Origin of the sequence: Flavobacterium sp. (genome assembly GCF_027484945.1) — a bacterium.
In the GTDB taxonomy this organism is placed as follows: domain Bacteria; phylum Bacteroidota; class Bacteroidia; order Flavobacteriales; family Flavobacteriaceae; genus Flavobacterium.
Window position 1 is genome coordinate 1 of record NZ_JAIXRZ010000032.1, and the last position, 57671, is coordinate 57671.

47 protein-coding genes and 1 tRNA gene are annotated in these 57671 nt (G+C 36.3%); 31 read left to right on the forward strand and 17 right to left on the reverse strand.

All coding sequences use genetic code 11. The features are described 5' to 3' along the window. Positions 1 to 31: 31 nt before the first annotated feature. The 4 genes from Q0039_RS05065 to Q0039_RS05080 all read right to left on the reverse strand — a co-directional run bounded on the left by Q0039_RS05065 (position 32) and on the right by Q0039_RS05080 (position 3155). Positions 32 to 118 (reverse strand) — tRNA-Ser (locus Q0039_RS05065). Between the two features lie 47 nt (positions 119 to 165). Continuing rightward, positions 166 to 1194 carry an asparaginase gene (locus Q0039_RS05070; protein WP_297510071.1) on the reverse strand — a complete coding sequence of 343 codons (1029 nt, stop codon included), beginning with the start codon at positions 1192 to 1194 and terminating at the stop codon, positions 166 to 168. Beyond that, positions 1187 to 2320 carry a 1-acyl-sn-glycerol-3-phosphate acyltransferase gene (locus tag Q0039_RS05075; protein ID WP_297510074.1) on the reverse strand — a complete coding sequence of 378 codons (1134 nt, stop codon included), beginning with the start codon at positions 2318 to 2320 and terminating at the stop codon, positions 1187 to 1189. Before Q0039_RS05075 ends, Q0039_RS05070 begins: the two co-directional genes overlap by 8 nt. A 64-nt stretch (positions 2321 to 2384) precedes the next feature. Then, positions 2385 to 3155, reverse strand: coding sequence for a TatD family hydrolase (locus tag Q0039_RS05080; RefSeq protein ID WP_297510077.1), 771 nt, complete (start codon positions 3153 to 3155; stop codon positions 2385 to 2387). 94 nt (positions 3156 to 3249) lie between these two features. Between Q0039_RS05080 and Q0039_RS05085 the strand changes: the two genes are divergently transcribed. Both Q0039_RS05085 and Q0039_RS05090 read left to right on the forward strand, forming a co-directional pair. After that, positions 3250 to 3954, forward strand: coding sequence for a hypothetical protein (locus Q0039_RS05085; protein ID WP_297510079.1), 705 nt, complete (start codon positions 3250 to 3252; stop codon positions 3952 to 3954). Further along, complete coding sequence (locus Q0039_RS05090) at positions 3951 to 4406, forward strand: retropepsin-like aspartic protease (RefSeq protein ID WP_297510082.1); 456 nt, start codon at positions 3951 to 3953, stop codon at positions 4404 to 4406. Before Q0039_RS05085 ends, Q0039_RS05090 begins: the two co-directional genes overlap by 4 nt. On the opposite strand, the gene Q0039_RS05095 is transcribed toward Q0039_RS05090, so the two are convergent. The 5 genes from Q0039_RS05095 to Q0039_RS05115 all read right to left on the reverse strand — a co-directional run bounded on the left by Q0039_RS05095 (position 4374) and on the right by Q0039_RS05115 (position 11608). After that, the gene (locus tag Q0039_RS05095) at positions 4374 to 5639 is read right to left on the reverse strand and encodes a TCR/Tet family MFS transporter (protein ID WP_297510085.1); all 1266 of its coding nucleotides are present in this window, start codon (positions 5637 to 5639) and stop codon (positions 4374 to 4376) included. The genes Q0039_RS05090 and Q0039_RS05095 overlap by 33 nt on opposite strands. A gap of 254 nt (positions 5640 to 5893) precedes the next feature. Next, a complete protein-coding gene (odhB, locus tag Q0039_RS05100) occupies positions 5894 to 7108 on the reverse strand; it encodes a 2-oxoglutarate dehydrogenase complex dihydrolipoyllysine-residue succinyltransferase (protein ID WP_297510088.1) in 1215 nt (404 codons plus the stop codon). 191 nt (positions 7109 to 7299) lie between these two features. Beyond that, the gene (locus Q0039_RS05105; protein WP_297510092.1) at positions 7300 to 10074 is read right to left on the reverse strand and encodes a 2-oxoglutarate dehydrogenase E1 component; all 2775 of its coding nucleotides are present in this window, start codon (positions 10072 to 10074) and stop codon (positions 7300 to 7302) included. A 202-nt stretch (positions 10075 to 10276) separates the two neighbouring features. Further along, on the reverse strand, positions 10277 to 10630 hold the full coding sequence (locus Q0039_RS05110; RefSeq protein WP_297510095.1) for a hypothetical protein: 354 nt from the start codon (positions 10628 to 10630) through the stop codon (positions 10277 to 10279). A gap of 3 nt (positions 10631 to 10633) precedes the next feature. After that, positions 10634 to 11608 (reverse strand): polyprenyl synthetase family protein, encoded by a 975-nt coding sequence (locus Q0039_RS05115; protein WP_297510098.1) that lies wholly within the window; start codon positions 11606 to 11608, stop codon positions 10634 to 10636. A gap of 168 nt (positions 11609 to 11776) precedes the next feature. Here Q0039_RS05115 and Q0039_RS05120 point away from each other — a divergent pair, with 168 nt between their 5' ends. The 4 genes from Q0039_RS05120 (at position 11777) to Q0039_RS05135 (ending at position 18469) form a co-directional block, all read left to right on the forward strand. After that, a complete protein-coding gene (locus tag Q0039_RS05120; protein ID WP_297510101.1) occupies positions 11777 to 12370 on the forward strand; it encodes a TetR/AcrR family transcriptional regulator in 594 nt (197 codons plus the stop codon). A gap of 11 nt (positions 12371 to 12381) precedes the next feature. Next, positions 12382 to 13722, forward strand: a complete 1341-nt coding sequence (locus Q0039_RS05125; protein ID WP_297510104.1) for a TolC family protein — start codon at positions 12382 to 12384, stop codon at positions 13720 to 13722. 17 nt (positions 13723 to 13739) lie between these two features. After that, positions 13740 to 14882 carry an efflux RND transporter periplasmic adaptor subunit gene (locus tag Q0039_RS05130; RefSeq protein WP_297510107.1) on the forward strand — a complete coding sequence of 381 codons (1143 nt, stop codon included), beginning with the start codon at positions 13740 to 13742 and terminating at the stop codon, positions 14880 to 14882. 125 nt (positions 14883 to 15007) lie between these two features. Beyond that, positions 15008 to 18469, forward strand: coding sequence for an efflux RND transporter permease subunit (locus Q0039_RS05135; protein WP_297510110.1), 3462 nt, complete (start codon positions 15008 to 15010; stop codon positions 18467 to 18469). A 62-nt stretch (positions 18470 to 18531) separates the two neighbouring features. On the opposite strand, the gene Q0039_RS05140 is transcribed toward Q0039_RS05135, so the two are convergent. Together Q0039_RS05140 and Q0039_RS05145 are read right to left on the reverse strand one after the other, a co-directional pair. Beyond that, on the reverse strand, positions 18532 to 18879 hold the full coding sequence (locus Q0039_RS05140) for a membrane-binding protein (RefSeq protein ID WP_297510113.1): 348 nt from the start codon (positions 18877 to 18879) through the stop codon (positions 18532 to 18534). Positions 18880 to 19051: 172 nt separating this feature from the next. Continuing rightward, entirely contained in the window at positions 19052 to 20044 is a 993-nt protein-coding gene (locus Q0039_RS05145) for a TlpA disulfide reductase family protein (RefSeq protein ID WP_297510115.1), read from the reverse strand. Between the two features lie 196 nt (positions 20045 to 20240). On the opposite strand from Q0039_RS05145, the gene aspS reads away from it, so the two are divergent. The 21 genes from aspS to Q0039_RS05250 all read left to right on the forward strand — a co-directional run bounded on the left by aspS (position 20241) and on the right by Q0039_RS05250 (position 45478). Then, entirely contained in the window at positions 20241 to 21986 is a 1746-nt protein-coding gene (gene aspS / locus Q0039_RS05150) for an aspartate--tRNA ligase (protein WP_297510118.1), read from the forward strand. 209 nt (positions 21987 to 22195) lie between these two features. Then, positions 22196 to 22396: a cold-shock protein gene (locus tag Q0039_RS05155; RefSeq protein ID WP_297510121.1), complete on the forward strand. Its 201-nt coding sequence runs from the start codon at positions 22196 to 22198 to the stop codon at positions 22394 to 22396. A 201-nt stretch (positions 22397 to 22597) separates the two neighbouring features. Continuing rightward, the gene (gene ndhC / locus Q0039_RS05160; RefSeq protein ID WP_297510124.1) at positions 22598 to 22963 is read left to right on the forward strand and encodes an NADH-quinone oxidoreductase subunit A; all 366 of its coding nucleotides are present in this window, start codon (positions 22598 to 22600) and stop codon (positions 22961 to 22963) included. Between the two features lie 12 nt (positions 22964 to 22975). Then, positions 22976 to 23521, forward strand: a complete 546-nt coding sequence (locus tag Q0039_RS05165) for an NADH-quinone oxidoreductase subunit B (protein WP_297510126.1) — start codon at positions 22976 to 22978, stop codon at positions 23519 to 23521. 2 nt (positions 23522 to 23523) lie between these two features. Continuing rightward, a complete protein-coding gene (locus tag Q0039_RS05170) occupies positions 23524 to 24042 on the forward strand; it encodes an NADH-quinone oxidoreductase subunit C (protein ID WP_297510128.1) in 519 nt (172 codons plus the stop codon). Between the two features lie 18 nt (positions 24043 to 24060). Further along, positions 24061 to 25296 (forward strand): NADH dehydrogenase (quinone) subunit D, encoded by a 1236-nt coding sequence (gene nuoD / locus Q0039_RS05175; RefSeq protein ID WP_297510131.1) that lies wholly within the window; start codon positions 24061 to 24063, stop codon positions 25294 to 25296. A 5-nt stretch (positions 25297 to 25301) separates the two neighbouring features. Further along, the gene (locus Q0039_RS05180) at positions 25302 to 25832 is read left to right on the forward strand and encodes an NAD(P)H-dependent oxidoreductase subunit E (protein WP_297510133.1); all 531 of its coding nucleotides are present in this window, start codon (positions 25302 to 25304) and stop codon (positions 25830 to 25832) included. Positions 25833 to 25836: 4 nt separating this feature from the next. Next, the gene (nuoF, locus tag Q0039_RS05185) at positions 25837 to 27201 is read left to right on the forward strand and encodes an NADH-quinone oxidoreductase subunit NuoF (protein WP_297510135.1); all 1365 of its coding nucleotides are present in this window, start codon (positions 25837 to 25839) and stop codon (positions 27199 to 27201) included. A 59-nt stretch (positions 27202 to 27260) separates the two neighbouring features. Next, positions 27261 to 28304 (forward strand): 2Fe-2S iron-sulfur cluster-binding protein, encoded by a 1044-nt coding sequence (locus Q0039_RS05190; protein ID WP_297510138.1) that lies wholly within the window; start codon positions 27261 to 27263, stop codon positions 28302 to 28304. A gap of 1 nt (position 28305) precedes the next feature. Then, positions 28306 to 29337, forward strand: coding sequence for an NADH-quinone oxidoreductase subunit NuoH (nuoH, locus tag Q0039_RS05195; RefSeq protein WP_297510141.1), 1032 nt, complete (start codon positions 28306 to 28308; stop codon positions 29335 to 29337). Between the two features lie 10 nt (positions 29338 to 29347). Continuing rightward, a complete protein-coding gene (locus Q0039_RS05200) occupies positions 29348 to 29893 on the forward strand; it encodes an NADH-quinone oxidoreductase subunit I (protein WP_297510146.1) in 546 nt (181 codons plus the stop codon). A 2-nt stretch (positions 29894 to 29895) separates the two neighbouring features. Continuing rightward, positions 29896 to 30408 (forward strand): NADH-quinone oxidoreductase subunit J, encoded by a 513-nt coding sequence (locus Q0039_RS05205; RefSeq protein ID WP_297510149.1) that lies wholly within the window; start codon positions 29896 to 29898, stop codon positions 30406 to 30408. 2 nt (positions 30409 to 30410) lie between these two features. Next, on the forward strand, positions 30411 to 30731 hold the full coding sequence (gene nuoK / locus Q0039_RS05210) for an NADH-quinone oxidoreductase subunit NuoK (protein WP_129460525.1): 321 nt from the start codon (positions 30411 to 30413) through the stop codon (positions 30729 to 30731). A gap of 6 nt (positions 30732 to 30737) precedes the next feature. Continuing rightward, positions 30738 to 32624: an NADH-quinone oxidoreductase subunit L gene (nuoL, locus tag Q0039_RS05215; RefSeq protein WP_297510157.1), complete on the forward strand. Its 1887-nt coding sequence runs from the start codon at positions 30738 to 30740 to the stop codon at positions 32622 to 32624. Positions 32625 to 32632: 8 nt separating this feature from the next. Continuing rightward, a complete protein-coding gene (locus tag Q0039_RS05220) occupies positions 32633 to 34072 on the forward strand; it encodes an NADH-quinone oxidoreductase subunit M (protein WP_297510160.1) in 1440 nt (479 codons plus the stop codon). 13 nt (positions 34073 to 34085) lie between these two features. Continuing rightward, positions 34086 to 35456, forward strand: a complete 1371-nt coding sequence (locus Q0039_RS05225) for an NADH-quinone oxidoreductase subunit N (RefSeq protein WP_297510163.1) — start codon at positions 34086 to 34088, stop codon at positions 35454 to 35456. Positions 35457 to 35576: 120 nt separating this feature from the next. After that, complete coding sequence (locus Q0039_RS05230; RefSeq protein WP_297510165.1) at positions 35577 to 36845, forward strand: Y-family DNA polymerase; 1269 nt, start codon at positions 35577 to 35579, stop codon at positions 36843 to 36845. Beyond that, complete coding sequence (umuD, locus tag Q0039_RS05235) at positions 36836 to 37276, forward strand: translesion error-prone DNA polymerase V autoproteolytic subunit (RefSeq protein ID WP_297510167.1); 441 nt, start codon at positions 36836 to 36838, stop codon at positions 37274 to 37276. Before Q0039_RS05230 ends, umuD begins: the two co-directional genes overlap by 10 nt. Before the next feature lie 1167 nt (positions 37277 to 38443). After that, the gene (locus Q0039_RS05240; RefSeq protein ID WP_366520881.1) at positions 38444 to 41608 is read left to right on the forward strand and encodes a type ISP restriction/modification enzyme; all 3165 of its coding nucleotides are present in this window, start codon (positions 38444 to 38446) and stop codon (positions 41606 to 41608) included. Positions 41609 to 41988: 380 nt separating this feature from the next. Then, on the forward strand, positions 41989 to 43452 hold the full coding sequence (locus Q0039_RS05245; RefSeq protein WP_297510170.1) for a DUF262 domain-containing protein: 1464 nt from the start codon (positions 41989 to 41991) through the stop codon (positions 43450 to 43452). Between the two features lies 1 nt (position 43453). Next, positions 43454 to 45478, forward strand: a complete 2025-nt coding sequence (locus tag Q0039_RS05250; RefSeq protein ID WP_297510173.1) for a DUF262 domain-containing protein — start codon at positions 43454 to 43456, stop codon at positions 45476 to 45478. Positions 45479 to 45670: 192 nt separating this feature from the next. On the opposite strand, the gene Q0039_RS05255 is transcribed toward Q0039_RS05250, so the two are convergent. Both Q0039_RS05255 and Q0039_RS05260 read right to left on the reverse strand, forming a co-directional pair. Beyond that, positions 45671 to 46312: a hypothetical protein gene (locus Q0039_RS05255; RefSeq protein WP_297510176.1), complete on the reverse strand. Its 642-nt coding sequence runs from the start codon at positions 46310 to 46312 to the stop codon at positions 45671 to 45673. A gap of 24 nt (positions 46313 to 46336) precedes the next feature. Then, positions 46337 to 49192, reverse strand: coding sequence for a type I restriction endonuclease subunit R (locus Q0039_RS05260; RefSeq protein ID WP_297510179.1), 2856 nt, complete (start codon positions 49190 to 49192; stop codon positions 46337 to 46339). Positions 49193 to 49220: 28 nt separating this feature from the next. Between Q0039_RS05260 and Q0039_RS05265 the strand changes: the two genes are divergently transcribed. Next, entirely contained in the window at positions 49221 to 49751 is a 531-nt protein-coding gene (locus Q0039_RS05265; protein WP_297510183.1) for a hypothetical protein, read from the forward strand. 25 nt (positions 49752 to 49776) lie between these two features. Here the strand turns inward: Q0039_RS05265 and Q0039_RS05270 are convergent, their stop codons facing one another. The 4 genes from Q0039_RS05270 to Q0039_RS05285 all read right to left on the reverse strand — a co-directional run bounded on the left by Q0039_RS05270 (position 49777) and on the right by Q0039_RS05285 (position 54420). Further along, positions 49777 to 50172, reverse strand: a complete 396-nt coding sequence (locus tag Q0039_RS05270; RefSeq protein ID WP_297510186.1) for a hypothetical protein — start codon at positions 50170 to 50172, stop codon at positions 49777 to 49779. A gap of 507 nt (positions 50173 to 50679) precedes the next feature. Beyond that, the gene (locus Q0039_RS05275; RefSeq protein ID WP_297510188.1) at positions 50680 to 51864 is read right to left on the reverse strand and encodes a restriction endonuclease subunit S; all 1185 of its coding nucleotides are present in this window, start codon (positions 51862 to 51864) and stop codon (positions 50680 to 50682) included. Position 51865: 1 nt separating this feature from the next. Then, positions 51866 to 53437, reverse strand: a complete 1572-nt coding sequence (locus Q0039_RS05280) for a type I restriction-modification system subunit M (RefSeq protein ID WP_297510191.1) — start codon at positions 53435 to 53437, stop codon at positions 51866 to 51868. Positions 53438 to 53511: 74 nt separating this feature from the next. After that, complete coding sequence (locus tag Q0039_RS05285) at positions 53512 to 54420, reverse strand: WYL domain-containing protein (RefSeq protein WP_297510196.1); 909 nt, start codon at positions 54418 to 54420, stop codon at positions 53512 to 53514. A 113-nt stretch (positions 54421 to 54533) separates the two neighbouring features. On the opposite strand from Q0039_RS05285, the gene Q0039_RS05290 reads away from it, so the two are divergent. The 3 genes from Q0039_RS05290 (at position 54534) to Q0039_RS05300 (ending at position 57323) form a co-directional block, all read left to right on the forward strand. Continuing rightward, positions 54534 to 55061: a hypothetical protein gene (locus Q0039_RS05290; RefSeq protein WP_297510199.1), complete on the forward strand. Its 528-nt coding sequence runs from the start codon at positions 54534 to 54536 to the stop codon at positions 55059 to 55061. Between the two features lie 745 nt (positions 55062 to 55806). Beyond that, positions 55807 to 56022 carry a hypothetical protein gene (locus Q0039_RS05295; RefSeq protein WP_297510202.1) on the forward strand — a complete coding sequence of 72 codons (216 nt, stop codon included), beginning with the start codon at positions 55807 to 55809 and terminating at the stop codon, positions 56020 to 56022. Between the two features lie 56 nt (positions 56023 to 56078). Beyond that, positions 56079 to 57323, forward strand: coding sequence for a DUF2130 domain-containing protein (locus Q0039_RS05300; protein WP_297510205.1), 1245 nt, complete (start codon positions 56079 to 56081; stop codon positions 57321 to 57323). Positions 57324 to 57671 lie beyond the last annotated feature (348 nt).

Genomic DNA, 57671 nt, shown 5'->3' on the forward strand with positions numbered 1-57671 from the left:
AAGGGCAGGCCACCGGCCTGCCCTTGTCTTGCAGAGAGGAAGGGATTCGAACCCTCGATGCAGTTACCCACATACAAACTTTCCAGGCTTGCTCCTTCAACCACTCGGACACCTCTCTATTAAGGTCTGCAAATTTGATGCATTTTTCGGAATAATCAAAATGTTTTAAGAAATCATTTCCCCACGAATAGGGGTTTCGAAGATGGTTTTAAAAACTTTTGGCGCAACATTCTGGCCCAATAAATACATTAATTTAGTAACCGCAGCTTCTGTAGTAATATCCTTTCCAGAGATTACACCTATTTCCTTTAATAACGTACTTGTTTCATATTGTCCCATATTGACACTTCCTCCCGAGCACTGGGTTACATTAATAATGAACAACCCTTTTTCTATCGCTTTTTTTAAGATCTCGATAAACCAATCTTCAGTAGGAGCATTCCCAGCGCCGTATGTCTCTAAAACAATTCCACGTAAATTAAGTGTAGACAATAAGGCATTTAAAACCAACGCATTTATACCCGGAAACATTTTAATGATCACGACATTTGAATCTAATTCTTTATGAACCACCAAGGATTTCATTGTACTTGGTAATAACGAACTGGTATTTACATTCAAATGCACTCCTGATTCGGCTAAGGGCAAATAATTGGGCGAGGCAAAGGCATTAAAATGTTCGGCGTTTATCTTTGTTGTTCGGTTTCCTCGGTATAATTTATATTCAAAATACAGACAAACTTCCTGGATCACCGATTTTCCTTTTTGATGTAATGCAGCAATTTGAATCGCAGTAATCAAATTTTCTTTCGCATCAGTTCGAAAATCGCCTATAGGAAGTTGAGAGCCTGTAAAAACAACCGGTTTGGCAAGATTTTCTAGTAGGAAGCTAAGGGCCGAAGCAGAGTATGACATCGTATCTGAACCATGCAAAACCACAAAGCCATCATACATGCTATAATGCACTTCAATAATTTGAGCAATCTCCACCCAATTTTTAGGACTCATATTCGAAGAATCGATAGGTTGCTTGAATGAAATCGTCTCAATTTGACAATCCAATTGCTTAATTTCGGGTATTTTTTGAAGTAACTTTTTAAAATTGAATGCTTTAAGCGCTCCAGTTTTGGCATCTTTCATCATTCCGATGGTGCCTCCCGTATAAATCAAAAGAATTTTGGGTTGATTAGGCATGACGGTACTTCGATTGATTGATTACGGGATGGGCATACATTGCCAAAAAACTCTCGCGCATCATTTCATTATTCACATCAATACGCATTTCTAAACGACGTTCGAATAACGACTTTTCCGCTTCTGTATACTGATTTGCATAACTATTGGTTTGGTATAATAAATCATACGCAATATAATTCGTAGGCCATAATCTATACGATTGCAAAATTGAATCGTCTATGACTTGCGCTAGAGCTTGAATTTGTTTATTTGTGTTGTCATTATCAGCACAAATTTGGTCGATTTCTTCATCTAAAATCTTACCCACGTGCAAATGAATTCGTTTCTTTTGCCCAATAATTCCGCTTAATAAGGTAATGAAATCTTCATTTTTCTCTTTGATGTAGATTTCTTCGTTTGCTTCAGCCATCAATTGTGGCATTTTTAAAGCATCGGTAGGGTCGTATTCATAAGAGATAGAAACGGGAACAATTTTAATTTTTTTAAAGTAATGCATTACATTGTTTTCATCTGAACCCATCGCCAACATTTTTAAAACGCCGCTATGGGTTGCATCATTTCCATCTTTGGTGCGCCCTTCGCGCTGGGCAATCCATACGGAACGATTTTCGCGCAACAACAATTGAGCAATGTATTCCGACATGAGCTTCGAACTTTCCAAAAGCTCCCGGGGAGGTAATCCGCGTTGAACGACAAAATTACGGTTCAACTTGGACAGCGTTTTCAAGAAATCTTTTTTAACCAAATTATCTCCAATAGCCGAAGCAGTCATCACTAAACCATGGTCAAACAAACAAACATTCAAAATGGACGTATCCAAAATAATATCGCGGTGATTAGAAATAAATAGATAGGATGTATTGGGCTCTAAGTTCTCAAACCCTGAAGTGGTAAGACCATCTGAGCTTTTTTCCAACACTTTTTTTACCGCTTGGTATGCAAAATTGATTTGAAAATCACGTATCGAATGAGTTCGCCGTAGTTGTTCTTTCCAAACCTCCTCCTCCACTTGTGGATATGCAAAATTCATCAATGCTTTCATCATTGGATGATTGGAAACTGCTTGTAGCGCAGCATTGACTTCTGCATCGTAAAAAGGACGAATAGCGTCAAACTTTTGCATGTATTCGAGTTTGATTAGGATAACAAAAGAACAAAAAAATAATGACTTTTTGGGGTAATCGCTTTTATATTCCGAAGATATTTTTTGAATTATTGGTCGTTTTTGCCGCAATTTCCTCAACAGTGCAGCCGTAGACTTCGGCAAGTTTTTGGGCAACCAAAAGTGTGTAACTGCTTTCGTTTCGTTTCCCTCGATAAGGAACCGGAGCTAAATAGGGTGCATCCGTCTCTAAAACAATATGATCCAAATCAATTTGATTCAAATACTGATCTATTTTTCCATTTTTAAATGTTACAACACCTCCAATACCTAATTTCATTCCAAGTGCAATGGCGCGTTTTGCTTGATCAAAATCCCCAGTAAAACAATGGAAAATACCAAATAATTCTTTAGAATATTCGCTTTCTAAAACGGCGAACACTTCGTCAAAGGCATCGCGACAATGAATGTTAATGGGCAAGTTCATTGCTTTTGCCCATTTCATTTGCCTGCGAAAGGCTTCTTGTTGGATCGCCAAAGTTGTTTTGTCCCAATACAAATCAATCCCGATTTCACCCACAGCATAATACCGATGCGATTGCAACTGTTGGTATACCCATTCCAATTCTTGTTCAAATGAATCGGGTTTAACATAACACGGATGCAGTCCCATCATTAAAAAAACGTTCTCAGGGTATTGCGCTTCCAAGTCCAACATTTGTTGGGTATAGGATGAATCAATCGAAGGCACAAACAATCGATTTACACCCGCAGCAAATGCACGCTGCATCATCGCTTCACGTTCATTCCCAAATTCTTCAGAATACAAATGGGTGTGGGTGTCGGTTAGTATCATTTTATGCAAATTAATATAGCAAAGTTACTATCTTTACCTTTAATTAGCCCGATTTCAACTTATTTTCAATCAATTCTTTGGTATACTCAATGTAATGCGCATTTTAATTGTACTTCTCCTTTGGATTTCCTCATTATCACTTACTCCCAAAGAGTATTCCCAAGAAAAATCTACCAATAAGTATGTATGGGATTTTAATACCCTTGAGCAGTGGAAGGATGATTCACAGCAAACCAACGGGAAAAAAAATTACACCCTTTTGGATAATGGATGTCTAAAATTATTTACCCATCCAAAAACAACGGAACGTTCAAAAATAAAGTCCGTACAATCCTTTACTACGGGCACCTATACTTGGAAAATTTTTATCCCAGAAATCGGCAAAGGAGACAACACCAGTATTGGCGCATTCTTATATTTTGATGATACGCATGAATTGGATTTCGAAATTGGGTATGGTACAAAAGCGATTCGAAAAGCGATGCAGTTCCAGAGCGATGAGTTGCTGGTTATTATGACTTCCCAAGGTTTTCCTAATTGTTCTAAAAGAGTAAAAATTATTCGTAATCAGTGGTATGAATTTAGTCTAACGCTCAAAAAAGGATTGAATAACGAACTATTGGCGGTTTGGAAAATAAACCAGACCCCTAAATTTTCTACGGTTTTACACTATAAAAAAAAGATATCCTTTCCGATATATTGTAGTGTTGAAAACCTATCATTTATGGGTGATCATATGCCTAACCGGATGAACTATGCGCTTTTTGACTATGTTAAATTTGAATCCAATACCAAATGACATCATTAATCACGTTTTTTAAAAACACCAAATACAAGCGTATTTCCTTTTCCCTAAGTAAAACCCAGCACTTGTTGATTACTGCCAAAGTTAATGGAGTGAAAGGGCGTTTTATTTTAGATACAGGGGCCAGCAATAGCTGCATTGGAGTTGAAGGTGTCGAAAAATTTATGCTACAGACACTCCCTACGCACACCAAAGCAGCTGGAGCAGGAGCAATTGGGATGCCTACCGAACAATCGCTCCATAATGAACTGAAAATCGGTCGCTGGAAAAACAAAAATTTTGCTTTTGTAGTATTTGACCTTACCCATGTCAACACCGCTTTAAACCAATATAAAGTCAAACCCGTAGATGGTATAATTGGTGCCGATGTGTTATTGGCTGGTAATGCAATAATTGATTATGCTAACTATAGTTTATTCTTGCATTGCGAACGTTTTCTTTCGTAAAACTACAAACGAAACTATAGTACTTACCATCATTAAAATTCCACCCAAGATAAACGGGGCTCCAGCAAACTGAAACGGGGCTTCTTTATGGGTAAAGAAGTAAAAAAGTGAAGTCATCATCGGCGGACCCACAATGGCCGAAGCACTCATCAAACTCGATAATGTACCTTGGATTTCGCCTTGTTCATTGGCAGGCACTTTACTTGAAATAACCGATTGCATGGCGGGACCCGCAATTCCGCCCAAACAATACGGAATTAAAAACACAAAGAGCATCCAACTTTCGGTTGCAAAAGCAAACAAAAACATACCAAGGGTATACAACGCATTGCCCAAATAAATACTTCGCTCGTTACCCAATTTCGGATTAATCCATCGAATCAAGCCCCCTTGAACTAAACCAACTAAAAGTCCGATTACCCCCAGCGATATCCCTATCATTCGTTCTTGCCAACTAAATTTATACATGGTAAAGAAACTCCAATTGCTATGTACTGCATGGGAAGCGACATATAACAAAAACATCGAAAACACCAACGGAATCAACACGGGATACTTGCGTAAATTTAAAAATGCACCTATCGGATTGGCACGTTTTAGGCTAAAAGCTCGGCGATTTTCGGGAGCTAAGGATTCGGGCAAAATAAAGTAACCATATAGAAAATTCAACAAACATAATACCGCAGCGGCATAAAAAGGAACCCGGGAACCGTATGCACCTAAAAACCCACCAAGTACAGGACCAATAATAAATCCCAATCCAAAGGCAGCGCCAATCATTCCAAAGTTTTTCGCCCGATTTTCAGGCGTACTCACATCCGCAATGTAGGCCGAAGCCGTCGTAATGCTCGCCCCTGTTAATCCGGCAATAATACGCCCAATAAACAACCAAGTGATGGTAGGTGCAAAAGCCAACAACAAATAATCCATCGAAAAAGCAAAAAGCGACACTAAAATAATGGGGCGACGCCCAAATTTATCACTTAAATTTCCAACTAACGGTGCACAAACAAACTGCGTAATGGCATAGGCGAAAGTCAGCCAACCTCCAATTTTCGAGGCTTCACTAACATCGCCATTGATCAATTCTTGGATTAATTTTGGAATTACCGGAATGATAATTCCCCATCCCGTAATATCGATGAGCATGGTTATGAAAATAAATCCAATAGCGGCTGATTTTGTTTTTTGCATCATTTTTTGATTTTGGGCGTGCCCCCACCTAACGTTCATTGTTAATTTATCGCAAATTTTGGCGGTGGGGTCGCGCTATCCGCAGTATCTGCCTGCCTAACGTTGGGCAGGATACTTTGCTTCTATCGCTCACGCAACTGCAAAGAAAAGAAAATTAGAGTTATAAATAGTGTAGGGTAATACAAACCTTTGTGGGTTTAAATTGAAAGCTAATTTAATACGCATAAAAAATCCCAAACCTTTCCGTTTGGGATTTCCATCTATAGAGGCGCCTCATCAGAGGACGTTAAAAACTATAGTTCTAATGCTTTTCTGGGGTTATCTCCCATTAAGATGGTAGCGGGATTTTCTAGCGCTTCTTTAACAGCAACTAAGAAACCTACTGATTCGCGACCGTCGATAATACGGTGGTCATACGATAATGCAACATACATTACGGGTGCAATAACTATTTGTCCATCGCGCACAATAGGACGATCAACTACGTTGTGCATACCTAAAATACCCGATTGAGGTGGGTTTATAATGGGTGTACTTAACATACTTCCAAAAACACCCCCATTGGAAATGGTAAAGGTTCCTCCCGTCATTTCATCAACCGTAATTTGACCATCACGCGCGCGTAACGCCAAACGTTTGATTTCGGCTTCTACACCACGAAACGACAAGGTCTCAGCGTTTCGAACAACAGGAACCATTAATCCTTTAGGTCCAGAAACTGCAACCGAAATATCACAGAAATTATACGATACTTTCTCTTGACCGTCAATCATAGAGTTTACATCGGGATAAAGCTGAAGTGCTCGGGTTACCGCTTTGGTAAAGAATGACATAAAGCCCAATCCTAAACCGTGTTTATTTTTAAACTCTTCTTTAAATTGATCGCGCAATGCATAGATATTGGTCATATCGACTTCATTAAACGTAGTCAACATCGCTGTTTCATTTTTTGCCGCTACTAAACGCTCGGCAACTTTACGGCGTAACATTGACAATTTAGTACGTTCAGAACCACGGTTACCCCCCGTAGGTGTTCCCATTGAAGGCACAGCATTCATTGCGTCTTCTTTGGTAATTCGTCCTCCTTTACCTGTACCTACAATATCCGAAGGTTGTATATTCTTTTCTTCTAAAATTTTTCGTGCTGCAGGCGAAGGTGTTTGGGCCGCATATGTAGCTTCTGGAGCAGGAGCAGTTTTAGGAGCTTCGGCTACCGGTTTTGCTTCTACTTTTACGGGGGTAGCTACAGGTGCGCCTCCTTCTGGTTTGGCTGCTGCAGTATCAATAAGACAAACTACTGCACCAACAGCAACGGCGTCTCCTTCAGCAGCTTTTAAGGTGATAATTCCACTAGCCTCTGCCGGTAATTCCAACGTGGCTTTGTCTGAGTCAACCTCAGCAATCGCTTGGTCTTTCTCTACATAATCACCATCTTGAACTAACCATGTAGCGATTTCTACTTCTTTAATGGACTCCCCTGGAGAGGGAACCTTCATTTCTAAAATCATAGTTGTTTATATTTTAGTTTATTTTATTTCTTGTTTTTGATGATTTTATACCTGACAGCTAATGGCTATCCTTCTTATAATTTCAAATACCTGGTGAGGCTACTTTTATTTCTAAAATCAAATTCTATTTTATAATAGTTTCAACAATCACGTTTTAAGTTAACTTTAAACCTTAAACTTGAAGCAACGTATTATCTAAATAAGTTTTTATCAAATACCATTCGTATTGCATCGGCATGACGACGTCGATCACGGGTGTGACTTCCAGCAGCTGGAGCAGCATATGCTTTTAAGGAGGCCAAGCGCCAAGGTACAAGATCAAAATTCATTAACATATAGCCATAAGCACCCATGTTTTTCGGTTCCTCTTGCGCCCAAACATAATCATCGGCATTTGGATAGGATGCAATAATTGCTTTTAACTGCTCAACTGGTAACGGGAACAACTGTTCGATACGCACTAATGCAACATCATTGCGCCCTAAATTTTCACGTTCGACCAAGATATCGTAATAGAATTTACCTGTACAGAAAACTACTGTTTTTACATTTTTCTTATCCACAGATGAATCGTCGATAGTTTCTTGAAATTGTCCTTTAGCCAATTCGTCAACAGTTGAAACACAAAGCGGATGACGCAATAAACTCTTAGGAGAAAATACTACTAACGGTTTGCGAAATTTCGTTTTCATTTGACGGCGCAACAAGTGAAAAAAGTTGGCGGGTGTGGTACAATCAGCTACATACATATTATGTCGGGCGCATAATTGCAAATAGCGTTCCATACGAGCTGAAGAGTGTTCAGCACCCTGCCCTTCATAACCGTGCGGTAACAACATAACAATACCGTTTTGATTGTTCCATTTGTCTTCTCCACACGAAATATATTGGTCGATCATGATTTGAGCCCCGTTAGAAAAATCACCAAATTGGGCTTCCCAAATCGTTAACGCATTCGGATTAGCTAAAGCATAACCATAGTCAAATCCCAAAACACCATATTCAGAAAGAAACGAATTATAAATATGAAAGTTTCCTTTTTTCCCTTTCAGGGTATCGAGTAGAATCACTTCTTCCTCGCTGTCTTCTACTTTTACTACAGCATGACGGTGTGAAAAAGTCCCACGTTCAACATCTTGTCCAGAAACCCGAACATCATAACCCTCCATCAACAAGGTTCCGTATGCCAACGTTTCAGCAGTTCCCCAGTCCAAAGCATTGTTATCGTACATGGTTTTACGATCATTGACAATCTTTTGGATTTTGTTGATGAATTTTTTGTCGGAAGGTAACGTTGAAACGGTTTCAATAATTTGATCCAGTTTTTTACGGTCAAATTTTGTATCTACTTTTTTCAACATTTCATCATCAGAAACCTGAACGAATCCTTTCCACTCATCTTGCATAAAAGGTTTGATGATGGTTTTATCTTTTTTGCGCGATTCTTGGAGATTCTCATCCAATTTCGCTTTATAATCATTCTCAATTTTAGTCAAATAAGCTGCGTCTACAATGCCTTGCATAATCAACTTTTCAGCATAAATATCACGGGGATTTTTGTGTCGCGAAATAATTTTATAGAGAACAGGCTGAGTAAAACGTGGTTCGTCGCCTTCATTGTGCCCGTATTTACGGTACCCCAACAAATCGATAAATACATCGCGTTGGAATTGCATACGGAAATCTAACGCAAATAACATTGCATGAACCACTGCCTCGGTATCATCAGCATTGACATGCAATACAGGGGATAAAGTTACTTTGGCCACATCGGTACAATAGGTCGAGGACCGTGCATCGAGGTAATTGGTTGTGAATCCAACCTGATTATTAATGACAATATGGATAGTTCCTCCTGTTTTGTAACCGTCGAGTTGTGCCATTTGAACAATTTCATACACGATACCTTGACCCGCTACTGCAGCATCGCCATGAACAGCGATGGGTAATACTTTTGAAAAATTGTCTGGATAGTATTTATCTTGTTTCGCACGCGTAATCCCTTCAATTACAGCACCAACTGTTTCAAGATGGGAAGGATTCGGAGCCAAATTGATATTGATTTTTTTACCGTTTTTGGTTAAGCGCTCAGCTGTTAATCCCAAGTGGTATTTTACATCGCCATCAAAGTATTCTTTATCATAATCTTTTCCGTCAAATTCAGAGAAAATATCTTGTGTAGGCTTGTCAAAAATATTGGCCAAAACATTTAATCGTCCGCGGTGTGCCATCCCCATTATAAACTGTTCCACACCTTTATCTGCTGCGGCATCAATCACGGCATCTAGCGCAGCAATTAAACTTTCGCCTCCTTCTAATGAAAACCGTTTTTGACCTACGTATTTAGTGTGTAAGAAATTTTCAAACGAAACGGCTTCATTCAATTTCCCTAAGATGTGTTTTTTCGCTTCGGGTGTGAAATTCGGCAAATTATCGTTGTTGTTCAAACGGTCTTGAATCCATTGAATTACTTCAGGATTACGCATATACATGTACTCAATGCCGATATGTTGGCAATAGACATTTTTCAAATGCGCTATTATTTCTTTAAGTGAAGAAGGTTGATGACCCAACACTTTTGCCGCATCAAAAACCGTATCTAAATCGGATGCTGAAAGTCCAAAATTTTCAATAGCTAAAGTTGGGCTGTAGACGCGTCGTTCGCGTACGGGATTGGTTTCGGTAAACAGGTGCCCACGCGTGCGGTAGGCATCGATTAATTTAAGGACATTGAATTCTTTTTGTAATTTTTCAGAAGCTGCTGCATTTCCAGCATCACTATTGGCATAAACTACCAATTGCTCACCCGCATTAACTTGGTCGCTAAAATGTTCTAATGCAAAATCAAAACCTTGAAAAAACGCGCGCCAACTGGGCTCTACGCTGTCTGGACTAGCAAGATATTGTTCATATAAATCAGCAAAAAACTGGGTATGCGCTGCATTTAAAAAGGAAAACCTATCCATGATATTTTTAGGTATGTATACTTGTAATTCAAAAAATTAGTGCAAAAGTATAATATTTATGATAATCATTCAACGATTTTGGTACATTTATGTAGTACACTAAATCGATTTGCCGTGGTACAAAAGAAAGATACTGTCATTTTAACAAATTCTTTGCAAATACCCTTGCTTTGCGGTTGAATTTCGGCCGCGCGCGAATAGTTTAGTAATGGGCTCGAAACCACACTTTCATCCATTCACGACGGAGGATTAAATAAGAGAGCTGCTCGGCCAATTCTACGGTATCGGTTCCGTCCAACTGCTTGACATTTTCTTCAGGAACATCGATGATGTAAAGTAAATTTAAAAGTTCGGCATAATGATACTGAATCAATCGAAAAACCTTTTCGTGCAATTGAATTTTTAATTCTTCTGGAGTTGTATTGGGGTGAAAATCGACCGATTCGTTTGCAAAATTAAAGTCCTTATTCACTTGCTCGAGCAACTTTCCATACAACTGAATGGATTCGGCCTCTTTCAACAATTGATCGGTGGTAGCGGGTGCTTGAAACGACATAACCTAGACCTTGCGGTTCATTAATTTTTCGCCAAAACTGCGCAACATCATTTTTTTCTCTGCACTGATTTCCATTTGTTCTAAAGTTTCAAACGATTTAAATGTAAACGCTTTAATTGCTGCTTGAGTAGCTGCTGCTGCACCGGTTGTTCGAAACAACTCTTTAACCGAATTGATTTTATCCGTATTATCTAGCGGCTGAATAGAAAACAAATGGGCAAGTTGTTCTTTATCGGATGCCGATGCAAATTCCATTGCTTTTAAATACAAGTAGGTTTTTTTGTTTTCAATAATATCACCCCCAACCTGCTTTCCAAAAGTTAAAGGATCACCAAATGCATCCAAATAATCGTCTTGCAATTGGAAGGCTATACCAAGATTACACCCGAAATCATAAATTAAATTCGCATTTTCGGCTGAAGCCCCCGCCACGATAGCTCCCATTTTTAAGGCTGATCCAACGAGTACTGCCGTTTTGTATTCAATCATTTTCAAATATTCGTCCAACGTAACATTATCGCGGGTTTCAAAATCTACATCGTATTGCTGCCCTTCACAGACTTCGATCGCTGTTTTGCTAAATAGTTGGGCAAGTTCACGAAACGTTGCAGGTTCATATTCTTCAAAATACTGATAGGCTAAAATCAACATGGCATCACCCGATAATATTCCGGTATTTACATTCCATTTTTCATGAACGGTTTGATGTCCTCTGCGCAAGGGAGCGGCATCCATTATATCGTCATGGACTAAAGAAAAATTATGAAAAACCTCTACAGCTGTTGCTGCTGCTAATGCTTTTCTACAATCCCCATCAAACACCTCAGTAGCCATTAACGTTAGTACAGGCCGCATACGCTTCCCTCCTAATGCTAAAATATAACGAATAGGCTCGTAAAGATTTTTTGGTTCTTTAGTTAAGGAAAGCGATTCAAAATATTCGGTTATCAAATCTTGATAATAGGCTATCGACTGCATGTGGATTTTGATTAATTCCTACAAAATTAAGGAATTCCCCAACGAATCACTTTATAAAATGATGAAAAAGTCCATCGTTAAATTTCTGTTAAGAACGCGGAAACTTTTTTAGTATTGCTAGTTTCCAACTTACTTTTGTGCCGGAAAAATTTGGACGATCCATTCAAAATGAAAGAACAAATCATCAAAAAAGCAACCGATTTATTTTTGAAGTTAGGCTTCAAAAGTGTGACTATGGATGATATTGCTAGCTCGATGTGTATTTCCAAAAAAACCATTTACAAATACTTTACGACCAAAGAAGATCTTATTGAACAGGGGACAACATCGATTCATCAAAAAATAATCACGTTAATGAATTCGATCGTTTCTAAAAACTACAATGCTATCAAGGAAAATTTTGAAATGCGCAAAATGTTTAAAGAAATGTTTCAAACTTTTGACCATTCTCCCGCATATCAATTAAAAAAACATTACCCTGAGATTTATGACCAATTGATTAGTAATGCTATGGAAGAATGCCGTCACTTGTTTCGAAAAAATATTGAAAAAGGAATCGCAGAAGGTTTGTATCGAGACAATGTTGAAATTGATGCTGCTGTTCGCTTCTATTACACTTTAATCTTCGATATTAATGGCAATGTCATGTTGGAAAAAGAAGCTTATGAATTAGAAGCTAAAGCTTTAGAATACCATACCCGCGCCATTGCTACATTGGCTGGTATACAGGAATTAGAAAAACAAATCGCAATCTATAATTAATTATCAAACGTATGAGAAACCAATATCTCGCACTCCTCTTTTTGTTTCCGCTGGCATTGATTGCTCAAGTGCAACCGCAATCGTATGCTTTTTCTTTAAAAGAAGCCCTAGAACACGCAATTCAACACAACTATTCGGCACTTAACGCCAATCGCGATGTGGAAGCGGCCAAAAAGAAAAAATGGGAGACCACAACCATCGGGTTACCCCAAATTAGTGGTGGTGTGAATTATCAAGACAATTTTAGGCTACAAAAATCATTGATTCCTGCTGAATTTTTTGGGGGTCAACCGGGAGAATTCATTCCAGTAACTTTTGGCACCAAACACAATATGAATGCCGCTTTAACCCTAAGTCAATTGATTTTTGATGGCTCCTATTTGGTTGGCTTACAATCGGCTAAAACGTATTTAAAAATCTATGAAAATGCGAAAGTAAAAACCAACCAAGAATTACGTGAAATTGTAACCAACGCTTATGGAAATGTTTTATTGGCCGATGAAAGCATTCTAATTTTTGAACGCAATAAAGCGGCGCTAGAAAAAACGTTAAACGATACACGTGAAATCTATAAAAACGGATTTACGGAAGAAGAAAATGTCGAACAATTGCAAATCACACTTGCATCAATCAATAGTTCCCTTGAAAATGTAAAGCGGCAAAGAAGAATTGCATTAGACCTATTAAAATTGGTTTTAGGAATTAAACTTGAGGATCAATTGACCCTAAAAGACAAACTGGATTACCTAACCCAATCCAATATGGATTTGTCTATTTTAAAGGAAGCATTTGATCTAAAAAACAATATTGATTATCAAATTGGGAAAAACACCCTTACGAGTTCCGAGTTATTGTTAAAACTAGAAAAGAGTAAGGCACTTCCCTCCTTGGGAGCACAGGTCAATTTTGGTGCTAACTCTTTCGGCAACCAATTCACAATGTTTAATGCAAACCAACAATGGTTTAATTACTCCAATTTGGGGGTTGGATTAACGGTGCCCATTTTTAGTAGTTTAGGCCGTAGTGCGCGAACACAACAAGCTAAAATTGCAGTAGATCAATCCAAAACCCGTTTAACTGAAACCGAACAAAAGTTGCAACTTCAATTTGAAAAAACGAAAAGCGATTATGAATTTAGTTTGGAACAATTGGGCAGCTCAAAAAACAATTTAAAGTTGGCTGAACGTATCGAGTCGAAAAATCAAATAAAATTTAAAGAAGGCCTTACTTCTAGTTTCGACTTAACCGATGCGCAGCGTCAATTGTATTCGGCACAACAATCCTATTTGCAAGCCATGGTTGAGGTTATCACCAAACGTGCGGCATTGGAAAAATTACTCAGTAAAAACTAATCAATCTCCTTATATCCATGAAAAAATACATCACCCTAATTTTAACCACTACATTACTCATTGCTTGTGGTAAAAAAGAAGAAGCATCGAGCAATATAGATGCTTTAATCGCTGCAAAAAACGCAAAAGAGTTACAGCTAAGAAAAGCAGCTTTACAGGCAGATATTAACAAAATAGACGCTGCCTTAACCGAAATGAATGTAAAAGTTGACGAAGCATTAGTAAGTGTACGTGCAGTAAAGGATACGATTTTCAATCATTACCTAGAAGTACAAGGCAATGTGGATACCAAAGAAAATATCTTAATTCAGCCCGAATTTAGTGGTACTTTAATTGCATTAAATGCCAAAGCGGGTCAACGCGTTACCAAAGGGCAAGTTTTAGGTCGAATTGACGATGCCGGTTTGGGGCAGCAATTGGCAAGTTTAGAAAACCAATATGCCTTAGCCAAAACCAATTTCGATCGTCAAAAGAATTTGTGGGACAAAAAAATTGGATCGGAAATGCAATACTTACAGGCGCAAACCAATATGATCACCGCACAAAAAGGAGTTGCACAATTAAAAGCACAATTAGCAAAAACTGTTATTCGCGCTCCTTTTACCGGTACTATCGACGAAGTTTTCGTTGAAAAAGGACAGGTTGTAGCGCCAAGTATGCAAGGGTTAATGCGAATTGTAAATGTAAGTAATATGTATGTGTCAACGAGCGTTCCAGAAACGTATGTTGGCAAATTAAAAGTTGGAACCGAAGTCGATGTTTATCTTACTTCTTTAGGCAAAACCTATACGGGTAAAGTGCGCCAAGTTGGGAATTTCATTAACCCAAGCAACCGTAGTTTTGGCATTGAAGTAGCGGTACCCAATCCTCAAGGATTATTGCGCCCTAATCAAGTTGCTAAATTACGCATCATTGATTATGTTAATAAAAATGCGCTTGTCGTTCCGTCTAATGTGATTCAGAAAGATGCTAACGGCGACAATTATGTGTATGTAGTTACCGAGGTAAATGGAAAGACCGGGAAAGCCAAAAAAGTGATTGTAAAAACTGGACAATCATCAGAAAATGTTACCGAAATTTTAAGTGGTATCGCTGCCGATGAACTAATTGTAACCGATGGAGTTACTTCGATTTCTGATGGGATGAAATTGAGTTTTTAATAGAAAAATATAACTCATTAAAAGGGTTTTTACCTTTTAAAATCAACTAATAACCCACTATTTAGTTAATGCCAAAAAGAGAGAATGTAGTTTTAAATGAATAAAACAACCGCATAAAAAAGAATATGAGCAAACATAACAAAGAATTTAGCCTCTCTAGCTGGGCTGTAGATAACCGGATAACAGTATATATACTAACGTTTATTATTGTGGTAGCGGGTATATACTCCTATATCGCGATGCCGCGTGAAGACTTTCCCGAAATTATTGAAAATAAGGTATACGTTTCCTCTGTATTCCCGGGTAACTCTGCCGAAGATGTAGAAAAATTGGTCATCAAACCCCTTGAGAAAGAGTTCAAAAACATCAGTGGGGTCAATAAAATTACCTCGAGTTCATTTCAAGATTATGGGATGATTATTGTCGAATTTGATGATAAAATAGGTATTGAATTGGCCAAACAAAAAATTAAAGATAAAGTTGATAATGCCAAAGCAAGTACCGATTGGCCCAATTTAGATAATGGGAGTAAAGTCGAACCTAATGCTTTTGAATTGAACATTTCTGAAGAAGTGCCCATTTTGAATATCAACTTAAAAGGCGATTACACCACCCAACAGTTGAAGAAATTTGGCGAAAAACTGCAAGACGCAATTGAAGAAGTACCCGAAGTCAAAAAAGTAGACATCTTGGGTGTTGATAATAAAGAAGTAGAAATTGCAATCGACATTTTTAAAATGACGGCTGCTCAAGTGAGCTTTGATGATATTCAAAATGCAGTTCGTTATGAAAACATGACGCTTTCTGGAGGTAATTTAATTTCGCAAGGGTCCCGAAACAATATTCGGATTATTGGTGAAATGAAAGATCCTGCAGAGCTAAACAACATTATCGTGAAATCATTCGGAGGTTCGGTGTATTTAAAAGACATCGCTACCATTCGATTTAAAGAAAAAGAACGTACAACTTTTGCGCGTGAACGCGGTAAAGAAGTGGTTATGCTGAATGTAAAAAAACGTTCAGGACAAAACATGATTTCGGCTATTGAGCAAGCCCGTGAAAAGGTAAAAGAAGTGCAGGAAAACTATTTACCTAAGAACGTTTCCATTGAATATACCAGTGATCAATCTTCGCGAGTAGAACACCAAGTAGACGAATTATCCAACCATATCATTTTTGGAATTATTTTGGTAATGATTGTATTAATGTTTACAATGGGCTTGCGTAACTCGTTATTTGTAGGCGCTGCAATTCCGCTTTCGATGTTCATTGCTTTTGCCTTGCTTGCTTCCATGGGGAAAACGTTGAATACAATGGTATTATTCGGATTGGTAATGGGGCTTGGAATGTTAGTAGACGATGGTATTGTAGTGGTAGACAACGTATTTGCGAACATGAAAAAAGGAATGTCGCGAATTCAAGCATCAAAACTCGGTATAGGTGAAATTGCATGGCCCGTTATCTCATCAACGGCTACCACTTTAATGGCCTTTTTGCCCTTTGCATTATGGCCGGGCACAATGGGTAAATTCATGATTTATTTTCCAATGACCTTATCGGTAACCTTGGGCGCATCATTATTTGTTGCCATGGTAGTCAATGCCGCCATGACAGGAGGATCAATGGATATTGAAGACCGTAACGTTTCGAGAAAAAATATTCGCCGGAATAGCCTTTATATCGGAATAGCTGCCCTTATTTTTTTAATTGCCGGCTACAGTACCGGAGGGGTTTTCTTCAAATCAATGGGGCACATTGCAATTTTAGTTTTAGGAATGATGTGGGCCTATCATGTTAAAATTTATCAATGGACGCAAGATTTTCAGCACGGATTTTTCCCTCGAATGGAAGAAAAATACAAAGTGTTTTTAGCTAAAATTCTAACCGGAAGAAAAGCGTGGTATGCATTTTTTGGCATCATAGGAATGTTGATATTGTCCTTTGTATTGGTGGGTGTGTTTCCAAGAAAAGTTTTATTCTTCCCGGATAATATTCCAAATCAAGTGATTACCTATATCGAATATCCACAAGGGACCGACATCGATAAAACCAACAAAGCCACTCGATTTGTTGAAAAGCAAATTGTTACGATTTTAGATAAGTATGTTGACAAATCGGACAATGAAAATTATTTAGCAGAATCGATTGTGTCTCAAGTTGGGGTTGGCGCGGGCAATCCGAATGTCGATGCGGGATCGGCCAATGAAACTCCTTATAAAGGTAAAGTTACGGTCAACTTCCGTGAATTCAAATTTAGACGCGGGGTCAATACAGCCGACTTGTTAGAAGAAATTCGTAAATCGGTAAAAGGAATTCCTGGAGCTACTGTTACGGTTGAGAAAGATGCAAATGGGCCACCGGCTGGATATCCCATTAGTCTTGAATTGAAAGGTGAAGATTACAATGAGATGCTTGCTGAAGCACAAAAAGTAATTGCCTACATCAACGCTAAAAACATTGAAGGAATTGAAAAACTTCAAGTGGACATCAATAAAAACAGTCCAGAACTAGAAGTTATGGTAGACCGTGCTAACGCTGGAAGTATCGGGATTTCAACAGGACAAGTGGGCTATACCTTACGGCGTTCGGTATATGGTCAAGAGATTTCAACGTATAAAGAAGGAGACGACGATTACAATATTGTAATGCGTATGCAAGAAGATCAACGTAAAAACGAAAACATTTTGTTTAATCAATCGATGACTTTTCGCAATCCGAATAATGGTCAAATTATGCAGGTTCCGATTTCGGCCGTTTCAAATACAACGAAAACGGAAACCTTTAACATGATTAAGCGAAAAAATCACAAACGGGTGATGACAATTTATTCCAATGTATTAACGGGATACAATGGTGATGCAATTACCAAAGAGATCGGCAAACAATTGGAGAGCTATAAATTTCCAAAGACGATTTCCTATGGATTTTCGGGAGTTCAAGAAGAACAGGGTAAAAATCAAACGTTTTTAAATATTGCTTTCTTACTTGCGATAGCGGGTATTACGATTATTATCGTATTGCAATTCAACTCCATTTCGAAAACGTTAGTCATATTATTTACTGTTTTACTTAGTTTTAGTGGTGTATTTTATGGATATGTGATTGCTAATATGGACTTTGTTATCTTGATGACGATGATGGGAATTATCTCCCTTGCAGGTATTGTCGTGAAAAATGGAATTGTATTGATGGACTTCTTTGTACTTTTAATGGACCGCAAAGTAGAAGCCAAAGGTGTTGAAAGTCATGACGACCTTACATTAGACGAGATAAAAGAAGTAATTATCGAATCGGGGAAATCGCGTTTGCGCCCGGTATTATTAACAGCTTTAACGGCAGTACTGGGTTTAATTCCGTTGGCTATTGGCCTAAATTTTGATTTCTTTTCCTTAATTACCGAATTGAATCCACATATCTTTATCGGTGGAGATAATGTTATCTTTTGGGGACCCTTGGCTTGGACCATTATTTTTGGATTAACTTATGCGACCATCTTAACATTAGTAATTGTTCCGGTAATGTTTTTCTTGGTAAAACGAATCAAATACCGTTTACGAGATCGCAAAAATGCGCGCCTTCAGACATAAGGATAAATAAAAAAGGGACGTTTTTTTAAAACGTCCCTTTTTTTATACAATGATTTTTACGCTTAATTCTTTTCAGCCAAAGCTTCACGGCTCCACACTTTAACATCCGCTACTACTCCTTGCGAATAATCAACTTCCGATAAATTTTTATCCGACCAGAAAAACCATTTCCCTGTTTTTTCTCCGTTGGTATATTCGGCAAGTGCTAACTTATTGCCATTTTCATCATACGATGTCCATTTTCCTTCCAATTTTCCTGCTTTGTAGAACCCTTCTTGTTGAATTTTACCATTGTCATAATAGTAGGTAGCTTTTACCATACCATTAACTTCTTCCAAAACCGGTTTGTTTTCCTGAGCAGAAGCTAATCCTCCGATTAAGAATGCCGCCTTTACGATGTATCTTTTCATTTTAGTAGGATTTACAAATTATTGATACACAAATATAATAAACTTTTTACACAAACCAAACAATTACTTAACAATTTGGTAACATTGGAGAATGGAAATCGAATCTTATACTGCCAAAAAAACCGCCAGCACTAGAAAATACGGGCGGTTTCAACAGTATTAGTAGCTGAATTTATTTTAATAAACCATCGAGTATTTCACCCAATTTGGGATCGGATGGTCGTTTTGCATCGGCATAAACCACTTTACCTTGCGGATCAATAAGTAAAAATCGAGGAATTGAATTTACTCCAAAATGTTTCATAAAATCGGATTCCCAATTTTTATCGGCAAATAGTTGAGTTCCTCCTAATTGTTTTTCTGCAACAAACTTTTGCCATTTTTCAAAATCTTTATCAACATCAATCGAAATACTCACAAACGCTAAATTTTTTCCATGGTATTTTTCTTCGGCTTTTTTCAAATAAGGAATCTCTGCACGACAAGGCCCACACCAAGTTGCCCATATATCAATGTAAACGTATTTCCCTTTAAAATCATCTAATTTTACTTTCTTACCAATTGTATCGACATACTCAAAACCTGGTGCTGGAGAACCGTTCATTTTTGACTTCTCCTTAGTTTCTTTAAAATACTTTTTAAGTTGTGTTAATTCTTGAACTAGCATTAATTTGGACAAAGAAACAAACTTGGCATCATAATTACCCGATTCTAATTTTTTGTAGCCATTATTCTTTTCATTCTCACAAAATTGATCGACTTCAGCATCTGAAGTTAATTTCATGAAGCGTTCTTCAAATTGTGCTGCAGTTCGCGTTTTATCTGCTAAGTAGTTGTTCTCTGAAGCTCCTTTTCCAGAAAAACTTAAACTTTCATCAAATTGATTCGCGTCTAATTTTGCGGTTAAATCATAACCGTTTTTTAGATAAATCGACGCATATTCCTGTCCATCAAACAAATAGTACATCCCTTCAGCTACTCCAAATGTGGCTTCAAAAATTCCTTTATCATTTGCTTTGATTTGCTGAATATCCTTTCCCATATTGTTTTTTATGGAAATTACATCTGCTTTTTTATTTTGGATATTCACAGTAAATTTTACTTGCTCTTGTGCCCAACTCACGAACGAGAAGGTAACGGCAAGTATTGCCATTAATTTTTTCATAGTATATACATCAAATTAGTAAACCAAATATAATCAAATATAAATCAGAATTCCGATTTTAACATAGTTTTGTATTGCTGAAATAAAAACCATTTTTAAAATTATTTCCATCTAAAGTCCCTTTTTTCACAAGCATTTTTATTTGGTTTTCGTTACTTTTGCAACCTAGAACTCGTTTTACAAAATCTTTTTTAAAATGTACAGAAGTCATCATTGTGGCGAATTGAATGCCGCACACATTGCACAAAACGTAACGTTGGCCGGTTGGGTCCAAAAAACACGCGATAAAGGATTTATGATTTGGGCCGATTTACGGGATCGTTACGGAATTACGCAATTGATTTTTGACGAACAACGCACCGATGCAGCGGTTTTTCAAATAGCCAAGTCACTCGGTCGCGAATTTGTGGTGCAGGTCAAAGGAACGGTAATCGAACGCGAGTCTAAAAACCCAAATTTAGCCACGGGTGAGATCGAGATTTTAGTTTCCGAATTAACCGTGTTGAATGAGGCCCAATTACCGCCGTTTACTATTGAAGACGAAACCGACGGAGGAGAAGATTTACGAATGAAATACCGCTATTTGGATATTCGGCGTAACCCTGTAAAAAACGCTTTGCTGTTTCGACATAAAGTAGCGATGGAAGTCCGAAAGTATTTATCCGATTTGGATTTTTGCGAAGTGGAAACGCCCTATTTAATCAAATCTACACCCGAGGGAGCGCGCGATTTTGTGGTGCCTAGCCGGATGAATCAAGGACAATTTTACGCCTTACCCCAATCTCCACAAACTTTTAAACAATTATTAATGGTAGGGGGTATGGATAAATATTTTCAAATTGTAAAATGTTTCCGCGATGAAGATTTGCGGGCCGATCGTCAACCTGAATTTACCCAAATCGATTGTGAAATGGCGTTTGTAGAACAGGAAGATATTTTACAGGTTTTTGAAGGATTAACGCGTCATTTATTAAAAACATTGCGCGGAGTTGAGGTTGCTGAATTTCCACGAATGACTTATGATTATGCGATGAAAACGTATGGCAATGACAAACCAGACATTCGATTTGATATGAAATTTGGCGAATTGAATGCGGTAGCTCAACACAAAGATTTCGGGGTATTCAATGCGGCCGAATTGGTTGTAGGTATTGCCGTTCCAGGTTGCGCTAGTTATTCCCGTAAAGAAATCGACGCGTTAATTGATTGGGTCAAACGACCCCAGATTGGTGCGCTCGGTATGGTATATGTAAAATATGAAGCCGACGGTTCGTTAAAATCATCGGTTGATAAATTTTACGACCAAGAAGATTTAAAAAAGTGGGCTGATATTACAGCTGCTAAACCCGGTGATTTAATTTTAGTTTTATCGGGAGCTGACTATAAAACCCGTTCACAATTGTCTGCATTGCGAATGGAAATGGCAACCCGTTTAGGACTGCGTAAATCGGATGAATTTGCTCCGCTTTGGGTAGTCGATTTTCCATTGTTAGAATGGGATGAAGAGAGTGCCCGTTATCATGCGATGCACCACCCGTTTACTTCACCTAAACCCGAAGATTTTGAGCTCATTACTACCCATCCTGGAAAGGTTCGAGCAAATGCCTATGATATGGTTTTGAACGGTAATGAAATTGGCGGAGGATCCATTCGTATTCACGATAAAGATCTACAAGCCCGAATGTTTGAATTGCTTGGTTTTACTAAAGAACAAGCCGAATCTCAATTTGGTTTCTTAATGAACGCCTTTCAATTTGGCGCTCCTCCTCATGGTGGTTTAGCTTTTGGTTTGGATCGGTTAGTTGCTATTTTAGGAGGACAAGAAACGATTCGGGATTTTATTGCATTTCCAAAAAACAATTCTGGACGTGATGTTATGATTGATGCGCCTTCGGTAATCGATTCTGCTCAATTGAACGAACTTCACATTCGTTTGGCGTAAGCAAATGATTAATGGGAGAACCGTTAATTATTTTTTTAAAAAACTGCTATTTTATTATTAATTTTTTAAGAATAAATCGAAAAATCATACGCACTTTTCAAAGCTAAAATTACTTTTTTGTAAATTTTTTATTTTTTTAACATTAAAAGTTTGCAGATTCAATTATTCCGTTTATCTTTATCGGAAATAAATATTTATTACCCATTACAATGCAAACAGGAAAAGTGAAATTTTTTAATGAATCCAAGGGATTTGGATTTATTGTAAATGATGAAACCGGCAATGACATTTTTGTTCATGCAAGCGGTTTAAAAGGAGAAAGCCTAAAAGAAGGTGACCATGTATCTTATGAAGAAGAAGATGGACGCAAAGGAAAATTGGCTACCAATGTAGTAATTATTGAAAACTAAAAATAAATAGATTTCAGATTACCGTACGAAAACACCTAAATATTTTAGGTGTTTTTTTTGCATTTATGCCTAGCTATTTAGAATTAATTTAAATAATCAAAAAAGAACATTTTATAGGCAAACATCGCTTTAACGCTTTTGCGTTTTCAATATTGCAGTGTATATTTGTGCCTATTTTAAAAACCTATAAAAGGGAGAAGTATGCAGTCTACACAATCTGACTTTTTACCGATTTTAATTCAGGTCGGAATAGCAGTTGCCTTTGTGGCATTGACTATAATCGGTTCCAATTTTTTAGGGCCTAAACGGCATTCTAAAAATAAAGACAAAAACTTCGAATGCGGAATTGAATCCATTGGTAATGCGCGCATTCCGTTTTCTGTAAAATATTTCTTAGTTGCCATTCTTTTCGTATTATTTGACGTAGAAGTGATATTTCTTTATCCTTGGGCGGTTAATTTCAAGGAGCTTGGTTATGAAGGAATGGTTAAGATGGTGATTTTCATGTCCCTTTTATTAGTTGGATTCTTCTACATCATTAAAAAGAAAGCCCTAGAATGGGAATAATTTTGAACAGCTATGGAAGATAATAAAACAAAAATGGTTGCTCCACCGGATGGAGTTACAGGCGAAGGATTTTTCGCAACCAAATTAAATGATGTGGTAGGATTAGCGCGTGCCAATTCCTTATGGCCACTTCCCTTTGCTACTTCCTGTTGCGGCATTGAATTTATGGCCACAATGGCTTCGCATTATGATTTAGCACGATTTGGCTCCGAGCGGGTAAGTTTTTCGCCCCGACAAGCCGATATGTTGTTAGTAATGGGTACCATCTCCAAAAAAATGGCGCCTATTTTACGCCAAGTTTACGAGCAAATGAGTGAACCCCGTTGGGTAATTGCTGTAGGGGCTTGTGCAACTTCTGGAGGTATATTTGACACCTATTCGGTGTTACAAGGAATTGACAAAGTTATTCCAGTCGATGTATATGTACCCGGCTGTCCTCCTCGACCAGAACAAATTGTACAAGGGGTTATGCAATTGCAAGAATTGGTAAAGAACGAATCTGTTCGTCGTAGAAATTCTCCAGAATATAAAGAATTATTAGCTTCTTATAACCTGTAATTATGGCTTTAGAAACCGTACACATTCAGGAAAAACTAACGCAACAATTTGGCGAAAATGTTTTCCATTTTGAAATGCAACGCGATATTTTTTCATTCGAAGCCAACGCTTCAACAATTCATGCGGTGATTCAGTTTTTGAAAGAAGATGATGAATTGAATTTCCATTTTTTAACCGATCTTGCTGGAGTACATTATCCAGAAAATGATCTTGAACATCAATTTTCCGTAGTGTACCAACTCCACAATTGGATTGAAAATACCCGTATTCGCGTTCGTGCTTATTTAAGTGACATACCCGAAATTGATACATTGACCGATTTGTATTTGTGTGCCAATTGGATGGAACGCGAAGCGTACGACTTTTATGGAATTCATTTCAAGGGACATCCCCAATTGAAACGAATTTTAAATATGGACGAAATGGTCTCTTTTCCTTTGCGAAAAGAATTCCCAATGGAAGATGGGGGTCGCACCGATAAAGACGACCGATTCTTCGGTAGAACCTCAGTTAATTGTTAATATAACGCATACACTTAAATGTCCGATTTATTATTACCTCCGGAGCATCGTTATGCTAAAATCATTGAAAGTCGTCGTAATGAAGACGGAAGCGAACTTTCAATTTTGAACTTGGGTCCAACCCACCCGGCTACTCATGGTATTTTCCAAAATATTTTATTAATGGATGGGGAGCGCATTTTGGATGCCGAACCTACTATAGGTTATATCCATCGCGCTTTTGAAAAAATTGCAGAAAATCGTGCTTTTTACCAAATCAATGTCTTAACGGATCGAATGAATTATTGTTCATCACCGATAAATAATATGGCTTGGTGGATGACGGTTGAAAAACTCCTTTCTATTGATGTTCCAAAACGCGCCCAATACCTGCGTGTAATTGTAATGGAATTAGCTCGAATTGCAGACCATATCATTTGCAACTCCATTTTAGGGGTAGATACCGGGGCCTATACTGGTTTCTTGTATGTATTTCAATTCCGTGAAAAAATCTATGAAATTTACGAGGAAATTTGTGGCGCACGTTTAACTACCAATATGGGACGTATCGGTGGATTTGAACGCGACTGGTCAGAAGCCGCTTTTCAAAAGTTAAATGCGTTTTTAGACGAATTCCCTGTAGCTTGGAAAGAGTTTGAAAACTTATTTGAACGAAATCGAATATTCATTGACCGTACTGTAAATGTTGGACCGATAAGTGCCGAACGCGCAATGCAATACGGCTTTACAGGACCAAACCTACGCGCAGCAGGTATAGACTACGATGTGCGTAAAGCTGCTCCTTATTCTTCGTATGAAGATTTTGAATTTGATATTCCAGTAGGAAAATCGGGTGATACGTATGACCGGTTCTGTGTGCGTAATGCTGAAGTTTGGGAAAGTTTGTCGATTATTCGTCAAGCCTTAGCGAATCTTCCCGAAGGACCCTATCATGCCGATGTTCCCGATTACTATTTACCTCCCAAAGAAGACGTATACCATAACATGGAAAGTTTAATCTATCACTTTAAAATTGTGATGGGTGAAGTTCCTGTTCCTGTCGAAGAAATTTACCATTCAGTAGAAGCCGGAAATGGGGAGTTAGGTTTTTATTTAATTGCAGATGGCAGTCGTACACCTTACCGTTTAAAGTTTAGAAGACCTTGTTATATTTATTATCAAGCCTATCCAGAAATGATTAAAGGTGCCATGCTTTCAGATGCGATTGTGATTTTATCCAGTTTAAATGTAATTGCAGGCGAATTAGACGCTTAATAACTATGGAAAAACACCATTACACTCAAGAAATAAACATTACGGATGCGTTAATGACCCGTATCAACGAGTTAATTAGCTATTATCCCGCTGACAAGAAAAAATCGGCATTACTACCGGTATTACACGAAGTTCAAGATGCTCATGATAACTGGCTGAGTATTGAGTTACAAAATAAGGTAGCCGAAATATTAGAAATTAAACCGATCGAGGTGTATGAAGTGGTTACATTTTATACCATGTTCAACCAACGACCGATTGGAAAATATATGTTGGAGTTCTGTCAAACTTCACCTTGCTGTCAACGCGGTGTAGAAGATTTAATGGACTACACCTGTCAAAAATTAAATGTAGGTATCGCAGAACCTACTGCCGACGGACTTTTTGAAGTACGCGGTGTTGAATGTTTAGGAGCTTGTGGATATGCCCCCATGCTTCAATTAGGTGATTATTATCACGAATATTTGACCAAAGAGAAAATCGATCAGCTAATTGACGACTGTAAAGCCGGCAATATAACTTTTTACGACAAATAAGAGCATGGGAAAAAAGCTATTATTGGACAAAATCGATGTTCCAGGAATTAAATCTTATGAAGTATATCGTCGTGAAGGCGGCTATGCTTCTGTAGAAAAAGCATTGAAAATGACTCCTGAAGCGATCATTGAAGAAGTTAAAACTTCAGGGTTGCGCGGACGTGGAGGTGCTGGATTTCCTGTAGGAATGAAATGGGGCTTTATCGATAAAAAATCAGGTAAACCGCGTCATTTAGTTTGCAATGCAGACGAATCAGAACCGGGAACGTTTAAAGATCGTTACTTAATGGAGTACATTCCACACCTATTAATAGAAGGAATGATTACTTCGAGTATCGCGTTAGAAGCTAACTTATCCTATATCTATATCCGGGGAGAATACATGTGGGTGTATAAAACCTTAGAGCGTGCCATTAAAGAAGCGTATGCCGCAGGTTGGTTAGGGAAAAATATACAAGGTTCAGGCTACCATTTAGACTTGCACGTACATTGTGGTGCTGGCGCCTATATCTGTGGAGAAGAAACCGCTTTGATCGAATCGTTAGAGGGTAAACGTGGAAATCCCCGTTTGAAACCACCCTTCCCAGCGATTAGTGGTTTGTGGGCCAATCCAACCGTAGTAAATAATGTAGAATCCATTGCCGCTGTGCCTTGGATTATCAATAATTCAGGTGCCGATTATGCGGCTATCGGTATTGGGCGTTCTACAGGAACCAAATTAATTTCGGCTTCAGGAAATATTAAAAAACCTGGCGTATACGAAATCGAATTGGGTATTTCTGTAGAAGAGTTCATCAATTCTGACGAATATTGTGGCGGTATGGAAACCGACCGTCCTTTAAAGGCTTTAGTGCCTGGTGGAAGTTCGGTACCTATTTTACCAGCTCATTTAATTTATAAAACAGCCAATGGTGATGACCGATTAATGACGTACGAAAGTTTGTCTGACGGAGGTTTCGCAACAGGTTCAATGCTAGGTTCTGGAGGTTTTATTGTTTACGATGATCGCGCTTGTATCGTGCGTAATACTTGGAACTTTGCGCGATTCTATCATCACGAAAGCTGTGGTCAATGTACCCCTTGCCGGGAAGGTACAGGTTGGCTTGAAAAAGTATTATGGCGGATTGAAAACGGTCAAGGGCGTGAAGAAGATATTGAATTGCTATGGAGTATCCAATCCAAAATTGAAGGAAATACCATCTGCCCTTTAGGCGATGCTGCCTCTTGGCCGGTAGCTGCGGCAATTCGACATTTCAGAGAAGAGTTTGAATACCATGTACGCTTTCCTGAAAAGATTAAAAACAGAGACCACTTTACACACGAACCCTTTGAAAAAGTTCGCCATTTAGTGGCTCCACAAAACGTATAATTAGTATTGTATAAAATGGAAAACGAACTAATCGTATTCCAATAGACAACTTACATAAAATGAAAGTAACTATAGACGGACACGAAATCGAGGTAGAAGCTGGGACCACCATCCTTCAAGCTGCTCGAATGATTGGAGGCGACGTGGTTCCTCCAGCCATGTGTTACTACTCAAAACTAAAAGGTTCCGGCGGGAAATGCCGGTGTTGTTTGGTGGAAGTATCCAAAGGAAGTGATGCCAACCCCACGCCAATGCCCAAATTAGTCGCTTCATGCGTAACCGGCTGCATGGATGGAATGGAGGTAAATAGCAAATCTTCTGAACGGGTAACCGAGGCAAGAAAGGCTGTAACCGAGTTTTTATTAATCAATCACCCATTGGATTGTCCTGTATGTGACCAAGCGGGCGAATGTGATTTACAAAACTTAAGTTTTGAACACGGTAAAGCCCAAACGCGTTTTATTGAAGAGAAACGCACCTTCGAACCCGAAAATATTGGAGATAAAATTCAGTTACACATGAACCGTTGTATTCTATGCCAACGCTGTGTACAAGTGGCTGAACAATTAACCGATTATCGTGTTCATGGTGTATTAAATCGTGGTGATCATGCACAAATTTCAACCATGGTATCCGCAGCAATCGACAATGAGTTTTCCGGAAACATGATCGATGTTTGCCCTGTAGGTGCTTTAACCGATAAAACCTTCCGATTCAAATCCCGTGTTTGGTTTAACAAACCCTTTAACGCGCACCGTGAGTGTACTACTCCAGGATGTTGCGGTAAGGTTACTGTTTGGATGTTTGGAAATGAAATACAACGGGTAACCGGTCGGAAAGATGAATACCATGAAGTAGAAGATTTCATTTGTAACACCTGCCGTTACGATAAAAAAGAAGTTTCGGATTGGACAATTGAAGGTCCCCGTAAATTCGAAAAAGATTCGGTAATCAATGTAAATAATTATACCCGTAAAATGGATACAGTTGTCATCAATACGGAAAAAGGCATTTTATTAGGTCGTGAAGAAGACCGTAAGAAAATTAGTATGGCCGACATTGATTATAATGAAAAAATTGACGGAACTCAAGTAAAAAAATAACATGGACAGCGCGTTAATTATTGAAAAAAGTATTTTCATAGTAGTCGTATTTGCGGTTACCATGTTGATGGCCATGTATTCCACTTGGGCTGAACGTAAAGTAGCGGCTTTTTTACAAGACCGTGTTGGACCCAATCGTGCAGGTTGGGGTGGATTATTACAACCGCTTGCCGATGGTTTGAAATTATTTGCTAAAGAAGAATTTGAACCGAATACTCCTAATAAATTTTTATTCTTTGTTGGACCCGGAATCGCGATGGCCACTGCGTTAATTACGAGTGCTGTTATTCCATGGGGGGATACGTTAGAAATCTTCGGGCGTAATGTTCAATTGCAAGCGACCGATATTGATGTTTCCATCCTATATGTTTTTGGGGTGGTTTCCGTTGGTGTTTATGGTATTATGATTGGAGGCTGGGCTTCCAACAATAAATTCTCACTAATGGGAGCAGTTCGTGCAGCTTCGCAAATGGTTTCCTATGAAGTAGCGATGGGACTTTCGATCATTGCATTATTGATGATGAGTGGTTCGTTAAGTTTACATGATATTACGGTTCAACAACACGGCATGAATTGGAATATTTGGTACCAACCTGTTGGTTTCTTAATCTTCCTTATTTGTGCATTTGCTGAAACGAACCGTACTCCATTTGACTTAGCAGAATGTGAAAGTGAATTAATCGGTGGATACCATACCGAATATTCATCGATGAAAATGGGATTCTATTTATTTGCAGAATATGCCAATATGTTTATCTCCTCTACCCTTTTGTCGGTGTTATACTTTGGAGGTTATAATTACCCGGGAATGGATTGGGTTGGAATAAATTGGGGAACCAATGCAGCTACCTTGATTGGTGTTGGCGCATTGTTTATAAAAATCTGTTGCTTCATTTTCTTCTATATGTGGGTGCGTTGGACAATTCCACGTTTTCGCTATGACCAGTTGATGAATTTGGGGTGGAAAATTTTGATCCCACTTTCAATTATTAATATCATGATTACAGGAGTTTGTATTCTAGCTTTTAAATAAGAAACAAAACATGGCAACATCTATTCAAAATCTATCGCTTTCTGGAAAGAAAAAGCAAGTTTCTAATAAGGAAATGACGTTTTGGGAGCGCTTATATTTGGTAGCAATCATCAAAGGTTTACTCATCACAATTAAACACTTTTTCCGAAAAAAAGCTACGATTCACTATCCCGAGCAAGTGCGCGAATTCAGTCCCGTTTACCGTGGAAAACACACACTAAAACGCGATGAACAAGGTCGTGAGAATTGTACGGCTTGTGGGTTGTGTGCTTTAACTTGTCCGGCAGAAGCCATCACGATGAAAGCAGCCGAACGCAAACCTGGAGAAGAGCATTTATATCGTGAAGAAAAATATGCTGAGATCTATGAAATCAACATGTTGCGTTGTATATTTTGTGGTTTGTGCGAAGAAGCTTGCCCAAAAGATGCGATTTACTTAACCCTTTCTAAAGAATTAGTACCCGCATTATACGACCGTGAAGATTTTATTTATGGTAAAGATCAATTAGTAATGCCGTTGGAAGTGGCAATGGCAAACACTCAAAAATTGAATTAATTATGTCAACAGTATTACTTTTATTTTATGTGCTGTCGGCAGTTACTTTAGCTACAGCGTTTCTGACAATTTACACCAAAAACCCAATTCATAGTGCTATTTACTTAGTAATTTGTATGGTTTCAATAATGGGCCATTACTTATTATTCAATGCACAATTTTTAGCTTTGGTTCAACTAATTGTTTATGCAGGTGCCATCATGGTGCTTTTTCTCTTCACACTCATGTTAATGAATTTAAATAAAGAAGATGAAGTGCATAAACCTCGAATGACTCGATATGCCGCTATAATAATATTTATTATGCTGTGTGGAGTTTTAGTCTATGTATTTACAGATACAAAACCAATTGTAGGTGAATACGATAGTACTGGTGAAGACTTCCAATCGATTAAGATTTTGGGTAAAGTGTTATTAAATGAATATATGGTTCCTTTCGAATTTGCTTCTATACTTTTATTGGCAGCTATGTTGGGAGTTGTATTAGTATCTAAAAAAGAAAAAGACGCAAACTAATCATGGAAAATATATTAAATCATATTGGCATCGAAAATTACATTTTCCTATCGGTCATCTTATTTTGTATTGGCGTTTTTGGAGTGTTGTATCGTCGAAATGCCATTATTGTATTCATGTCGATTGAAATCATGTTGAATGCTGTTAACTTATTATTTGTTGCCTTTTCAACCTATCATCAAGATGCTGAAGGACAAGTATTCGTATTTTTCTCAATGGCAGTAGCCGCCGCCGAGGTTGCCGTAGGTCTAGCAATCCTTGTTGCAATATTCCGAAATATCGGATCGATCGATATCGCCAATTTAAAGAACTTAAAAGGATAAGCCCTAATGGAGAATAATTTAGTATTAGTTTTATTGCTTGCCCCGTTTATTGGGTTTTTAATAAATGTTTTTTTTGGTAAACGAATAGGAAAAACATTGGCAGGTACTATCGGAACGACTGCAGTAGCTTTGTCATTTGTAATCAGTGTTTATTTCTTTTTACAAATCAACCATACCTCAAAACCAATCAACGTTTCTTTATTTGATTGGATTTCAGTACAAAATTTCAAATTGGACTTTGGAATTCTACTAGACCAATTATCCTTATTATGGTTGTTGTTTGTAACCGGTATTGGTTCACTTATTCATCTCTATTCCATCAGCTACATGCATGAAGATGAAAATATGCACAAATTTTTCTCCTATCTCAATTTGTTTGTATTTTTCATGATTACTTTGGTTGTAGGAAGTAATCTATTAGTTATGTTTATTGGTTGGGAAGGTGTTGGACTTTGCTCCTATCTACTCATTGGATTCTGGTATAAAAATCAAGAGTATAACGATGCCGCAAAGAAAGCATTTATAATGAATCGAATTGGGGATTTGGGTTTCTTAATCGGTATTTTTATCTTGGGTTCGCTATTTGCTACATTAGATTACAATCAATTGAAAGCAGCAATCACTGCAGGTAATGTTGATAGTGCAAAATTAACCTTTGCCGCATTGTGCTTATTTATTGGGGCTACAGGAAAATCTGCACAATTGCCTTTATATACATGGTTACCCGATGCGATGGCAGGACCAACTCCGGTATCTGCGTTAATTCACGCAGCTACGATGGTTACCGCTGGTATTTTTATGATTACCCGATTGAATTTTATATTTGATTTAACTCCTTTTGTACAAAACATCATTGCTGTTGTGGGTGCGGTAACTGCTTTAATAGCTGCGTCTATCGGACTTCTACAAAATGACATTAAAAAAGTTTTGGCTTATTCAACCGTATCGCAATTAGGTTTAATGTTTTTGGCATTAGGCTTAGGCGCATACAATGTAGCGGTATTCCATGTAATCACCCACGCCTTTTTTAAAGCTTGTTTGTTCTTAGGATCCGGTTCGGTAATTCATGCGATGCACCACGAACAAGATATGCGAAGAATGGGTGGTTTGCGTAAAATTATGCCTATTACATTCATCACAATGATGATTGCTACACTAGCAATTTCAGGTATCCCCCCTTTTTCAGGTTTCTTTTCAAAAGACGAAATTTTAATGACGGCTTTCCATGCAAATATTCCGTTGTGGATAATTGCTTCATTAGCTTCAATTATGACTGCTTTCTATATGTTCCGCTTGATGTATTTAACCTTCTACCGCGATTTCCGAGGCACAGAAGAACAAAAACATCATTTGCATGAGAGTCCCACTTTAATCACGTTGCCTTTAATTGTTTTAGCTATTTTATCATTAATAGGTGGTATTATTAGTTTACCAATCGGTGGAAGTTGGTTAAACCATTATTTAGCGCCTTTATTTAACAATGCGCATCACACGGAACACCATTTAGGAACAACAGAATATATGTTAATGGCAATTGCTGTTGCGGGAGGTTTAATTGGTATCGGTTTAGCCTATAGCAAATACTTAAAAGGTGGATATACTCCCAAAGAAGACCGAGATATGGATGGTTTTGCCAAAACGGTGTATCATAAATACTATGTCGATGAAGTCTACATGGCCTTAATCGTGAAACCAATTAATGGGTTGTCTAATTTCTTCCGCGTAACATTAGAACCCGCTTTAGGGCGTTTAGTTTATGGATTAAGTTCCTTAGCTAATGGTTTAGGAAATTTAGGAAGCCGTGTTCAAAATGGAAGTATCGGTTTGTATCTTTTTGCTTTTGTAATTGGATTCAGCGCGATTTTCATCTATTTGTTTTTAGCTAAAAAATAATTAACCTGATGGATATTACTACACTATTATTATTACTTCTCGTAGGTGCCATAATTACTTTAATTGCAGGAGATAAGTTGGCTTCCAAAGTGGCGTTGCTTTTCAGTACTGCTGCCCTTGGCATTACGGTTTATCTTTTAACAACGGTACAAGAATTCAGTTCGCTCAATGTAACCTACCCTTGGATTAGTGCACCCAAAACGTTTTTTGCTTTAAAAGTAGACGGATTATCACTAGCCATGGTGTTGTTAACCACAGCGCTTACTCCGTTAATTATTTTATCTTCTTTTACAAATAACTTTAAAAGTGCTAAAAATTTCTATGCATTGGTTTTATTCATGGCTTTTGCTATGGTGGGGACCTTCTTAGCTGCAGACGGATTGTTGTATTATATTTTCTGGGAATTGGCTTTAATCCCAATCTACTTCATTGCTTTGTTGTGGGGGAATGATGCTATCGAAGCACGTAAAAAAGCGATTTTAAAATTCTTTATTTATACGTTAGGAGGTTCGCTATTTATGTTGGTTGCCTTCGCCTATTTGTATCACAGAGCGGGAAGTTTCTTGTTGACGGATTTGTACCAGTTGAAACTAAACGCAGTTGAACAAACATGGATTTTCTTCGCGTTCTTTTTAGCCTATGCAATCAAAATTCCAGTAATTCCTTTCCACACCTGGCAAGCTGAAGTTTATCAAAAAGCGCCTACTGTGGGGACTATGTTGCTTTCGGGGATCATGTTAAAAATGGGGTTATACAGTGTTATGCGTTGGCAATTACCTATTGCTCCAGAAGCAGCAAAAACCTATATGCCATTGGTATTGGGTTTGAGCATAGCTGGAGTAATCTACGGTTCGCTTGTTGCTTTAAGACAGAAAGATTTGAAAAAATTATTAGCGTATTCATCGCTTGCGCACGTTGGACTTATCGCAGCAGGATGTTATACCTTAACTTTTGATGGGTTGAGTGGTGCGGTATCCCAAATGATTGCTCATGGTTTTGTAATCGTTGGATTGTTTTATGCCGCAGAAATCATCTACCGTCGTTATGAAACGCGCACGATTGCTGATATGGGTGGAATTCGTACGCAAACCCCAAAATTTACTTCATTATTTATGATTTTGGTTTTGGCCTCTGTTGCTTTACCGGGAACGTATAACTTTGTAGGTGAGTTTACGGTATTGTATAGTTTATCGCAAATCAATATGTGGTATGCTGTACTTGGGGGAACAACCATTATTTTAGGGGCCTACTATATGCTGAAAATGTTCCAAAACGTGATGTTGGGCGAAACCAACGCTAACGTTTTTGCAGATATAACCGTCGGTGAAGCTTTTGTAATGATTGCATTAATCTCCTTCTTGTTATTCTTTGGTTTGTATCCAAAACCCCTCTTGGACCTTATCAATCCAAGTATTCAAGAAATTCTAATTCAAATAAACCGTTCTTAATTACGTCCTACGAATGAATACATTAATTGCTATATCAGGTTTAGGCATTTTTTGCCTTATTGCTGAAATCATCAATCTGAGAAAAGCCATTGTTCCGGTTTCTGTACTTGCGTTATTGGTTATTCTTGGAATGACTATTTCGGAGTTTGACCATCCTTCAGCTTGGTACAATAACATGGTAATTGTGAACAATTTCTCTGTTGCTTTTTCCAGCTTGTTTATCGTATTGACGATTTTCATTTTGGCAATGAGCGGGGACTTTTATAAAGACAAACCTTCAAAATTCTCTGACTTCATCGCTATTAAACTCTTCTTATTGGCAGGGGCCATTGCAATGGTTTCCTTTGGTAATTTATCGATGTTTTTCTTGGGAATCGAAATCCTTTCGATTTCTTTATACATCTTAGCCGGTAGTGAGCGTTTAAATGTTTTGAGTAATGAAGCAGGGATGAAATATTTCCTATTAGGTTCCTTCGCCTCTGGATTTATCCTTTTCGGCATCTGTTTGGTATATGGAGCAACGGGATATTTTGACGTGGTTGAGATTTATGCCTTATCACAAGGTGCGGGCTTACCGGTTTGGTTCTACTTTGGTATTGCCATGATCTTAATCGGAATGTTATTTAAAATTGCTGCGGCTCCCTTCCACTTTTGGGCTCCAGACGTTTATGAGGGTTCGCCCACTTTAGTTACGGCAACCATGAGTACGTTAGCTAAAGTAGTCGCTGTCGCTACCCTATACAAATTGGTAACTTCATTAAATGCTAATATGCCACAATTATTCCAAGTAGTAATTGTTGCTATTGCGATTTTAACGATGGCGGTAGGAAACTTGTTGGCACTTCGTCAAGAAAATGTAAAACGGATGATGGCTTTTTCTGGTATTTCGCACGCCGGATTTATGCTGTTGGCATTATTAAGTTTGGCTACTGCAGCCGGAACTTTATTCTATTATACTGCGGCCTATGCGTTTGCAGGTATTGCTTCGTTTGCTGTAATTATTTCGGTAACGAAAAATAAAGCAACTCAGAATGTATCCGACTTTAACGGATTAGGAAAAACCAATCCTGTTTTGGCGGCGGTTTTAACCATGTCCTTATTATCGATGGCGGGTATTCCCATTTTTGCAGGATTTTTTGCAAAGTTCTCATTGTTTACACAAACCATTGAAGCGGGCTATTTGGTAGCGGTTATTGCCGGTGTGATTAGTTCAATCATAAGTGTTGGTTACTACTTCAAATTGATATTAGCGATGTATAGTAAAGAAGCTGAAGGGGAAACTATTACATTCCCTTGGGTGTACACCGTTGTTGCGGTTTTGGCTACTGCCTTAACTATAGGAATGGGTATCTATCCTAGTTGTCTATTTGATTTATTAAAATAAAAAAACGTACCCCATTGTATACAAGGCTGTCACATTAAGGCAGCCTTTTTTTATACCCATTATTCAATTTTAAAGCTTGTTATCGATTCGTTTTTAGTGTCGAATTGTTAACTTTATACCATGTATGCTTTAGTCGATTGCAATAACTTTTATGCCTCTTGTGAACGGGTGTTTCAACCACAGCTGATAGGCCAACCTATTGTTGTCTTGTCAAATAACGACGGTTGTGTTATTGCACGAAGTTATGAAGCCAAAGACTTAGGAATCCCAATGGGCGCTCCCGAATTTGAATACCGAGTATTAATTAAAAAACACGGTGTTCATGTCTTTTCTTCCAATTATGCACTTTATGGCGACATGAGTGCCCGTGTGATGAAAATTTTAGAAGGATTTACTCCCCATGTAGAAGTATATAGTATTGACGAAGCTTTTTTGAATTTTGAAGGCATGACGATTCCCGATTACCACGACTATGGAATTCAAATGCGCAAACGCGTTCAAAAATGGTTGAGTATCCCAATATGTGTGGGGTTTGCCCCTTCAAAAGCCTTAGCTAAAATCGCAAATAAAATCGCTAAAAAATTTCCTGAACGTACGGGGGGTTCCTATATAATTGACTCTGAAGCCAAACGAATCAAAGCGTTAAAATGGACAAAAATTGAAGATGTTTGGGGAATTGGTTTTCGATTAACCAAAAAAATGAAAGCGAGAAAAATCCTAACCGCCTATGATTTCACGTTACCCGAACACGAAGCCTATATCCAAAAAGAAATGGGAGTGGTAGGCAATCGTCTGCGGTTGGAACTGTTAGGACATTCTATTTTAGAACTAGAAGAACCGAAAAATAAAAAACATATTGCTGTAACCCGCAGTTTTGAAGGCAGGATTACGCATTTGACAGAGTTGAAAGAACGGGTTTCTACCTTTGCGGGAATTTGTGGAGAAAAACTACGGAAGCAACACTCGCATTGCCAAGTGGTAACCGTCTATTTACGAAAAGACAAGTTTCATAATCCCGATAACGGACGGTACAATTTTTATGCACAAGAAGCCTTGCCTTTCCCTACGAACTCGAGCATTACCTTGGGAAAAGTGGCAACCAAAATGCTAGAACAACTCTACCGCCAAGGGGAAGAATATAAAAAAACAGGGGTGATTGTTTCGGCAATTACACCCCAGCAGCAAAAACAGTATAATTTATTTCAAGAGGAAAACCCAAAACACGAAGCCTTAATGAAGGTAATGGATAGCTATTTCAAAAAAACAGGAGAACGAAAAATACGTTTAGGAATGCATGATTTAAATCGAACCTGGAAAATGAAACAAAATTATTTATCGCCAAAATTTACTACCAATATTCACGATATCATTACCGTACAATGTCGCTAAAACCCTCAAAACTCACGTTTTTTATACCCGATTTATCACCACGAGAAGGAATCTCTTACTTCTCGGGAGGGATTAAAGCGGGATTTCCTTCGCCGGCAGCCGATTTTGATGAAGCAAAAATCAGTTTAGACCATGTTTTGGTGCGTAACCGGGAAGCCACCTTTTATGCTAAAGCAAGTGGGACCTCAATGATTGGGGCGGGTATTGACGACGGAGACATCATGGTTATCGACCGCAGTTTAGAACCGGCAAATAATAAAATTGCAGTCTGTTTTATTGATGGTGAATTTACCGTAAAGCGCATACGAAAAGAAAAAAATGCGGTATACCTTATGCCCGAAAACCCAGTCTATCCACCTATCAAAATCACCGAAGAAAACGAATTAATTATTTGGGGAATTGTAACGTATGTGATTAAGTGTTTGGGGTAATGAATCAAAATGCCGTTTCTAAAGAAACGGTTTTTTATTTAATTCTATTTTCATTTTAATGAAATAAAATGACAAAATCCCTCCTTTGTATTGATAGGGGTTAAAGCGAAATAAAAGCTACTAAATTTAGTACAAATGAAAAAATAGAATTAGATCATGTTTGATAATTTTTCTGTGTGGTACAATTTTTAGAAAATGCAACCAACAAATTGGAGGCAGATTTGGAAAGTTTACAGCTGTTTTTTAACAATGTTTTTGGATAAATTTTTTATTTGAATAACTTTATAAAAACAATCTTATACTTCGCGATTGAGTTGTAAAAGAATGAAATATGGGAGTGTAAATAATTAAAGGCTATCGGCTCATGTAAGCCCCAAAAGCATTCAACAAATTAAAAGCCCTTTTGATGATTTATAAAAAAACGGTAGATTAGCTTATTCAAAATAAACTCACTATTATCAGACATAGCACACTCATTTTGGGTGTATAAGACTGATTTTGTAAGACATATAAACGAGTTAGCGGTCAGTTTTCAGCCCTCAATATTTTAGAACCAAATGATGAAAAACAACCAAAGAATTCTTTTAGTCGTAATTTCAATGTTAGTTGGAATTTTGGAATTAATATTGCTAGTAAATGTATTTCCGCAAACTGGAATGGGAAGAATTATTTATATTCCTTTTTGGATAATTTTATATCTCTTAATTTCAATTTGGTTGACGAAAAAAAGTAAGACTTTGAAAAAATCACTAATCAAATTGGTAATCCTTCATTTAATATTGTTTCATATAATGTTGTGGAGTTGGCCTCAATCAGCAGCTGTACAGAAAAATTTAGTGGAAGAGTTTTATGGAAAAATTTATAAATAAAAAGTTCGTAGCGGAATTCAACAGAAACTTTTTGTAATGGAATCACGTTTCTCAGCTAAGTTCATTTTTGTGTCAGTAATCTAAGAATAAAACCGAACCGCTAACAGCCGTTTCTCGCAATTGCGAATTTTGTGGTAAGTTGATGTTTACGTTTCGCAAGAAATTTTATCTTTAACAGAAAATAATTCGTTCCGAAGTTCGCAACTGACGAGAAGCGGCGGAACGTTATGCCCAATGCTAGGACAACCGAACAACCAACAACAAACCGACAGAAAAAACTAATTTTGGACTATGAAATTTGACAACAGAATTAATGACTTTAGAACAGTACATAGACAACATAAATAAACGATACAAACTTGGTAATGCGACCGAGCATACTTTTCGTGGCGACCTGCAACAACTGTTAGAAAGTTTAGTGCCTGACATCAGGGCGACCAATGAACCCAAAAGACAATCTTGCGGAGCACCCGACTACATTCTGACCAAAAAAGAAATTCCAGTAGGTTTTATTGAAGCAAAGGACATTGGCGACAAAGACCTTGAAGGAGCAAAGAAAACAGGCAACAAAGAACAGTTTGACCGTTATAAGGCTTCTTTAAACAACTTAATTTTCACCGACTATTTAGACTTCCATTTATACATTGACGGAATTTTTATTACAAAAATTGCACTCGCTGAAATACAAAACGGAACTATCGTTCCATTGCCTAAAAACTTTGCAACTTTTACAAATCTCATAAAAGACTTTGCTTCTCACGTTGGGCAGACAATAAAAAGTTCAAAAAAACTGGCAGAAATGATGGCGGGCAAAGCCCGCCTTCTTTCTGATGTTATTGAAAAGGCATTGACAAGTGACGAAGCAAATAAGGAAGACAGCACACTTAAAGACCAAATGAATGCCTTTAAGCAAATCCTTATTCACGACATTACGCCCAAAGGATTTGCAGACGTTTATGCTCAAACTATTTCTTACGGAATGTTTGCGGCTCGTTTGCACGATGCAACTTTACCAACGTTTAGCCGACAAGAAGCAGCAGAACTCATTCCAAAGTCAAATCCATTTTTACGCAAACTGTTTGGCTACATTGCTGGACCCGATATTGACGACCGCATAAAATGGATAGTGGATAGTTTGGTTGATATATTTTTGGCTTGCAATGTTGAAGAAATTTTAAAGAATTACGGAAAGTCAACAAAAATGGAAGACCCAATCATCCATTTTTATGAAACATTTTTGAGTGAGTACGATCCGAAATTACGAAAGGCTCGTGGCGTTTGGTACACTCCTGCTCCAGTTGTAAATTTTATTGTTCGTGCCGTTGATGATATTTTAAAAACCGAATTTGATTTACCGCAAGGACTTGCCGACAGTAGCAAAACAAAAATAAAAGTAGATGTACAAGGCAAAAAGACAGAACAGGAAGTTCACAAAGTGCAAATACTTGACCCAGCCACAGGAACAGGAACTTTCCTTGCCGAAACCATAAAACACATTCATAAAAAGTTTGAAGGACAACAAGGAATTTGGAGTAATTATGTAGAAACGCATTTGTTGCCTCGCCTCAATGGATTTGAGTTGCTGATGGCAAGTTACGCAATGGCACATTTACAATTAGACTTACTACTTACTGAAACAGGCTACAAACCAACAACAAACCAACGTTTTAGAGTTTATTTAACTAACAGTTTAGAAGAAAGCCACCCCGACACAGGTACTTTATTTGCCAATTGGTTAAGTACAGAAGCCAACGAAGCCAATCATATCAAAAGAGATACACCAGTAATGTGTGTAATAGGAAATCCACCATATAGTGGTGAAAGTTCTAATAGTGGTGATTGGGTTGATAAATTGATTGATATTTATAAATACGATTATAACGGACAAAAAATTCCTGATACAAAATGGTTAAATAACGATTATGTGAAATTCCTACGTTATGGGCAACATTACATTGAAAAAAACGGAAGTGGAATTTTGGCTTTCATTACAGACAATAGCTTTTTAGATAGTATTTCATTTCGTGGAATGCGTTGGAACCTGCTAAAAACTTATGACAAAATTTTTGTTATCAATTTGCACGGAAACAGCAAGAAAAAAGAAACAGCACCAGACGGTGGCGTTGACCAAAATGTGTTTGACATTATGCAAGGTGTTTCAATCAACATTTTAGTTAAGACAGGCAAGAAAAAAACTACTGAATTAGGCAAAGTTTTTCATTACGACCTTTTTGGTAAACGGGAATTAAAATATGATTTTCTATGGGATAACTCTTTAGAAAGTACATCTTATACAGAACTTAAACCATTTCAACCAAATTTCTTTTTAGTTCCAAAAGATTTTTCATCACAAAAAGAGTATGATTCTTTTTTAAAAATTGATGAATTGTTAAAATTAAATGGAGTGGGAATATGTTCAAAGCGTGATGATACAGCAATACAATTCAATAAAAATGAATTAATAAAAGTTCTTGATGATTTTAGAACGTTGTCAGAAACAGAGCTAAAACAAAAATATAGAACAGAAGTCAATGAAAGTAGAGATAAAAAAACCTCTTATGCCAAAGAAAATATTTCAAAGTTTGGCGTTGACAATAAACATTTAAAGAAAATTAACTACCGCCCTTTTGATATCAGAAACACTTATTTCACAAATCAATCTAGGGGTTTTTTGGCATATCCTGTTTACGCAATCAATCAACATTTTTCTCAAGATAATTATGGATTAATTGTATCAAAGAAAAGTCGTCAATTAAGTTTAGGTTATATGTTCATAACGAATTCAATTGTTGATTTACATATTTTGGATAGTGCGGCAGATTCAACGTACATATTTCCTCTATACCTATATCCCAAAACCAACGGTCAACAAACTATCGGGCAAACATCAGATAGAACACCAAATCTAAATGAAGAAATTGCAAATCAAATAGCAGATACATTAGGTTTAACTTTTACCAACGAAAAAGCAACCACCAAAGACACATTTGCACCAATCGACATTTTAGATTATATCTATGCGGTTTTACATTCGCCAACGTACCGAGAAAAATACAAAGAATTTTTAAAAATAGATTTTCCAAGAGTGCCTTACCCAAAAGATGCTGCCACATTTTGGCAGTTGGTAAAATTGGGCGGTGAAATCAGACAAATACATTTATTAGAAAGTTCAACAGTTGAAAAATATATAACTCAATATCCCGAAGACGGAAACAATGTAGTTGTAAAACCAAAATACGAAAACGGAAAAGTGTACATCAACGACACGCAGTATTTCGACAATGTGCCGCAAATAGCTTGGGACTTTTTTATTGGTGGTTATCAGCCAGCACAAAAATGGCTTAAAGACAGAAAGGAAAGAACACTTGAATTTGACGACATTTTACACTATCAAAAAATCATTGTTGCATTGACAGAAACGGACAGATTAATGAACGAAATAAACAAAATCGTAATCGAATGAGAATAAGCACTGGGCATAACACGGGTTTGGCAAAAGTGGCAGTTCAGTGCTTCGTATGACAGTTTTGTGGTAGATTTAAGTTCAGTTCTTCGATTGAACTTTTGTGCTAAAAATCCGCCACTACGCCAAGCCGCAAAACGTTAACATCAAATGTAAAGACAATCACTTCTGAGAGATCCGATAGTGATAAATTGAAAATTGAAAGGATTAAGTTTTTTAACAAGAAAGTACAAGTTTGATGTAAATTTATTTTTTCTACTCATTGTAAAAAATAATAAAAGGTTAAAAAAACAAATGGGATAGAATAACTCTGAGCTAAACAACAGAGGAAAACAGCGGAAAAGCTTCACAAGAAAAAAAAATATGATTAACTAAAAATTATGAGTTCAGTACTAAAATTGGCCATTACCAAAATAGGGGACCTACTTTTAAACAATACAATCAGTCAGGATGCAGAAGGCAAACCGATACGTCCCATCAATTTGGTGATTCCCCCTTATCAGCGACCGTATAAATGGACAGCCAAAAATGCTGTACAACTATTTGACGATATTATTGAAGCCAAAAATCAAAATAAAGAAACATACCGTGTAGGAACCCTTATTCTTCATTATGATGCAAAAAAATCGGTTTATAATATTGTGGACGGTCAACAGCGCACCATTACGTTTTCGCTCTTGCTTATGGCGCTTTATAATGGGCAGGAAGTTGTAATTCCTTTTCTTAATCAGTCGTTAACTGATGATCCTTATAACTCTAGAAACATTCCCAACAACTATAGAACCCTCGAAAGACGCATACATAATATTTCAGATATCAGGGAACGATCAGAAGTCCATGATTATATCAAAAATAATTGCGAACTCATCGTTGTTATTACAGAAGATATTTCTGAAGCCTTCCAGTTTTTTGATTCGCAAAACGCCCGAGGAAAAAAGCTGTATCCGCATGATTTATTAAAGGCCTATCACCTGAGAGAAATGAACAATGCAGATATTACTCAAATCGAAAAAACAGTAAAAGATTGGGAAGATCTGGACCAAAAAAAACTTGCCCTTTTGTTTAGCGATTATCTCTACCGCCTAAAAGAATGGATTAAAGGAAACAGTGCATGGGAACTTAATGAACAAAATATACAAAAGTTTAAAGGCATAAACCGTGACGGAAATTATCCTTATGCGCAATTTTATAAAGGTGCTTATGCCTATGCCGACATGGTAAATCAATCTTCCATGCCTTTTGTAAATGGGATGAATAACCTTAAGCCATTTCAGATAGACACACCCATTATAGCCGGCAAATCGTTTTTCGATTATGCTAAGCATTATTTTGTAATTCTAAAAGACATTCAAAACAACAATAAATACGAGGGGTATTTTATCAATGACAACCAAATTGTAAAAACACTTGACTTAAGAAATTACAAAAACGGTGTAGGCAATGGTATTACACGGCTATTATTCGATACGGCAGTATTACTTTATGTAGATAGGTTTTGCCCTAGCGAACGACCATCTAAATCAGATAAAGAAATGTTAGAAAAGCAATTTGTTCTATATGCTTTTATTTGGGCTTATTCATTAAGGGCTCAATACTACAATCTTGGTTGGCAATCTGCTCAAAATTACATTTTAGGAAGCGATGTTATAAATTCATTCAATATTTATAAAATGATCACAGAGGCGGATTCACCAATTACATTGTTAAGCTCACTTTCCGATAAGTTAAGTCCACTCCCATTGGATAAAATTGTAGCAAAAAAAGAGGACATAAATAAAGAAAATAATGGAGTTTATCAAAACTACCTTTACTATTTCAAATTAAATAAATTTATTGAAGAATAATATGGCTAGTAATTTTTTACCCTTAAAAGAACAATCCATTGCCGAAATATATAATGGGAATCCGGTAACTTATGAAGTGCCTATTTATCAGCGAAATTATGCCTGGGAAGATGATGAGATTACAGCACTTATCCAAGATGTGTATGATGCATACCTTCAAAACAGGAATTTAAAAAAGAAAGGCACCTATTTTATTGGTACATTGGTTTCCTATCATAAAGGCGACCAAGTTTATGAAGTAATAGACGGACAACAGCGGCTTACTACCATAAACATAGTGCTTTCGTCTCTTGGCATTTCTATTCAAAATAAATTAACCTATAGAGCACGTAAAAAATCAAATAAAACTTTAAATAGCTCCCCTTTATTTAATATTGATGAAAAAGATAATGGAATCATCAATGGTTTTGATTATGCCCGGAATGCGATAATTAAAATCGTTCCAGAAGTGGATTTAGAAAATTTCAAAAAGTATTTTCAAGAAAATGTTCATTTAATTCATTACAATGTTCCCAAAGACATAGACTTAAATCATTATTTTGAAATAATGAATTCAAGAGGTGAGCAACTCGAAAAGCATGAGATTATTAAAGCACGAATGATTGAGCAATTAAATAAAGAAGAAGATAAAGTAACCTTTAGCCAATTGTGGGAAAACTGCAGTATCATGAATGTTTATATTCAGCAAAAATACAGGCAGGAAGCCATTTTTGGAAAAACACATTGTGAATTTATAATTGAAAGTTTTGATGCCTTGCCAAAAGTCGAAGTCGGTTCAGGTAAGAAGTCTATTCTAGATCTGGTAAATGGAAAAGTGTCAGATCAGGTGTCAGGCAATAACGCTAACATAGACAGCTTCCAGCCTATTATAGATTTTTCAAATTTTTTATTGATTGTATTGAAAATCACACGAACTAAAGAGCCAAATTTCAATGCAGGAAATTTTACATTGGATGATAAAGAATTGATCCGTGAATTTGATCAATTAAAAGACGAAAATATCCCCATGGATGAAGCATTTGTAAAGGAGTTCGGATATAATTTGTTAAAAGCAAAGTATTTTTTGGACAATTATCTAGTGCATCATTCCAATGAAAACGAAACACCGGAAAGTCATCCTTGGAAATTGCAACGCTGGCAGAAAGAGGGCAAAAACGAGCGCTTAGTTAATCTATGTGAAGATAGAGAACTTCAGCAAAAAATAGTGCAATTGCTTTCAATGTTTGAAGTATCGTTTACGGCAAGGCAAAGGAAAAATTACCTATTTTATTGTTTGTTGCACTTATTCAATAAAGGCACTTCTATTGAGAAGTATTATGAATTTATTAATGGCTTGGCAGAAAAATACTTCAAGGATGTTTATTTAGATCCGACAAAGTTGAATGCTATTAACACCCCTAATCCAGGCAGTTTTGACAGCACAATTTTTGCTAACAACCAACTTAATGTTATCCCTAAAAATATAAATGTGGATTTTACCAATATCTATGGAGATGGTACAAAAAAATCAAACGGAATTCCATTATTCGTATTCAATTACTTGGATTATAAATTGTGGGAGAAATACTTTGATGAATTACGAGGCGAAAAAACAAAAGAAGGGTGTAGTGAAAGAAAATCTTTTTATGACTCACTTGGTTGTAGTGATTTTGGACTAATTCTATTTGAACAATTTTATTTTTCAAGAACTCGTAGAAGTTTAGAACATTTTTATCCACAATCTAAAGCAGATGGAAAAGAAAATAGGCCAACACAAGACCAAATAAATTGTCTAGGTAATTACGCCATGATTGGTAGCGAAATCAATAGTTCCGGAAATAATTGGGATCCCAATGCAAAACTTAGCCATTATCTAGATCGTGGAAAGATTAGGCAGGTTAGTGTAGCTTCAATTAAGTTTATGATTATGATGCAAAAGTGCAAAGATAATCTGTTTGAAAACCATCGGGAAAACAGTCTAGAATGGATATTTGATGATATAAAAGAGCATCAAATAAAAATGGAAAATATTCTTTTAGGAACTTAAACTAGGGTTTTCTCTAGTTGATGAATAAAGTTTATTATTGTTTAAATACTTACATTTGAGATAGTACTTAATTTTAATAATTAAATTAATTAAAAATTTTGAATCAATAAAAGAAGTTTAGAAAAAGTAATGCAATACCAATAAACCATAAAGTCAAAAAAATATATCAAAAATCTCGATATACTTGTTGTATTATAAAGATTTATATAATTCTTTAATGCAATCTAACTTATTGTCAAAATAATTTCTTGTACCATATGCTAAACTAAAATAATAATACTTTTTTGATTGTTTACCGAAATAAATATCCCCTTTTAGTCCATTTGAAAACTCTATACGTATCGTATCAAAACTCCCCAAGATTAAATCCCAACATGGTACAGGTAAATGCTCAGAATAATCAATTAGTGTAAAGTCCACAACTTGCTCAGATTGAACTAAATTATACTTTTTTTTTTTTTTTTTATTAATTTGATTAATCGTTTTAAAATCAACCCCTAATTTTGTTTCATTTAATAAGAAAACATAATCATTGGTATCATTCAAATTCATTACGAGAAATAAACCGTCATAAAAAGCAATTCGGAAATGATAAAATGTACTTTCCTCCTCAATTGTAATTCTACCATTACCTAGATTTTCCCATTTTATTTTTTTTCCAATTCCTTTTTCTGTCACCAACAATTCTCCATTCTTTTTGAAGATATAATAAACTCTGTTTAAACTTTCTTGATTAAACTGTACCCACTCATTACTTGTAAATAATGTGTTTTCATCCAATCGCTTACTGAACTGTTGGATTCTAGGTATAATATCTGATAAATAATATTTCATTTTATTTAATTCTATTATGGGTAACTATCCACTTATCCCACTCACAAACGTTTTAACAAATATCACAATCTTATCAAGGATTCTGTCACCTGTCTTCTTGCGTTCTAATATGGTTGGTTTGGTTCCTTGTATCAAGTCCAGTACTTCATCGCGTAACGGTTCCTGTTCTGAAAACAAATAATTTTCAATAAGACGTTCGGTCTTCTCTGGGGATAAATTCTCCTCGGCAACTATTTTATTGAAAGCCTTGACTTGTTCCTCATTCCAAAATTTATCGAACTCTTGCGGTATGGTTTCGCTGTCTTCAATAATTGGTAAGTTCTCTTTAATAAAGCGCTCAATCAATTCGCGTTTACTTCTCAAATCAGCTTCACCACTCAATAAATTTAATATGTCGGCTTCGGTCTTAACCGCATCTTTCTTGCTGTCTGTTTTTAATTTCATCAGCAATTGCAGTATATAGGTTACGTTGATTTCATCACGGTGCAACAACTCCAATTCAAAGTCAACATCCTCTAGTATGGATACTTTCTCTTTTTCGTGTTCTTTTTGAACCTTGTCGTGTAAATCCAAATACTTGCTCTTGTAGTCTTCAAACTCTTGTTCCTCCATTTCAAGGTCTGACCAGCTAAAATCGGCAAAAGCGGTCATCGTGTTGCGAATACGCATTAACTCTCGGAACGCTTTAATAAACTCTAGTTCTTCATCCTCGGTACTTAATTCATTTACAGAATCCACACTTGGTACCAACGCTAAAAGTTTTTCATACGCTTCATTAAATTTAACCGCATAATCCTCATACGGTTTCATAATAATAACATCAATCGCATCCTTATTGCTAAATAGCGTTATGGCTTGGTCTGTAACCTCTTTTAAGTTTCGGAACACTACAATATTCCCTTGGGATTTCATTTCGTTTAAAACCCTGTTGGTACGTGAATAGGCTTGAATTAACCCGTGGTATTTAAGGTTCTTATCTACATATAATGTATTGAGCGTTGGACTATCAAAACCAGTTAGAAACATATTAACCACCAGCAAAATGTCGATTTTACGCTCTTTTACTTTTTTGGATATGTCGTTATAGTAATTATAGAAGCTCTCGCTGTCTTTCGTTGAAAACTTGGTATCGTACAACTGGTTATAATCGTTAATAAATTCATCCAGTTTTTCACGGCTATGTCCTTGTAAACCATATAACGCTTTGGGTTCTTCCACTACCGACAATTCATCGGGTAAAAAGCCGTTGGCATCAGCATCGTTTTCATTGGCCGAGTAACTGAATATGGTGGCTATTTTTAAACTATGTTGACCAGCTTCTCTTTTCTTTTTAAATATTTCGTAGTACTTAATCAAAGTTTCGACACTTGAAACACAAAACATCCCAGTGAAGTTTCGACTGTGTGTTTTACGGTCATGGTGCGCTAGAATATAATCTACAATCTTCTCCAATCGCGTTGGATGCTCCATTAACTCCTTGGTATCAATATCTTCAACTTCAATATCCAAATTGGTGTTGCGGTCTTCTTTTTGCTTGTACTGTCCCACATATTCCACTGAAAACTTCAATACGTTTTCGTCTTTGATTGCATCTGTAATCACGTATTTGTGTAAGCAGTCACCAAATAGTTCTTTGGTGGTTCTACGTCCCAATTCATTCTTTACCGAGTTATCGGCAAATATCGGTGTGCCAGTAAATCCAAAGAGTTGGATGTTATTGAAAAATTCTTTGATACGGTTATGTGTTTCACCAAACTGACTACGGTGACATTCATCGAAGATAAAGACAATACGTTCGTCTTTAAGACGATTCATCCTTTCAAGGTGCTGTTTTTTGCTTATAGCCGTATTCAGTTTTTGAATAGTGGTCACAATCAACTTGGTGTCGTCGGCAAACTTATCTACCAGCATTTTGGTGTTATCGGTTCCGTCGATGCTTCCTTTGCTAAAGCTGTTGAACTCTTTAGTGGTCTGGTAATCCAAGTCTTTACGGTCAACCACAAATACCACCTTTTTAACCTGTGGCAAATTCATAATAATTTGGCTGGCTTTGAATGAGGTTAGCGTTTTACCGCTTCCCGTGGTGTGCCAGATATAGCCGTTGTGAACACTATTCTTTACACGGTCAATCAATGCTTCAACCGCATAGAATTGATACGGACGTAACACCATTGGAATTTTATGGGTTTCGTTCAATACGATGTATTTGCATATCATTTTGCTGATATGACACGGCTCCAAAAACTCGCTAGTAAAACCATTGAGAATGTTGGTAAGGCGTTTATTTTCTTTATCCGTCCAATAAAACGTTTGTTTGAATGACTGGTTGCGATTATTGGCGTAATACTTAGTATTTACACCGTTACTAATCACAAAGATTTGAATGTATTGGTATAAACCCGAATTGGAACCAAAGGAATGGCGTTGATAGCGGTTAACTTGATTAAAGGCTTCTTTCAACTCTAAACCTCTACGCTTTAATTCTATTTGTACCAAAGGCAAGCCGTTGATTAATAAGGTCACATCATAACGATTCTTGTATTGTCCCTCAACGGTGACTTGATGGGTTACTTGAAACTGATTTTGACACCAATGCTCTGTATTGATGAACTCAAAGTATAAATTGTCCCCGTTGTCCCTAATAATGTGTTGTTTCTCTCGAAGCGTTTTTGCTTTTTCAAACACTGAACCTTTTGATAATATATTCAAAACGCGTTCAAACTCGGTGGCCGAAAATTGAATACGGTTGTGCTTTTCCAACTGGTTTTTCAAGTTGGCAATCAGTTCTTGTTCGTTAGTGATTGTGGCCAGACCATACCCCATTTTTTGGAGCTGGGCGACCAATTGTTCTTCTAATATGGCTTCGGATTGTTTGGACAAAATAATTATATTTGTTTTAAAATTAATTATGAAAAAGACAATATTAATAATTTTTACATTTCTTAGTTCTCTAACATTGTTCTCTCAGACCAATGCAAATTTAGATAAGAAGAATGGTTTTAATAAATTCAAACTTGGTTCAAATACAGAATTACATAAAAAAAATCTCAAATATTTTGCAAAAAATAAAGACAATGTAACTTTTTACTACTACATAGGAAGTGACATACAAAATGTTTTCAATGTTAAAATTGATAAAATTTTACTTGGTTATTACAAAAACAAACTTTATACGATAAGTATTGATTTTGGCGTTTTGAATGATAGTGTTAGCGGTAAATTAATACGTGAATTAGAAAAAATATTTGGAGATGTAGAAATTGAAACTAACGAAAAATCTGAAACATTTGAATATGAGTGGGTTGCTGCTTGGTCAACAGACAATATACATATGCAAATAAATAAAATGTCTTGTTCTTTTGAATTTAAACCATGTTCAGTATCAATTTTTTTAAATTCAAAAAAAATTGAACAAGAAATTCAAAATGATAAGTTTTAATTATGTTCTTAATCTCCATTATTAACTACCTAAACTTTACAACACCATCAATTTGCATCAACGGTAATAAATATGGAGCATACCTATCCCATGTTGATTTTGTTATTGTGGTATAATTTAAGTTATATAATTCAAAATAATCATCATGTTTTATAGTTCTACTATAATAATTTCCAGTTATCATCATTTGTCTTAGTCCATCTGAGGGCATCATTAAAAGTATTTTTTTAAAAGTTGATTCTGGTTTATATGTTTTTGATTCAAAACCAACATAATTAATTACTTCTAAAAAATCACTTGCTGTATAATTTTCCTCAATACCAGATGGGTTGTTATCATAATACGATTCCCATTTTTGACTAATTTGTGAAAAACAGTTAGTCAAACAAAAAACAAAAAACATTAAAAATTTAGTCTTCATAATATATAAATTTATTGATTACAATCTGGACAAGTTACTTTTGTTTCTCCATTACATTCATTGCATTGTATTTTACCATCTCCATCACAATCATCACATTCAACTCTACCACGGCTACAATCAGAACACGTTTTACCTCCTCTTCCATAACACCAATCACAAGTTTTATCTCCTGAACCATTACAATCTCTACACGACATATTTTTATAAGAACCAGTATTATAATCATAATCATATGATGTGCCATGACCATAGCAATTATCACAATCTATTTTACCAGAACCATAACACCATGTACATCTCTTGAATCCATTACCGTCACACCAAGTGCATTTTGTATGACCGTTTCCGTCACAAGTTTCACAAGTTAAAGTGCCATTTGCAAAGCATTTTTTACAATCCACTTTCCCTTCACCATCGCATGTTTCACATGTCAATTTGCAACTTGATGTAATAAATAGCAAAATAAATGACAGATAAATTAATTTTAGTCTCATAGATTTAATTCTAACAAAACAGCTGTTGCAACAACCCTTTTTTCCAACGCTCCATACCGTCCAACTCGGACTGGCAATGCGCGATTTTTTCATCAATGGCCGATAGGAGGTTAGCGATTTTGGTTTGTTCCTCTGGCGATTGAGTAAAATTAAGAGCAAAGGATACTAAATCTTTTTTTTGAATGTTTGGTAAACCAGAGCCAACTCTTAATTTCATTAATTCATTCTCATTAAATTTTAGCAACTGATATAAATAATTATTGACAACTAATGCTGGATTACTAATTTCGATTGAATAATTGTGACCACCACTCCAAAATTTTACATTAAAAAAATTTACATATCCACAAGAATTACCACCTTCACTAATTGTAATGGTGTTAGCCTTGGTGTTGTACATATTGGTATAACCAGAGGGATTTATTCCTCCATTAATGCATGGGTAATCTCCTGATTCCGTTAGTTCTTCTTTATTCAATTGCTGACCTTTTTTAATTTCACAAACCTCCCCCAACTTTTTTTCCTCCCAATCAGGATAATTTGTCCCGTCATCTTTTTTAAAGCGAAGCGCTTGTGAAAACAATTGTTGCATCACGCCCATTTTGTATTGCTCTAGCAACTCTTTTTTCTTTTTTAAGGCTTGCAATTTATCATCCAATGCGGTTAAGAACGAAGCTATTTTAGTTTGTTCCGCCATACAAGGTAATACAAGTTGTATTTTGAAAAAGTCATTTACTCCAATATTGAGTAGCCCATGATTTCTAGCGCCCTCTTGAGCAAATTTTTCTATTTCTGAATTCTGTAAGCCAGTTTCAAAATATTGTTCCATAAAATCATAACTTACCATTTCAGAATTAAAACAAAAACAAATGTATAGCGTAGAAACAACTCCTTTTTCGTATTTGTTTAATCTTTTAATTGCTCCCATAGGATAACCATTGGAATAGCTTTTGTTATATGCAAATTCATTTTTATGAATCAAATAATAGCCAGTAACATCTTTTGCAGAAACTGATTTATTAAAATATTCTAGTTGACTCACAAGTCCAAATTGAGCTGAAATAGTCAAAACATTTAAATTATTTTCTTTATTTTTACTTGTAACTCTTAATGCAATTTCAGACAAACATTTTTTTGTCCAGTCTTCATTGAAATTTGGAAATCTTAACCTAGGTACATTCATTTCTGGTGCCATACTAGAACGGTGTTTCAATGTTCAACTCCTTACAAAATCCAGCAATATTCTGGTCAATGGCTTTCAGCTCCATTTCAAGCGTTTTAAGGTCATTAGCAACGGTGTTGACATCAATTGCTTCCTCTGACACAAAAGTATCGACATAGCGCGGTATATTCAAGTTGTAATCGTTCTCCGCGATTTGTTCTAGGGTAGCGCGTTTGCTGTATTTGTCGTCCTCCAGTCTTTCGCGGTAGGTAGTCACAATTTTTTCAATATGCTCCTCCCGTAGGACATTTTGGGTTTTTACTTTATCAAAATGTTGGCTAGCATCGATAAACAATACATCTTGGGGGTGTTCTTTACATTTTTTGAACACCATGATACACGTTGGAATACTGGTTCCATAAAATATGTTAGCTGGCAATCCAATAACAGCATCCAAATAGTTACGGTTTTCAATCAAGTACCTACGAATGTGTTGCTCGGATGAACCACGGAACAACGCTCCATGTGGTAATACAACGGCCATACAGCCATTATCTGATAAATGATGAACCATGTGACACACAAAAGCAAAATCGGCTTTGCTGGACGGAGCTAATTTGCCATACTGTGAAAATCGGTCATCGGAGGTGAACAAAGGATTGGCACTCCATTGCGCTGAAAAAGGCGGATTGGCCACAATGGCCTCAAACGTCAAATCTTTGTGCTGTGGATGTTCAAGGGTATCCTCTTGTTTGATGTCAAACTTACGGTAATGCACCCCGTGTAATATCATATTCATTCGAGCCAAGTTATACGTGGTACGATTGAGTTCTTGACCGTAAAAATTGCTTACTTCTTTTACTTCACGTGCAACACGCAACAATAACGAACCAGAACCACACGTTGGGTCATAAACCGAACGCAACTTGTCTTTACCTGTTGAAACGATTTTAGCCAGAATCATACTCACCTCTTGCGGTGTATAGAACTCACCAGCCTTTTTGCCAGCACCGCTGGCAAATTGACTGATTAGGTATTCGTAAGCATCACCCAGCACATCCAATTCGGTGCTTTCGAGCTTGAAATCAATTTTATCCAAATGGCTTAACACCTTTACCACAATCTCGTTTCTGGCTTCGGGAGTTTTACCCAACTTGGTACTGTTCAAATCCATGTCTTCAAACAGATTATCGAAATCGTCTTCGCTATCTGTTCCCATGGTACTCAATTGAATATTGGTTAGGATTCTTTGTAAATCCTCCAATATAAAATTGTTCCGACCCTCAACGTCATTGTTACCTCTTTTGACCACTTCTGAAAAGAGTTCATCGGGTTTCAAGAAATATCCCAAGCGCTCCAGCGATTCCTCTTTAACCGCTTCCACGATTTCAAGGGTCTGGCTATCGGTTGCCGTTAAGGAACGGAAAGTGATACCGTCTTGTTTCAAGATGTCATTGGCAAACAGTTCCATTTTTTCGGCCAAATACTTGTAGAAAATGAAGCCAAGAATATAATCCCGAAATTCATCAGCATTCATTTTTCCTCTAAGGGTGTTGGCTATGTTCCAGAGCTGTTGCTCTAATATGCGTTTTTGGTCTTCTGACATTGTTGTTATTTACTATTAATTTAAGAGAATTTTATGAGCTGTTGTAAAAATAGTTGAATTATAGTTATGATTATTTAGATTGCATTTGAATCTTTTATGTTAAAACTAGATGCTGAAAAATAATTTTCAAACTCTTTAGAACCTAAAATTTCTATTTCTTTTGATAATCCAAGAATAAATCGAGTTATCGCTTTCGGGTTATTTACAGTACATTTTAATAGATAAGTTGCTTTATTTACCTCTTTTTTTACATAAGGTTCAACTAAAGGATACTCCTCTTTTAATATTAAATAAGCTCGTAATGACAGCCTTAGTTCAATATCAAATTTTTCTCCGTTCAGTTCACTAAATCCAAAAATATCGGGCTTATCATACTTATGCAAGTGTTCAAATGTTTGAACAGCATCTAATGTTTCAACTTTTGTTATTCTTTCAATATTAAAATACTTATTTTCTTTAGACTCCAATTCAAAAGCAATCAAACAATTATAATTGTCGGTAAACATAATCGGCTCAACTAATCGATCCGATATATTTTGTGAATTTACTGAATGATAATTCTTTAAAATCACTCTTTTTTTGAGCTGAATTGCATTTCTTAATTGTTCAACAATTTTACCCAAATGGGCTTTCAATACATGATTACTTTGAATTGCTATTTCTGAATTAAAATATAATTTTCTTAATAGCGCATCTTTCAATTTACTCTTCGAACCTGATGTCAAAATTAACTCTCTTAACAATAAAGCTTCATCTTTTGTAAAGGCAATATATTCATCTTCGTTTTCACTGCTAATGTAAAATCGATTGTTATGATCACGGTGTAATTCAAAACCTAACTCCTTAACTAAATCTAAGTAACGATAAACAGTCCTTTCTGTAGTTTCTAGTAAGTTCGCCAAGAACTTTATTGATTTGGAAGGTTTCTTTTGAAGCAATGAAATCAGTTGTAAAACCCGTAATATTTTATGCTGGTTTAACATAAATAGAAAATTTAGCGTCAAAATAGGTCATTTTTAAACGAATACACAAATCATTGACTCAAGTTGTCAAAATAAATTAATTGATTTGCTGATAAAATTAAAAAACAGTAAAAATGAAATTCAAATTAATCTTAGCTTTGATACTATCCTTATCAGGAACTGTAGTTTTAGGACAAGAAATTAGGTATTCTGATTTGGCAACTGCAAAGAAAGGAGAATACACCTCATATTTAGGTAGTGATGGAGCAGTTTATAAAATAGGAGATCGATTGAAAATTGGTATTCCGTCATCCAATAAAACATTTGCATTTATTTCTGAAGGTGATGGAATTTTATTACCAATATCGAATCTAACTGCAGATGCAAGCGGAACTGAGGCTGAAATAAAAAGAATTTGGATTGTAGGTAATAAACGTTCAGGTTATTCAGTGTCATTTAGGACAAAAGGTATGAGTGGTTTATCAAATTATACTATACAGTTTGAAAATGCTTTATCTACAGGCGAAGTAAAAGGTTTTGGAATGACCAGTGATGATGCTTTGACCGAATTAAAGAAGGCGAAAGATAAGCTTGATCTCGGTTTAATTTCTCAAGAAAAATATGATGAACTTAAAACAGAACTTTCAAAATATATAAAGTAAATCTTAAGAGGATGTTATTTTACATATAAGTAAATAAAAGGTCAATTTAAAAACTACTATTAACCCTAATTTATAAAATTATCATTGTTTTTTGAATAAGAAAACATCAATATCATGGATATCAAACACTTACTATTGTTTTTCACTTAAGTATATTCTAAATAAAGATTTAATTTCCGCCACAATAACCATTTATAAGCACCATAATAAAAAAAAATACTGAATTCAAATGAATTCAGTATTTTTCATTTAATTAGAGAAATAAATTTAAAAATTGATTAATCGCAGATAATGCATAGCCTCCCTTATAGTAAATTGAATTTTACCATTATTAAAATTATTTAAATAGATTTTTTGCTTACTATCCAATAATCCAAACTTATTATCACGATTTATTTGACGTTTCAATAAATAACTGCTTTAAAATATTGAAATTGGATTATATTGATTGTTAAAGCAACTTTAAATCGTATGCCAACCTTTGATAAAAATTCTAAATGAGTTAAAGTTTCATTTACTTATCGCAGCTAACTTTCACTTATATCAAAACCTCTACCCCTGCTGCAATTACAATTTCTATGTTGTAATAATTAAAATCATTTACCGTTGTCTCAATCGCTTCGATAATATGTATGGTGCAATTTTTTGGGGTATTGGTTGAAAATACAGTGAACCCTTTTAAAGGCTGAGGCTTACGTGGATTTTTGTATTGTTCGCACCGCCCGAAAAATTATTATATAAACGAATGAAAAAGCTATTTTTTAAAAAAGTCGTAGGCTATTATTGCCTTGGTGTTTTGGCGGCATTACTAATAATTGGAGTGATCCACGGGTATAGTTATTTTTTTGAACCGTATTTTTGTTATGCTGAACTTCAAAACCTATTGAAAACTTCTTTACTTTGTGGTATCCCATTCGGATTGAGTATTGGGTGTTTTCATGCCGCGCGAAGTATACCATAAGTAGTCCTTAAACTAAAAACAGTAACCTTATATTTAATTGATTAAAAAATATTCCTATGAACGAGATTGTTTGTCCAAAATGTGAAACTAAATTTAAAATTGATGAAGCCGGCTTTGCCGAAATTGTGAAACAAGTTCGAGACCATCGTTTTCAAGAAGAATTAGAAAGCCGTCTTGCAATTGCTGAAAAAGAAAAAGTAAGTGCGGTAAGTTTAGCAGAAGCCAATCTAAAAAACAGCCTCCAACAACAAATTACTGCAATTGAAAATGAACTTAAGGCTAAACTTTCGAGTAAGGAAAACGAGCTGTTGGGAATTAAAGCTAAATTGGAAAATGCCGAAATAGACAAAAAATTAACGGTTGGTGATGCACTAAAAGCCGTTGAAAAAGAGCGGGATGATTTAGCAAACAATTTGAAAAACAAAGAGTTAGAAAAAGAACTGTTGGAAAAATCCTTAAAGGAAAAATTTGAAGGAGAATTAAAAACCAGAGATGAAATTATTAGAATTAAAGATGAAGAAATTGCGCGCGTAAAAGATTTAAAGGCAAAACTTTCTACTAAAATGGTTGGGGAAACTTTAGAATTACACTGCGAAAATGAGTTTAATAAATTACGCCCAACTGCCTTTCCAAAAGCGTATTTTGAAAAAGACAATGATACCTCATCAGGAAGTAAAGGCGATTATATTTACAGAGAATTTGACGATCATGGTACGGAAATTATTTCGATCATGTTTGAAATGAAAAATGAAACGGACACAACGGCTACCAAAAAGCGCAACGAAGATTTTTTCAAAGAATTAGACAAAGACCGAACGGAAAAAAAATGTGAATATGCCATTTTAGTTTCTATGCTTGAAGCGGAAAGTGAATTATACAATACCGGAATTGTGGATGTTTCCTATAAGCACCCGAAAATGTATGTGGTTCGACCCCAATTTTTCATTCCGATTATCACTTTGTTGCGCAACGCGGCTATGAGTTCGTTACACTACAAATCAGAATTAGCTTTGGTAAGAAGTCAGAACATCGACATCACCAACTTTGAAGAAAAAATGAACAAGTTCAAAGAAGGATTTGCTAGAAATTATGATTTAGCCAGCCGTAGATTTCAAGAAGCAATTGCAGGCATTGAAAAAACAATCAAAGAATTAGAAAAAACCAAAGCGGCATTATTATCTTCTGAAAACAATTTGCGTTTGGCCAATGAAAAAACAGAAGAGTTAACCATTAAAAAATTGACGCACAATAACCCTACCATGAAAGCTAAATTTGATGAATTGGGTACTTCCGATTTATAATATAAGTAGGGTGAAAATTGGCTATTCCAAACTATTATAGAATGTCAAATTTATTAGTTAAGATGCATCGGGTGTTTTTTTTATTATTAAATAAAGTCTATACATTTTAATGTAAATAACAAATAAAATTTATATAAAATTTGAATTTTTTATATACTCGAAGCACTTGAATTTATTGAGCTTTTTAAATAACACTATATAAATACAATTTGAATTCAATACAATCAAATAATTCTAAATAAAAAAATCGCTGAATATCAGTTATCAGCGATTTTTAGCAATTTTATTTTAATTGAGTTAATTTGAACTTATTTGGAAATATATTTTCTAAATTTCGATATAATTTTG

Bases quoted from the DNA above. Each gene is read 5' to 3' on its own strand.
- Q0039_RS05070 (WP_297510071.1), bottom strand. From the start codon at position 1,194: ATGCCTAATCAACCCAAAATTCTTTTGATTTATACGGGAGGCACCATC.
- Q0039_RS05075 (WP_297510074.1), bottom strand. From the start codon at position 2,320: ATGCAAAAGTTTGACGCTATTCGTCCTTTTTACGATGCAGAAGTCAAT.
- Q0039_RS05080 (WP_297510077.1), bottom strand. From the start codon at position 3,155: ATGATACTAACCGACACCCACACCCATTTGTATTCTGAAGAATTTGGG.
- Q0039_RS05085 (WP_297510079.1), top strand. From the start codon at position 3,250: ATGCGCATTTTAATTGTACTTCTCCTTTGGATTTCCTCATTATCACTT.
- Q0039_RS05090 (WP_297510082.1), top strand. From the start codon at position 3,951: ATGACATCATTAATCACGTTTTTTAAAAACACCAAATACAAGCGTATT.
- Q0039_RS05095 (WP_297510085.1), bottom strand. From the start codon at position 5,639: ATGAACGTTAGGTGGGGGCACGCCCAAAATCAAAAAATGATGCAAAAA.
- odhB (WP_297510088.1), bottom strand. From the start codon at position 7,108: ATGATTTTAGAAATGAAGGTTCCCTCTCCAGGGGAGTCCATTAAAGAA.
- Q0039_RS05105 (WP_297510092.1), bottom strand. From the start codon at position 10,074: ATGGATAGGTTTTCCTTTTTAAATGCAGCGCATACCCAGTTTTTTGCT.
- Q0039_RS05110 (WP_297510095.1), bottom strand. From the start codon at position 10,630: ATGTCGTTTCAAGCACCCGCTACCACCGATCAATTGTTGAAAGAGGCC.
- Q0039_RS05115 (WP_297510098.1), bottom strand. From the start codon at position 11,608: ATGCAGTCGATAGCCTATTATCAAGATTTGATAACCGAATATTTTGAA.
- Q0039_RS05120 (WP_297510101.1), top strand. From the start codon at position 11,777: ATGAAAGAACAAATCATCAAAAAAGCAACCGATTTATTTTTGAAGTTA.
- Q0039_RS05125 (WP_297510104.1), top strand. From the start codon at position 12,382: ATGAGAAACCAATATCTCGCACTCCTCTTTTTGTTTCCGCTGGCATTG.
- Q0039_RS05130 (WP_297510107.1), top strand. From the start codon at position 13,740: ATGAAAAAATACATCACCCTAATTTTAACCACTACATTACTCATTGCT.
- Q0039_RS05135 (WP_297510110.1), top strand. From the start codon at position 15,008: ATGAGCAAACATAACAAAGAATTTAGCCTCTCTAGCTGGGCTGTAGAT.
- Q0039_RS05140 (WP_297510113.1), bottom strand. From the start codon at position 18,879: ATGAAAAGATACATCGTAAAGGCGGCATTCTTAATCGGAGGATTAGCT.
- Q0039_RS05145 (WP_297510115.1), bottom strand. From the start codon at position 20,044: ATGAAAAAATTAATGGCAATACTTGCCGTTACCTTCTCGTTCGTGAGT.
- aspS (WP_297510118.1), top strand. From the start codon at position 20,241: ATGTACAGAAGTCATCATTGTGGCGAATTGAATGCCGCACACATTGCA.
- Q0039_RS05155 (WP_297510121.1), top strand. From the start codon at position 22,196: ATGCAAACAGGAAAAGTGAAATTTTTTAATGAATCCAAGGGATTTGGA.
- ndhC (WP_297510124.1), top strand. From the start codon at position 22,598: ATGCAGTCTACACAATCTGACTTTTTACCGATTTTAATTCAGGTCGGA.
- Q0039_RS05165 (WP_297510126.1), top strand. From the start codon at position 22,976: ATGGAAGATAATAAAACAAAAATGGTTGCTCCACCGGATGGAGTTACA.
- Q0039_RS05170 (WP_297510128.1), top strand. From the start codon at position 23,524: ATGGCTTTAGAAACCGTACACATTCAGGAAAAACTAACGCAACAATTT.
- nuoD (WP_297510131.1), top strand. From the start codon at position 24,061: ATGTCCGATTTATTATTACCTCCGGAGCATCGTTATGCTAAAATCATT.
- Q0039_RS05180 (WP_297510133.1), top strand. From the start codon at position 25,302: ATGGAAAAACACCATTACACTCAAGAAATAAACATTACGGATGCGTTA.
- nuoF (WP_297510135.1), top strand. From the start codon at position 25,837: ATGGGAAAAAAGCTATTATTGGACAAAATCGATGTTCCAGGAATTAAA.
- Q0039_RS05190 (WP_297510138.1), top strand. From the start codon at position 27,261: ATGAAAGTAACTATAGACGGACACGAAATCGAGGTAGAAGCTGGGACC.
- nuoH (WP_297510141.1), top strand. From the start codon at position 28,306: ATGGACAGCGCGTTAATTATTGAAAAAAGTATTTTCATAGTAGTCGTA.
- Q0039_RS05200 (WP_297510146.1), top strand. From the start codon at position 29,348: ATGGCAACATCTATTCAAAATCTATCGCTTTCTGGAAAGAAAAAGCAA.
- Q0039_RS05205 (WP_297510149.1), top strand. From the start codon at position 29,896: ATGTCAACAGTATTACTTTTATTTTATGTGCTGTCGGCAGTTACTTTA.
- nuoK (WP_129460525.1), top strand. From the start codon at position 30,411: ATGGAAAATATATTAAATCATATTGGCATCGAAAATTACATTTTCCTA.
- nuoL (WP_297510157.1), top strand. From the start codon at position 30,738: ATGGAGAATAATTTAGTATTAGTTTTATTGCTTGCCCCGTTTATTGGG.
- Q0039_RS05220 (WP_297510160.1), top strand. From the start codon at position 32,633: ATGGATATTACTACACTATTATTATTACTTCTCGTAGGTGCCATAATT.
- Q0039_RS05225 (WP_297510163.1), top strand. From the start codon at position 34,086: ATGAATACATTAATTGCTATATCAGGTTTAGGCATTTTTTGCCTTATT.
- Q0039_RS05230 (WP_297510165.1), top strand. From the start codon at position 35,577: ATGTATGCTTTAGTCGATTGCAATAACTTTTATGCCTCTTGTGAACGG.
- umuD (WP_297510167.1), top strand. From the start codon at position 36,836: ATGTCGCTAAAACCCTCAAAACTCACGTTTTTTATACCCGATTTATCA.
- Q0039_RS05245 (WP_297510170.1), top strand. From the start codon at position 41,989: ATGAGTTCAGTACTAAAATTGGCCATTACCAAAATAGGGGACCTACTT.
- Q0039_RS05250 (WP_297510173.1), top strand. From the start codon at position 43,454: ATGGCTAGTAATTTTTTACCCTTAAAAGAACAATCCATTGCCGAAATA.
- Q0039_RS05255 (WP_297510176.1), bottom strand. From the start codon at position 46,312: ATGAAATATTATTTATCAGATATTATACCTAGAATCCAACAGTTCAGT.
- Q0039_RS05265 (WP_297510183.1), top strand. From the start codon at position 49,221: ATGAAAAAGACAATATTAATAATTTTTACATTTCTTAGTTCTCTAACA.
- Q0039_RS05270 (WP_297510186.1), bottom strand. From the start codon at position 50,172: ATGAAGACTAAATTTTTAATGTTTTTTGTTTTTTGTTTGACTAACTGT.
- Q0039_RS05275 (WP_297510188.1), bottom strand. From the start codon at position 51,864: ATGGCACCAGAAATGAATGTACCTAGGTTAAGATTTCCAAATTTCAAT.
- Q0039_RS05280 (WP_297510191.1), bottom strand. From the start codon at position 53,437: ATGTCAGAAGACCAAAAACGCATATTAGAGCAACAGCTCTGGAACATA.
- Q0039_RS05285 (WP_297510196.1), bottom strand. From the start codon at position 54,420: ATGTTAAACCAGCATAAAATATTACGGGTTTTACAACTGATTTCATTG.
- Q0039_RS05290 (WP_297510199.1), top strand. From the start codon at position 54,534: ATGAAATTCAAATTAATCTTAGCTTTGATACTATCCTTATCAGGAACT.
- Q0039_RS05295 (WP_297510202.1), top strand. From the start codon at position 55,807: ATGAAAAAGCTATTTTTTAAAAAAGTCGTAGGCTATTATTGCCTTGGT.
- Q0039_RS05300 (WP_297510205.1), top strand. From the start codon at position 56,079: ATGAACGAGATTGTTTGTCCAAAATGTGAAACTAAATTTAAAATTGAT.